The organism is Nonomuraea sp. bgisy101, from assembly GCF_057708945.1.
On sequence record NZ_JBYITD010000011.1, the window covers coordinates 228444 to 284619 of the forward strand.

Sequence of the window (56176 nt, forward strand, 5' to 3'; positions counted from 1 at the left end):
GCTGGTGGTCGGTGTCGGTCGTGACGAAGAAGAACTCGCCTGTGCTCCGAGTCAGCCTCAGGCCGTGGCCGGTGATGTAGAGGAGAGCGAGGTCGCCTGGGTCCGCCTGGCTGAAGAACTCTACGATCTCGTACCGCAGGTGGTCGGCGGGCGCATCCAGCGCCTGCCGCACCTCGTCGAAGCCGCCGATGGCGGGCTGTTCGAGAATCTGCTTGAGCTGCCACACATCGGCGACGCATGAAGGGAGTGCAGTGTAGGCGCCGTCTGAATAGACGGAGGTGCCGATGAGAAACGCCCGCCTGGCCACTACGAGTCGCCTTTTCCGAGAAAACGTTCTAATGCCTGTGCCGTAGTGGCATCCAGCTTGCCGTCGATTTCCAGCCTTTCGTCACCTCGGGTCGCTCGCACCTTCCTGCCGCGCTGAGCCGCAGCCCATTCCCGGATCGCGGTCGTCGCCAGCTTGGTGGCGCTTCCGGCCACAACGAGCCAGAACGCAGTGTCTGCCCATAGTGGATTGCTTTTAGTGCCATGTGTCGCATTTGTGGCGAGATCTATCGGACCGGTCTCGACCCCGTCGATTCCGTCCAGCGCTTTTCGGAGGGAACGAAGCTCGCTTTCCTGGCGGAGAATATCGCCGTCGTCCGGAATCTCCAGTCGCAACTGCCGGGTCATGGACTCCCTTTCATTGGAGGGGGAACCATGATTGTAAGATAAAGGACCACAAATACTTACGACTGCAGAAATGTCAGCGGTCACCTCGGTGGCGTCCTGAATTCGGACTCCGGGGCTCATGGGGGCTTGAATCACCTCCCTCGCAGCTCAGCTTCGCTGGAAGACTCTCGCCCGAATGCCATTCAAGGGCGACTCGATTGGGCCGATCCTGTAGCCGATGAGGGACGGCGATCTCGGTTCCGGCCTGGCGGTAGAACTCCTGCCGTTGCCGAACTCCTCGCGCAGTCGGGGGCGGACCAGCAGGTCGACAGCCAGGTAGCCGCGGTCAAACAGAGTGTGCACGTCCGAGCGCAGCAGACCGTTGTCCAGGCGGTGCTCGCCGCCGCGGGCGAGCCGACGGATGTGCGCAGCCTGCAGCACGGGTCAGATCTTGTCGCCGGTGATCGCGCAGCGCCGCTCATAGGCATGCAGCACCACGGCCCGGAAGGCCTGCTGCCCCAGGCGCCGCGGTGCCAGACGCGGGTCACCGAAGACCGGGCCGTCGCGGTGCCGGAGTTCGGACAGGTCGAGGTCAGCGCCGAGTCCCATTCGGTTCAGTAGGTCGTGGAAGTATGGCGCGGCGGCGTGGGTGGCCAGGTCGTAGCTTGTGCCTTGGACGATGTTGGAGGCGAAGTCCGGCGGGGCCGGGGCGAGGCAGTCGTCGGGGAAGAACCAGACGTCGCGGATGATGACGCAGCCGATGATCGGGTCTTCCACGGGCGCGATCGGCCGGGAGCGGTATTTGCTCAGTTGTTCGCGCATAATCGCCAGGCTCTCGGTGCCGTTGCCCTGGCCGAAGAACTCCCACGCCTCCGAGACCTGCAGCGGTGCGAACCCGCTGAAGAACCCGCCGCCGACCACCTGGTTGTGGGGGTGGTGGGTCTTGAAGAAGAACGGCTCGCCGTGGCTGAGCACGCGAGACTCCCGCACGCCGGAGGGGCGCCAGAAGTTGACCTCGTTCAGGGTAGGCCGGGCAGCCAGGAAGCGGTACCAGTAGTGATGCGCTACCCCAACATATGCCTTCACGTGGCTATTGTTCACGCCGATGATCACTGCGGCCAGAGGTCATGTGGACTTGCACGCCAGCACCGCGCCGCCGGGGAAGCGCCCGCCCGCCTCGGGCTGGCGGATCACCCGGGCCAGCTCGGTGAAGCCTGCCTGGCGGCTGAGTTCATGCTTTCCTGGCACGCACACCGGAACCGTGAGTTTGACGGCCATGGTGGCAGTCGGAACCTGTTGCACAGCTGGACGGGTACGAGGACATCGTGGAGGTCAGCTTCGAGTCCGAGGCAGGAAGCGTCTCGCTGCACGAATGGGGAGGCCAGAACGTCCATATGATTCCGGAGCTGCCTGCGGTCCGGGTTGGTACCGTCTGCACTGCCACGCTCACGGGATGGACCGCGGCCACGACGGCGGCGACGATGGCCAGCCCTTGGACCGATATCTGCTGCAGATTTGGCCGGCGGAGGAGGCCGATCCGGCCGTGGTCAAGAGCACGAGCAGCATGCACCGGAATTGGATGACCGCCGGATAACAGCCGGATGAAGGAGAGCGAGATGAACGCGGAGACAGCGGACTTGCTCTTCGACGTGGTCAGACGGCTGGAGAAGAACATCGTGGCGCGTGACTGCCCTACGATCGTCGCGGAGCGGGCGGGCGCACGTTGGTGCTCAGCTTGGTGCTCAGCGATTACGACTACCTGCGTGACCGGGATACGGCGATCGCGTTCGAGCACAGGGCGGCGGCGAAAGGCAAGGAGATCGGTGCTGTCCGGTGGGTGCTGGCCATACCGCAGGTGTGGTTCTTCGAGCCGCCCAGCACGGTCAGCATCCGGGCCGCCTCCAACCATCCGTTCCGCGGTGCCGCCGATCCGAACGCCGGCCTTGGCCCAGGCGTACTCGCGGAACGGGGCCCGGCTGCGGTCGGGGCCTTCGTCATTTCTGCCCGGCGACCTGCGGAAACCCGCTCAAAATCATTCCACGTATATTCCGCGAGCACTGGCACATGACTGCCTACAGCGGCACATCGCTGCCTACATCAACTCGGACGCGATCATAAAGAAACCCAGATCAGAGCCTGGGTTTCTGGTCAGAGAAGTGCCCCCGGCATGATTCGAACATGCGACACCCCGCTTTAGGAGAGTGGAGGCTACTCCGTCTCTCAAGGCGGCTTGAGCTGGGCTAATGGCTTCCACGATGCGTGGACATTTCAAGATCATCCCGCGTATATCCCTGCCGCGATCGCCAGCCCAACCATGTTGCTTGGCGTCCGTCTCGACACCCTCCGACACCTAGGGAAACCGAAGCAGTTCAAGCACTATTCGGCGCCCGCCGATGATTCCCAGCCCGCTTACGAGACATTTCGGCTGTCGTGCGCCTTCTTGCGGCTCTACCCACATAGACCTGGGTGTTCTCCGCCGTGCTCCTCGGCCACCCGGCTGGCTCTCCAGTCCGGCCGTTGACCTGGCCGTACGCCTCCGGCTTGTCATGGTTCCTCGCTGGATCACAGCCTCTCACGGAATACTCACGAAACAAGATCTCAATCTCCCCACGCCTGTCGATCTTGCAGCGAGGTCGCGTCTGGACACACTGGTCTACAGCAGCCCGTTCGGCGGCCCACCCTCGTCGTCCGGTGCCATGTGGACCTGGACCGCAGGGGCCCACCAGGCCCGAGGACTGGAAGCTTCGCGTAGCCTCCTGAGACCTCGCTTGGCGACGGCGACAGTAACGCATATTGCCCGACCCGAGAGCAACGGGAAACGACCTCACGGTTCTGTGGACACTGTGGTCGGTGGGCGAGGGATCCAAGGTCCAACAGGACCATCTCAGCCGGGGTTTTACTCGTTCGGCCGTTGCCGCTTCAAGTAGTCGCGGGCGTAGCCGATCCACAACTGCCCCGGCACTCGGCCACGGGCTCCCAGTGGTTGGCCGGTTTTCTGTGCCCATTCTCTGACGAGTTTCTCCTGTAGGAGGAGATCTGGCCCAAGCAGCTGCAGATAACCTGCCCGATGCAGCCAGTAGGAGGCGGTTATCTGATCGGGCACTCGCCCACTGCCACCGATTATGATTCTCAGGCTGCGAGCCCATTCCCGAGCGGCCGAGGTGTCGGCTCGAGAAATGATGGGGCGCGGTTTTCGCCTAACCTGGTCCTGCAGGCAACCACAACTGCGGGTGTTTCCTGACGTTACCTGGGATTGGACAGCAGCGGTTGTCGCGCCGCATCGGCAGCGGTAGTCACGAATAATCTGATCAGGTCGTGAAGGGTTACGATAGGGCTCGCTCATGGCGGCCAACAAACTGTCCGGATGTGGCTCAGTTGATTTAAGCTTACGGGGCTGGGGTGCGGCCCGCTCACGCTTAGGCCTTGGCGGATGGAGTTCTCCCCACGTCGCAATTATGTATTCATCCGCCTGGCCCTGTCGCTGCGGTCGTCCGCCGGCAAGGTAATCGCCGAGACCTGAGATAGCTCCAGGAAACCGGGCTTCGAGCGAGAAAGCTACAGCGCATGCCTGCTCGTAGGGAGTGGACTGCTCCCGTACCGAGACGCTCAAGGCGTGAGGTGCCACTAGCGGTTGCAGATCACCTACGCGGACATGGACAATCAGGTCCAAGAGTCCAGCCTGGACCAAGACTTGGCCCTTTTCATTCTCGCGCGCTTGGCGGTTGCGTAGTTTTGAGGAGTGATGGTAGGAGCCGTCATACTCAATCCCGATCCGCATGCCGCTGTGCTTGAGACGGAAAACGGCGTCGATCTCTACCGCCTTGTAGCGCCAGTGTGCCGGTTTAAACCGCCGGGGAATCTGGATCTGCTGGGAGGCGAAGTCAGGAACGCCCGCGAGCAGGCGCGGATCTGGCGGCACAGGCGGTACATAGTCCATGAGGCCCGAAAGTTCCGCGACTAGACGTACCTGCTCTTTGGATATCCCTGACCTTGAACATTTCGGGCAGTTTCCACCCTGAACCCGATTAAGGACGGTTGCCATCCATTGATGGCCATGCCGACACTGCCAAGGCAGAGTGGCATAAACGTCGCCACGCTCCCTCTCGGTCAGGTCGCTACGAGAGGCACTATGCTTGCTGGTCGGCAGCTTATGCGGATCCATGTTGGGATCGTCGAGTTGATCGGCAATCTCTTCGAACCATGTCGCGAGAGAGTTTGTGTCATCGATCACATATCCGGCACAAACTCGGCAACCATCTCCTTGTAGTGCTCGTTCTTTGATCACTGCTTTGTAATGGTGCTCGACCTTGTACCACCGTCCTGTCAGGGGTTCGACGGCCCAGGTCTGGCACACCCAGGGCACCCTGTCATGGGAGGCGTAAGTGATTTCTTTTACAGGAATCGGCCCGCGGTACTGCTCTGCAAGTGTTGGGATATCTGCGAGCTTGATTAACTGCTGGCAGGCCGGGCAGCGTGTGCCGGCTTGGATCCGGTCCTTGGGCCATGCAGGCCACGCTGGGTGTCCCTGCCCAAGTGGGCAGCGCCACAGATATGGGCTAGTCCCTCGTTTCTGGGTACTTGCCGAAACAGTGTCAGGACGGCCGGGGTTACCGGAGTGCCACTGCCCGGCAACCTCTGGGATGTCGGCCACAGTGGTCTCGCCGCGGCTCCCTGTTCTCTTGGCCCACCGTTCTTTGACCGTGGCTTTATGTCGGTCCCAGAAGGCATTCACTTCTGCCTGACAGGCACGTGCCACCTTCAGTTCCGCCATTACCTGGTTGCGCCGCCCACGACTGGTCTCATTCCAGAAGCTGCGCATTTGCTGGAGCACCCGCAGTCGATCTGCCTGCGTGCCGTGTCCGGGATCGAGCGGACTTGGCTCCCGAGGCCAGTCCGCTGATATGGCTGCACCGGCAGCGCTTTCCAATCGTGATGCCTGATCCGTCTCCAAGTGGCGATTGGCCACGTTGTACTTCTCGCCTGTCGCTTCCATTCGGTCGTGAATCGCCTTCTTGCGGGCACTATTCTCAGTCATGCGAGTGCTCTCTACGGCGAGCCCCACGCACTACGCCGACAACGGCACGACCGGATAGCGCGAATCGGAGATCCTTGTCTAACGCGCTGGGACGGCGTGGGCGTCGCTTTAGCTGGAGCGGGCAGGCGCTGGCTGCCTGCCCGAGGTGTTCTCCGCGGAGTCGTCATCTTCGACAGGTTCAACCTCGTCATCGACATGGCGGACCACTGGATCAGTCGTCGATTCCGACCACGCGATGCCGAGCCAGTCCTTCAGCCGTGCGTAGGCGAGTCGAAGGAGAACCTCAGCTCGCCGATCCATGAAATCCGGGTCCCACTCGTCATCACGCTGCCCGAGTGCGCGCAGGTGCGGCAGGTAACGAGACATCTGGGCCAGTTCCTCGGTCGACTGCGCGAACGCCAAGCCCGAATCGTTGAGAATGGTCTTGGCCTCCTCGGTGGTCGTAGCACCAAGTGCCGCGTACAGCACCTTCTTCTCGGTCCACGGTCGCGAACTCAGCGACGTGTTGGCAGCCCCTGGCGCAAGGACCAAGTTGCCGATCTTGTGAACGATCTTGTCGGCGATCCCCTTCTCATTGTAAAAGCCCTGATCCCATCCACCGGTTGCTTGCTGCGGAGCGATGTGCTCGATCGTGAAGTGTGTTTCATCGGACCAGCCATCTGATGTGAAGCACGGAGCCACGCCCGCCTTTCCCTGTTTTATAAGGCCAGGATTATCGGGGTCTTCAATGGTGTCGTGGTAGGCCGCCAGCAGAAGGAAGCGCGTCAGCGGTCGGCTGTTCTTGTAGAGAGGCAAAGATTTTGCCGCCGCCAGAAACGATGCAAGATTCGGGATACCGCCGTACTTCTTGTCCGTATCGGACAAGCGTGTCGCGAGCTCCTTCTTCAGGGCTTCGGCGTCTACCGTTGGCCTAGGCTGCTCTGAGTTCGGCACGGCCCGCGCAAGAGGTCCCATGCCAGTTAGCGAGTCACCTGCCATGACGGATCGATACTGGCTGTCGATGTTCCCGGTGCCACTTCGAGTCGCTCGCCAGAAAACCGTGAAGGCGGTGATCGCCTTGATAGCTTTTTCAAACTCCGCGATTCGTTTGTCCCGTTCCTCACCCTCTTCTGCATGGACGGCCTCGGAGTAGAACCGCAACAGGGGTGCAATGGCGATTGTGTGGTTGAGGTCGTTTAGGAACGCTAGACAGAGCTTGACCGTGTCCGTCATGGCGGAGGCGGGGAGTCCGACGAGCTGACGAGGAGTTTCCTTCGCCGGCTCCCACGTTGTACCAACGAAGGTCGCCGTGTCGCTCAGGTGACGTAAATACGCAGCGCGATCATCGCTGGAGTCCTTATGACTGTCGAAGGTGTCCTTCATGTAGACGCGTTGGTCGGAGAGCCGCTTCGACAGCTTCTTGGCCGTCTCTGCGAGGGCAAACGTCACCAGCAGCTCACGGGTTGCATTCTGCAGCTTCTCCCCAACGCCAAATCGGTCAAGGTAGCTCTGGACAGCCTTCATGCGCTCGTGCGCGTCAGAGCCTCGGTAGTCCTGAACTTTTTCCGCCATCACAACGCGCGGCAAGAACGTCTCGAAGGCAGTCAAGGGCTCACCGGTCGTGTTCAGCGACTCGAAGATGGTAAAAGCATAGTCCTCGTCCTTGCCCTGCACCACAGTTAGCGCAATGCGGTTCAGGACGTACGCGGCGAACATCACGAGCCGCATCAAGACAGCCTCGGGCTCATCCTCCAGCTCGCGAAGCCATCTGCACAGCTCGGGGTCGAGTTCATGGTTGAACAGCGCGCGCTGAAACTCGATCTGATTGGCCAAGGTCGAGAGCGGCGGCAAATCCTCAAGCTCCTCAATCGCTGTGCGCTGAGCGAGCTTGGTCAGTGCGGTACGGATCTCGCCGAACCGCCTAATTAGATCGCCCTCGCCTTCACCCGCACCGGGACGCGCCGGCGGCCTGAAGTCCGTCGGCTTCACGGTCGGGGGCTCTGCGTCTGCCTCGACTGAGTAGGTGTAGATCAGGTTCGCAATTGGAGACTCATACTGTTTGAGCTTTGCATCCTTAGACCACTGGTCGACGAAGGCACGGATCAGGCGAGGGTAGACTGGCGCGTCGCCGAAATTCTTTCGCTCATAGAAAGCAGTGCTGAGGGTCTGCAGGATGCCGACAGTTTCTGAGTAGAGCGATGCACGCGCAGTGTCCGTGGAATCAGGTGTCTTGCCCTTGAAGACCTTCCATGAGTGCTGGCGGGTCAGATTATGAAGGCTTACGAGTAGAAGAAGCAGGCTAGATAGACGTTGCTGCCCGTCGATCACGGTGAGCACCTTGGAGGGCACTTCCGGTTTTACAATCGGCTGCACCGTAACGTGATTGACGTCGTGGATGGTAATCACGGTGCCCAGGAAGGTGAAGCTGTCGGGAGCCTCACCGAGATTCTTCAAACCGTGAAGGGTGTCGTCGAGCAGCTTCTCGACCTTGTCCTTACCCCACCCGTACGGCCGCTGATACGGCGGCAGGTACAGGCCGAGGCCATTGTCCGACAGCAACTCACGGAGGCTCTTGCTCTGCGCCTCAAATATCTCTCTGGCCTGGGTGGGCATGGGGTCCGTCCTCCGAATCCAACAGGCTGGTCAGGTTAGATGCGACACACCATGCAGGCGTCATCGCCACCGTCCTCCAGGAGGACGCCATCGAGCACCGTCGATAATACTTGTCCACGGCTGGTTAGGGCGGACCAATCCACCCGGACCCTGTTCGGTTCTCTCATCTCCACTGTGTTCGGTCAACACAATGTGCGGATGAAAGAACAAAACCCCCCAAACCTCTCCTGCACACCCACTTTCCATGACCTCCGGCGCGTCTACACGGCGACGCTAATCCGGAGGTCATCCCTATCCACGTTGCGGTCGCCCGGCTCGGCCACGCCGATTCGTTACACCAACGTGCCCGCCAGCTCGGTCGGTGTTGTCAGTGGGGCATGAGACGCTCCCCCTATGACCACCACTCACACGGAGGGCGTCTGCCTGCCCTCATACCGCACGCTGGTAGCACTCGCGCTGGCTGCGCCCGAGGAACACGTCCGTGAGCTCGCCGATTGGGTGGAGCACGCCTCTGTCGTACGCGGTGGGGCTACCGAACAGGCCGGTTGGGAGAGCGCTTACAAGTGGCTCCGGCTTGCCCAGGGGCTGCGCACAGTGACCTTCGACATGTCGTACGACGACGGGGGCATGTGTGCCGTCGGCGGCGACTTCGACGCCGTTTGGTCGGAGATGATAGAAGAGTGGCAGTTGCACCTAGTGCGACTCGGCTATGTCCGGGCGGCGCTCGAAGGGCTCGTCAGGGTGCTGCACCCAGACGTCTCTCAGCCCGCTATCGCCATCGAATGGGCGGAGCACCAGCTATCACACCGCACCGACGTCTGGCCACTGCACGCATGCGAAGTCGCCGAGCACCTCACGGCTCACGCACGGGGTCGGGCTGACGATACCGCCGTGTCCGTCGCCTCCGGTGTCGCCCAGGCGATCGCCGTGCACCGTCAGGTGGTGCACGGTCTCGCGGGGGTCCCCGAGCCGACCGACGACGCGGACGCGAAGATCCACGCAACCGGCCACGAGGAAATTTGCGCCGCCAGGGAGGCGTCCACGGCTGTAATGCTAGGGATCCAGCTGCTGCTGGCGGCAGCGCTGGCCGAAGGGAGCATCGCGGTTCTCGACGAGGACAAGTATCTCTTCGATGGCAGGTGGGTTCCCGATGGCGCTGGCGGCAGTCGGTGGGTGGATGAAGAGATGCTCTATAGCGAGTACCTCGCGGTTCTCCACCTTGAGCCTGGCGAGCCGCCCGAGCTCTGACCGGGTGCTCCAATCTGGCGGTCGGCTCTGTTCCGCATCTGGCAGAAGCAAACAACAGGCACGGGGCGGAAGCTAGGCTTCCGCCCCGTCTGTCCCTGTCCGGTTTGATTCAGGTCATGCACCAGCCGGAGTCGCAGGAACCATCCCCCTCGTCGACGGTGCTGTCTGCCAAGCCGTCTTCAGGGATCGCCTGCGCGAGCGGGCGACCGTACCTCGTGAGATACACGGAATCCCGCCCGAGTGCAGCCCGGCGTTCGTTGATCGTCTCCTCAAGCTGCACCGACAGGGCGAACAGCTCGGGTTCGTGCCTGCGCTGGTGCCGCCACGCGTCGACGGTGCGAAAGGGGCAGAAGAAGCAAGAGCTTTTCGGCGGCACCGGCAGGCCGGCCTCCGTGATGATGTGCTCGCAGTCACTCCTGCGCAGCCCAAGATCGAGGAGAGGGTACTCGATGAGCTCGTGAGGCTCTCGTCGGCGCCGGTTGGCGCGGTGGATCTCGTCGAGCGATATACCGATTCCCACCGCACTCGGATGCTCTGCGGTGGCTCCATGCTCTCGGAGCCACCGCCCGATCACCTTGATTTTGAAGTCTGTTGTGCAGTTACGTCGGCCCGGAGCCCCGTTCGCCATGCGCACTGGGATGGGGATTGATCGCGTGGCCGGCCGGTTCATGCGCTGCATGAGCGTCTCGGTGGTTCCGTCACGTCGGCGCCGCCTAAGCTCCTGGACTTCGAGCCCCGCTCGGGCCGCGTACGGGATTGCGATCTCACGAACGTAGGCGAGCGTCGCCGGGTGCTCGCTGTCGTCACCCACGTTGGCGAAGAGGAAGGTCCGAAAGTCGATCTCTCTACGGGCCGCCAGCACGAGCAGTGCTGTTGATTGCACGCCACCTCCGAAGGAGACGACCTTCACGGCGGTGTGGCTCGGCTGGCCGGAAGCGGCCTGGGGGTCGGAGTCGGTTGAGCCGGCGCTATGGGCTCCGTGGGCGCGCTGCAGAATCGACATGTGAGAGAGATTATTGACTTCCAGTGAGGTTATCAAGTGTTTCTCTCATCGTCGTTGACAAACAGTGGAACCAGCCGCAGGCGGCGTTGGCGGCGTGGGTCGTAACCGTACAGTTGACTCAGGGCTGAGGCTTGATCACGACGGAGTAGCCCTGGGCCAGTACCGATGCGAGGAACTCCACGGCGGCGGCCTGGTCAGCGCTCGTGAACGTTCGTGCTGCGGGCAGCAGCTCTTGCGGCGGGCGTACCACGGGGGGATTGCTGGACCTGCGGCCGCGAGGCTTCTGTGGGGCGCGCTGTCCCGCACGCAGCATGGCGATCTCGGCGGTGACGACGGGTCGCTGCCGGCGTTGCGCGTCCGCAAGGATCGTTTCCAAGAGCCAGAGCGGAGAACCGGAGAGGACGAGGTCCGCCTCGGCGATACGTTGCCGGTTGCGCCACCGGGAAACCGCCTGGGCATCTCGACCGAGGACACGGCCTACCTCCTGAATGCCGAGGATGGCAGGCAGTTGTTCGTCATCCTGTAGGACATAGCCGTGAGGGCTGGCGGCCTTATAGGCTCCGAGCTGCCCCTCATCAACTCGACGGTCTCCGACGCCGCTGATGCGCAGCACCGTCGTTAGCAGCCAGTACGGGTTGCCGGAAGCGACTAGGTCGGGCTCGGGAAGTGTGCCTTCTGTGCGCCACTTCTGTGACGTTTGGCGCTCAACTCGGAAAAGGGAAGCGATCTCAGCATGCCCGAGCAGGTACGGGACCCGCACTTGAGCCATGAGGACCTTCCCAACATCTGCGCTCCTGTCCTAAGACCGCCAGGCGTGGCGCTGCCGCCACACCTGGTTGTCCGTACAGATCCTAGGCGCACCATCGGGTCAGGCCGGGTGGCCGACAGCGGCGCAACATCAATCAGGTTTCGGGTCGCGGTCGACCTCAGTACCGATGCCGGCGTCACTTCAGGGGGGCGGTTACGACAGCTCCCGCCCGTGCCTGAGCTCCCACGTTCCTACATCGGTGTAGAAGCGGCCGAAGTGCCGAAGCCACGCGGCAATGGTCTCGGTCGCTCTTTTGGCCTGCTCATCGGTCAAGCCTGCCTGGTCCTGCAGCGCATGCTGCAGGTCCACGTTGGTCAGGCGATCACCCTTTACCAGCGCCCGGAGGGCAGGAATCTCCCGCAGGCGGCTTTCCACCCAGTCTGAGAACTCCGCCTCGGTCAAGCCTGCCGGTACGCCCAGGAACGCGAGGTCCCGCAGGATGGCTGCTTCCATGGATCGCCCGAATTGAGCCCTTCCGCAGTAGTACGAGTAGACGGCCTCAGGGCGTCGTGTAACCGGGTACCAGCCCTGCTGCACCTCCTCTCGTAGCTGGCCGGAGGCAGTCGGGCGGTGTTCCTTCATTAGCTCCGCTTGTCTTCTCACCAGGGCGGCCATGTGGGGCGTCGCCTCGATCGCGTATGCCTCTATCTCGGCGAGTACCCGGCCGACTTCCGGATGTGTCGCGGACACCTCGACAAGGATCTCAATGTTCGGATTCGTGACCCGCCCGGTGGCCTTCCCTGTCAGGTTGGCCGACCCGATTAGACAGCGCTCGCCTGTGAGGTAGAGCTTGGCGTGCAAACTCGGACACAGGGCGATGCGCAGCCGCTTGTCGTCCTCTGCGAGCTCAATGATCTCCGGATCCGACACCCCTGCCGCCACCTCCTCGGGAACCCACCGCGTGATGCACTCGATGCTCTCGACAGAGGCGGGAACGGCGGAGAGTGCAGCTGCCAGAACTTCTCGCTTGATGAAGGGCGCCACAAGGGTTACGCGTCCATGGGCGCCCGTCATCAGTTCTTCGATCTGCCGCCAGATGTGGGCGGGCTCGGTCACGCGTCGCTGGCCTTCCCGTCCACAAAGTCGCGGGCGTACCGTCCCCACTCGCGGCGGGCGTCCGCGATGCGTTCGCGGTCGCGGTCGGGGTAGGTCTCGTCCTCCATACGCGCCCAGGAGAAGAGCAGCAGCTTGAAGGTCTCCGCGACACGGTTGAGCCGGTCGCGCAGGTCGTCCACGTCCGCGTCTTCCGGGACGTCTTCAAGGACGGCCAACAGCTGAGCGTGCAGGGGGTGCTTCTCGTTGAAGATCACCTGCAGCATGCCGGCCATAAGGTCGATACTGAAGAAGGCGGAGGTGTCCTGGAAGCTGGAGATCCACCGCGCGCGAAGATCCTTCTCCAGGGCCTCCTCGACCATGGACTGCGCAGTGTCCTCGTCAAGGTGGTGCCGCTGGGTGAGGGCCTCGACCTGTTCTTGCCGCTTGGTCTCGGTGGTCGCCCCTTCCTCCAGCTCGTCCGTCTTGCCGGTGTAGCCCTCCTCGCTTCGGCGCTTGACGGCGTCGGTGGCCCTGGAAGCGACGTCATCGTCGTGCCGCTTATTGCTCTTACGTGTACCGACCGTCTGCTGCTTCAGCTGCCGCCGGATGGCAGGCAGGAGCTTCTCCTCTAGGTAGAGCACGAGGTCGATGAGAGGAAGACCCGGATCGCTGAACTCGGCAAGGCGCTCCTTGAACCCCTTGAAAGACTCGCCGGCCTCGGCGTGGGCCTTCCAGTCGAAGTGAGCGAGGGAGGAGAAGACAGTGGCGCCCTGCTTGTTATTCGTTACGCCGAAGATGGTGTCGAGTTCCGGCGGGAACTCCACCTCGATGCCCCACCACCGTTCCGTCGGGTCGTACCCAATGGCCCAGGATGCGTCGAGGTCGAGTTCCCTGCCCTGGCGTACGAGCGAGATGCCGACGTTGCGCCTGGCGTGCTTGCCCCACGGAAGAGTTCCAGGGTCGGTCGTGCGGCTGATGCCGTCGGGCCACGGCTGGCCTTCGACATTGGCGCGCCGTGCCTCTGGGCAAGCGATGGAGGCCCGGACCGTGATGTTGTGCTTCTTGCCCTCATGGAACACAGGGAAGCGTGTCACACCGGGCTCGGACTCGCTGCCCATGGAGAAAGGCATGAACATCGGCCTGTCTGAGAACGGCGCCGGGGTGGAAGTGGGCGCCATCAAGTAGAGGGGGTCGTTGGGGACGGCGTGGTATTCGCCGTCGACGACCTTGCCCTCTCGGACGGGCGCCATTCGGATGTCGACGCGTCCGTCGTGGAGGTAGTGCCGGTAGACGCGGCCGATCAGCTCGGCGGTGTTCTTCAGGGTGGCGGCGGCTCCGTACCAGTTGACTTTGTCCAGCTTGGTCCAGACGACGAGCGTGCCGGTGTCACCGAGCCCCTCGCTCAGGTCCCGCCAGTAGTCGGGCAGCGGGTCGTATGTGGGTTCGGGGACATCGTCGATCAGCCCTGCCTCAATCTCTTTGAGATCGAGGTATGTGTGCATGGCGTTGCCCGCGCCGTTGGTCCAGGACCAGACGTCGAGCCGGGTGCACTGGGACATGCTGGAGTTGGGCAGGCCCATGCCGAAACGGCCGATGCGGGCGGGGTCGACGCCCTGCCCGTCACCATACTTCAGAGCGCGCCGCAGCTGCGGCGGCTCCATGCCGTGGCCGTTGTCGAGGACGGCGATGGTCTCCACGCGGTGGTTGGTCCGAGCGCCCACTTTCACGGGGTTCTCGCAGGCAAAGACCTCCACGAGGGTGGCCTTGGCGTCGATGCTGTTGTCGATCAGTTCGGCGAGGGCGTAGGCAGTGTTCTTGTAGCCGCTGTCCCGCATGGCCTTGACGGTCAGCGAGGGACTGACGATCCGGTAGTTGCTGCCGTCGCTGGTCACGATGTCTCCCATACGTCTTCCCAGTTGGTGAATGCCTCTGCTACGTCGCCGAACCCGGGAAGCTCCGGGTTCACGACGGTGATGATCTCGCAGGTGGCGGTGCCGCCAGCCTTTGGGCCGCGGATGACGCGGCCGACCATCTGGCTGTAGAGCACCAGGGACTTGGTCGGGCGGGCGATCACTGCAGCGCTAGCGGCCGGGGCGTCGAAGCCGGTCGTCAGGACCCCGAAGTTACACAGAACCATGGGGCGCCGACCGGCCCCCTTGAACCGAGAGATCACCTGGCTGCGGTGCCGAGGGGAGGACTCGCCGGTCACGAACGCAGCATCGATGCTGGCCGCGGACAGGACGGCCGCGATCAGCCGGCAGTGGTCGACAGAGGCGGCGAACACGAGAATCCGGCGGTGCTGCTGGAGCAGCTCCATGATTGTCTGGACAATCTTGAGGTTCCACTGCTCGTCCCGCGCGAGCTCGGCCATCATCACGGCCGGGATGTCGAACGACCGCGCGAGGAGCTGTTGATCCTGGGCCGACAGGTGCATACCCGGCTCAGAGGCCACTGTCCTCATCAGCGGCTTGGCCAGGTATCCCTGCTCAATCAGGGCTGTCACCGGATTGGTGTAGCCCTCGATCTCCAACATCACCTTTTGTCGGGAGAAGTAGTTGGAAAGCTCCTCGTCCTTGGAGATATCCGCCCACGTCCGTCCCGGCGTGGCCGTCAACCCCAGGAGGCTAGTGTCATGGCGGATCGTCAGTTCATCGACCACCCTCTGGAAAGTGGGAGCGATGATCTGATGAGCCTCGTCGAAGATGGTCAGGGTGCTGCGTGCCGCAAGGGTGGCCAGGAACTGTGAATCACACTTGACAGTCGAGACGGCCTTCTCCAGGCCGAGAACGACCAGCCCATCGGTCACCCCCGTGAGCTCTGCAGGGGCGTTGCCCCATACACGAAGAAGGGGGAGCGGACGGTCACCGACCTTGGCCCAGGCGCGTTCAAACTCTGAGGCGGCCTGCTCCAGCAGCTCCTGCCCGTGCGCCAGCCACACCACCACGGTCGGTTCGTGCTGCCGTAGATGATCGCAGATCAGGCTCATGCCTGTTCGGGTCTTACCAACGCCAGTGGGCAGATGGAGCACTGTCCGCCGCGAGCCGTCGTACAGCAGTTCCTTGACCCGGGCCGCCGCATGACGCTGATGCGGGAACAAGGCATACTCGGGCGCCGCCTCCTGCTTGAACGCCGGCGGGAGGGACGGCACCCGGTCGATCGTGAAGCCGAAGAACTCAAGCAGCTCGCGCCGCTCGTCCGCCGTCCACTTCAGGCTCCGCAGATAGCCCAGCGGTGCCAGCCCATCGCCTACCGAGCCAAGCCGCTGCGCCAGCTCGGCCTGCTTGGGGCTCGGAACCATCTCTATGAGAGTGGAGCGTTCGGCCTCGTCAGCGACCAGGCGCTCGGCGTCGATAGCGATCGGGGCAACGGCCCGCAGTCGGTCGTCTGGCGCTGTGCCCCCCTCGATCAGATCGAGCAGGGCACACAGCTGCTCGCCGAGATGTGCCCGGATGTATGACACCGGCGCACCAGCGAGGAGCGCCTTGAAGGACATCCCCGGTGACCAAGCCGTCACGGACTCACCTGCCCGATGCGTGGCGGACAACAGCCTGCACGCGCCTCGGTCGGCGCAGTCGTCATGAACTTCCACCCCCAGTTCGAGCACGCCAAGCACCGCCCCAAAGTGCAGGCACCGCAACGTCACAGCGTGCGAACCACCCTAATCAGGGGCACTGACAACAGGGGCGCCATTAGGCGAAAACCTCAGCCAGGGGCGGGATTTGTCGCTCTCTGACCAGAATCCCCGACCCCTTGGGCTGATCTTGCTGCAGGCGAGCTGCGCGCACCACACCCAGGTGTAGAACATTCGTTCAGTAAGCGACCTGTGATACCACGCGTCTGAGTGATTTCAAGCAGTAGATCTTGCCGCATGACTAAGATCGGCTTGCTCCTGGTGGAAACCCGGATGCGGGACGAGCTTTCCACCAGCAGTACATTGATGTGCGACACAAGTGACGGGTGGCAGATGATGAACAGGTCTCATGGGGCGGGTATGTCCTACCTTGACTACAATGCCACCGCACCGATCCGGCCCGAGGCTGCTGCAGCCGTCATTGAAGCCATGCAGTCGGTCGGAAACGCCTCAAGCATGCACCAACCGGGACGGCAGGCCGCGCATCGGGTCGACCTTGCTCGTCGACAGCTAGCCGATCTGCTTAACTGCTCACCGGGCGAGATCATCTTCACGTCCGGGGCTACCGAGGCGAACAACCTGGCCCTCCGCTCTGCCTACACACCTGGAAATTCGCTAGTGACGAGCCCGGCAGAGCATCCTGCTGTTCTGGAGACAGCCCGGATGGTGACCGCCGAGCGACCAGAGGATCTTGTGCTGCTACAGGTCGGCTCCGACGGCCTGGTGGATCTCAACGCCTTGGAGCAGGTCTTCGTGACACGAAGCGGGGGGGTCGTCTCCCTGATGGGAGCGAACAACGAGACCGGTGTCCTAACCGACCTTCGAGTCGTGGCCAAGGCGGCCCGTGAGGCCGGCGCCCTCATTCACACGGACGCCACCCAAATCGTCGGCCGCCTGCCTGTAGACGTTGCTGAACTCGATGTCGACCTGCTGTCGCTGTCGGCCCACAAGTTCGGTGGCCCGCAGGGTGTCGGCGCGCTGTATGTGCGGCGTGGGACGCCACTGCCGCACCGGCCGCTTCTGGCGGGTGGTGGGCAAGAGCGTGGCTGGCGCGCGGGCACTTTGAACGTGGCGGGGATTATTGGTCTGGGTGCTGCAGCCGATGCCGCCCGACGCAACCTTGGTGAGGAAGCCGAGCGTGTCGCTGCACTGCGCGACCGCCTCGAACGCCTGCTGGCTTGTTCTCTGCCTGACTGCCGTATCAATGGCCGACAGGATCAGCGACTCCCCGGTGTAACGAGTATGACCTTCCCGGGGGTGCCAGCGGATGCCGTGCTGGCGGCCATGCCCGACGTCGCTGCTTCGGAGGGCAGCGCGTGTGCATCCGGTGCCCCGACGCCGAGTCACGTGCTCCTGGCGATGGGACTGTCCCGGGAGGCTGCAGACAGCACGATCCGCTTCTCGCTGGGTTACGCCACCACGGACGCCGAGATTGAGCACGCGGCGCAAGCTGTCGTGCGGGCCGTGACTCAGGTTCGTTCCGCGCTGGCCGAAGCTGATGGCCCTCGCTGACTGTTACCCCGTTTAACACCTCGTTAGAGCAATCGCATCGAACACGGAGAGGTTCCGGATGTCAGACAGCCGGCTTGGGGAAGCCGCCCATTTTTCCTTCGCGCGACATGAGACCTTCGCGCCCCGCTTCGGCTGGCTGCACAAGGCGTATACGCAGGTCAAAGACGACCCGAGCGCGTTCCTCGCGGATGACGCCCCGGTGCTGTTCGGCGTGGGCAAGAACATGGTCAACGCCATGCGCTACTGGTCGCGGGCCTTCAAGCTGACCCGCGAGCACTACCCGACGAGCGGGGCGCGCTCCAAGTACTCCTTCCCCACGTGGGAGGCCCGTTGGCTGCTCGACGATGACGGCGCCGACCCCTATCTGGAAGAAAATGGCAGCCTGTGGTTGCTGCATTGGTGGCTGGTCTCTTCCCGTCCCGGGGCCAAATGCTGGGCGCCGACCTGGTACACGGCCTTCCACCTCGCGCCGTTCTCCCGGTTCACGGTGGCGGACATGACGCAGGTCGTCACCCGGCATGTGAACTTTTCCTACAAGGAGGGCCCGGTCGAAGCCTCGATCGTCCGTGATATCGACTGCTTGACCAAGATGTACGCGCGCAGCGCTCCGGAGAAGGCCGGCTCCCCCGGCAGCTATGAGGACCTGCTCGCTTGCCCCTTCCGCGACCTTGACCTCCTTACCTTTGTCGGCACGCGTGGCAAGCCGGAGTGGCAGTTCACTAGCGGGCACCGCACCACGCTACCCGCCCGGGTCCTGGCCTATGCCTGCCTCGACTACGCCGCCAAGTTTTCCCGTCAAGCCAACTCGATCTCCGTTGCCCGCCTGGCCAACGAGCCAGGTTCCCCTGGGCGAGCCTTCCGCGTCGGAGAAAACGAGATCGTCATGGCGCTGCAGAAGGTCGCCGCGGACCACCCGCAACTCAACCTGACCGAGGCCGTGGGACAGCGCAGCCTCGCGTTCGCGGCCGACCCCTTCGCACTGGCTTGGGAGGTGCTCGACGAGCAGTACGACTTCGTCACCCGCCGCCCCGGTTTCCCTACCCGCGAAGAATGGGCCGCCAAGTTCCCCAGGCTCGCCGAGGCCGAGCAGAAGGAACTCACCGCCAAGTCCGCCGACACCGCCGACACCGCCGAGCCACTCTTTGAGGAGACCGCGTGACCACCGCAACCCCCACGCGGACCCCCGGCAGCCCCGCGACCTCCGTCCCGCAGTTCCCCGCCGGCGTCGAACTCGTCGGCTCTCAGATGCGCTCGACGAACCTCGAGCGGGACGTCACGGACGCCCTGCACGACCCCTACGTCGGCGCCCGGGCGGTCGACGTTCTGGAACGCATCGCTAGCGCACTTGCCGACCAACGCCGGACCCGCGCCTGGTCGTTCACCGGGCCATACGGATCCGGTAAGTCCACTCTGTCCAACTTCATCGATGCCTTGCTCGGGCGGGACGCCCAGCGGCGCAGCGAGGCCGAGCGCATCCTCGACGAGGCCAGCCCCGCCCTCGCTCAGCGCCTGGCCGCAGCACGCGACGCCATCGCCCCTGACGGGTTCCTCGGTGGCGTAGCCACCGCACGCCGTGAACCCCTGGTCGCCACGCTCGCCCGGGCCCTCCACACCGCGGCGGAGCGACGCTGGGGCAAGCGCATCTCGAAGGCCATCGCCGCGGCCCTCGCGGCGTGCGCGGACCCAGACACTGCCAGTGCGAAGGACATCCTCGACGCGGTTGCCGCACTGACGGCGGACGGGCAGCAGCCCCTGCTCCTCGTCATCGACGAGTTCGGCAAGACGCTGGAACACCTCGCTGGCCACAACGAGTTCGCCGATGCCCAGCACGACCTGTTCTTGCTGCAGGAACTCGCGGAGAAGTCGGCCGGCCCCAATGGGCTGCCCGTCTACCTGATGACTCTGCAGCACCTGTCGTTCATGGACTACGCCTCACGGTCCAGCGAACTCAAAACCCGCGAATGGGCCAAGATCCAAGGGCGCTTCGAGGACATCACCTTCGTCCCTCACTACGGCGACTCCCTACACCTGCTGCGGCGCTACCTCGACCACTCGGCGGTCAGCCCAGCAGGACAGGCACTGATTACCGCGTCGGCCCAGGCGTCCGCGGAAATTTGGACGGACCATGGCCTAGGGGTCCTGGCTGAACTCGGACCCGAACACTTCGCGGACCTCTATCCGCTGCACCCCATCACGGCCCTCGCCGCACCGATCCTCGCTGCCCAAATTGGCCAGCACGACCGCAGCATCTCAGGCTTCCTCAACAGCGGGGAACCGAATACCGTCCGCCACTCGCTGGCCCGGCACAGCAGCGAGAAGGCCGACCGTGCCAGCACGGTGCGACTGCCGCAGCTGTACGACTACTTCCTCAACTCTGGGCGAACCACCCTGCTCGCTTCCGCCAACGCGAGCCGGTGGATCGAGGTCGACTCGCGCATCCGGGACGCCAACGGCCTCCCGGACCCCGATCAGGACGTTCTGAAGACCATCGGTGTCCTCAACCTGATCGACTCCGATGGGGTCCTCAGCGCCACCGCGCCGATGATCCACTTCGCTCTCCACGATCCCACTGAGATCGCTGACCCCGATGCCTTCACGGCGCTCGAAGAGCGACTCGCCGACCTCGTCCGCCGAGGTTTCGTGGTCCACCGTGAGTTCAGTGGCGAGTACCGGGTCTGGCAGGGCACGGACGTCGATATCGACGGCCGGCTCAAGGAAATCATTAGCCACTTCGATGACGCCTCGGTCATCGATCGTCTCGCCAGTCTCGTCCCGCAAGCATTCGTGGCTGGCCGCCATAGCCAGGTCACCGGCATGATGCGCGTGTTCTACACTGCGGTCAGCGGTCCGGAGACCAAGACAGTTGCCGCCCCGGACAAGTTGAAGGAGCCTGCCGACGGTCTCGTCGTCTTCCACCTCGGCACCGATGCCGACCGGCCGAACGTCGACTCGCCCCTGCCAGTGCTCGTCAGCACCACGCCACACCCTGACGTGGTGCTCACGACGGCGACCTACCTGGTCGCGCTGAAGGAACTCAGCAATGACCAGGGCCTCGACCACGTCGCCCGGCGGGAAGTCACCGAGCGAATTGTGCAGGCCGAAGCGGAACTGCGGGAGCTGATGCAGGATGCCTTCTACCCGCCATCCTCCGAGGCGTCGTGGAGCCTGTGGCATAGCGGCATCGCCCCCGGCGAAGAACCAGCCGCCTCCAACCTGACGGCCCGGAGCCTCAGCGGGCTGGTCTCCCTGGCCTGCGAATCGGTGTACCCGCACACGCCCCACATCCGCAACGAGATGCTCGGCCGCCACGTCCTGACCAGCCAGGCCGCCCAGGCTCGCGGCATACTGCTGACGGCCATGTTCTCTGCATCAGGGCAGAAGAACCTTGGCTTCACTGGCGGCTATAAACCCGAGCGCGCCATGTACAGCGGCGTGCTGGCCTACCTCGGCCTGCATCGCGAGAACGGCGTGGCCCAGGCCGAGAGCCATCAGGAAAGCCTGCTTCCCTACGGCTTCTCCTCGCCTGGGGAAGGCCACGAGCACGCCCAGCCCGCCTGGAACGCGTTGAACGAGATACTCACCGGTGCCACCGAGCGCCTGAGCATCGAGGAGGTCATCCGGACCCTGATGAGCCCGCCCTTCGGGCTCAAGGCCGGAGTCATTCCGGTGTTCCTCGTGCCAGCCCTCGTCATCCACCGGCACGATGTCGCCCTGTTCGAGGAAGGCACCTACCTGCCCCGGCTGACCATCGACGTGGTCGAACGCCTCGTTAAGGGCCCGGGACGCTTCTCGGTGAAGTACACGCCGGCCGGAGACGGCCAGCGCGGCAGCATTATTAAGAAGCTGATGATCTCCCTCGGCGTGGAAGCACCACGCTCCAAGGCTCTACGCAACCCCGACCTGCTCGCGGTCGCCAGTGCCCTGATCATTCGGGTGGCCGACCTCAACAAGTACGCCCGCACTACCAAGAACATCTCTGCCGACGCTCGCGCCGTGCGCGCGACCATCGCGAAGGCGGTGGACCCCGACGAACTGGTCTTCCACGCACTGCCGAAGGCTCTCGGTCTCCCCGAGATCCCGGCACGCACGCGCGCCCACACGGAGGCGGCGAACACTTACGTCGAACGCCTCACCGCGGCTGCGGACGAACTCGTCGCGATCGACGATCGGCTGCGCGCTGAGGTCGTCCGAGTACTGGCCAAGGAGTTCCGCCTGCCAGCCGAACTGCCCCAGCTGCGTACCCAGCTCGCGGCCCGTCTGCGAGGTTTCGCAGATGCCGTGCTGGCACCGGAACTGCGGGGCTTCGTCGATTTCGTCCTCAGTGACAGCCTCGAAGACGACGACTGGCTTGAGCCCATCGTTGTACGCCTGACCAACTCCGCCCTCGGAGACTGGGACGACCACGAAGCCAAGGTCTTCCCCCAGAAAGCCCGGGCGATGGCTGCAGCCCTCGACCGCGTCGGGCACCTGCACTATGCCGGGCGTGAGATCCGTGGCCGGGAAGAGAAGCTCGACGCGCAGCTGTTGACCTTGACCGACAGCGCCGGCGTAGAGCAGCGCACCCTGGTCTACGTGCCCGAGCAGGTCCGTGGCGAGGCCGACACCCTCGCCGTCGACGTTCTGAAGCAGGCCGAGAAGGCGCTCGGCCCGGATGGCGCACGCATTCTGCTCGCTGCCCTCGCTCAGCGCGTGACAGATGCCGCCACAGCGGCGAGTGAAAGGAAGGCAGAGGGATGACCGAAGAAGTCGACACCAAGAAGGTCCGGCACGTGCTCGGTATCTCGGGCGGCAAGGACTCCTCCGCGCTCGCTGTCTATATGCGCGACCGAGTCCCGGAGATGGAGTACTTCTTCTGCGACACCGGCGCTGAGCTGCCTGAGACCTACGAGTACCTCAATCGGCTTGAGGCCGCCTTGGGCAAGTCGATCGTGCGGCTGAACGCCGACCGCGACTTCGACCACTGGATGGAGGTCTACCAGGGCACTCTGCCCAGCCCCCAGATGCGCTGGTGCACCAAGAACCTAAAGATCAAGCCCCTGGAAGACTGGGTCGGTGATGACAAGGTCATCTCCTACGTCGCCATCCGCGCCGACGAGAACCGCCTCGGCTACGTCAGCACCAAGCCGAATATTGAAGCCGTCTTTCCCTTCCGCGAGGACGGCATCGACAAGGACGGAGTGATGCGGATCCTCGACGAGGCTGGCATCGGTCTTCCCGACTACTACGAGTGGCGCACTCGCTCAGGCTGCTACTTCTGCTTCTTCCAGCGCAAGCACGAGTGGGTCGGCCTCAAGGAACGGCACCCCGACCTGTACGAACGGGCCGTCGAGTACGAGGAGAAGGTCCGATACCGCCACACCGCCATGAAGGGCCGCAACTACACCTGGTCGCAGGGTGAGTCCCTTCCAGAGCTGATAGCGCGCAAAGACGAGATCGAGGCCAAGCACCAGGCAGCCTTGGAGCGAGCCGCCAAGCGCATCAAGCCCAACCGGCCCCTCCTGGAAGTGCTTAGTGACGCCCTCGACTCCGATGATGACGAGGCTGGCTGCTCCGTCTGCCACCTCTGATAAGGCTGGCGCCCGTACCCTATCGCTCAGGCCCGCCTCGCGGATGCTCTCCGCGAGGCGGCCCGTTGCTGCCAGCCGTTCGTGGACACCAGATATCGAACGACTGGCTGCTCTGGAAGGTGGCGTCCGACAACAGCAGACCCATCGCTCGCATGGCACGCTCGATGAGGTGTGAACGGCTCACGCGGTCATCGATCTCGGATCCCTGTCTCTATCCAAGATGTAGCAATCGATGACCGCGTAGCACCCGACCGCATCGATTTAGTGCCTCCCGCCAGCCATCTTCGGTGCCGATCAGGTGTGGTTGCTCGTAAAGGCCGGCTTTGATCTCGGCGTCAGTCAGCCGCCTGTATTTAGGCGCGTCGGGGTCGTCAGAGGCGAGGAACTCGTGCTTGCGGTGAAGCAGCGGCCGGTTGGTTGAACTGGCGTACGACAGAAATGAAGACTTCAGTGTTTTCAGGTCAACGGTGTAGGACGACAGCAAGCGAGGATGTGGATCGGTGTCGAAGTCGGGATAGTCCAGCCAGCTGACTCCCCGGCCTTGATGTCGGAGCTTGGCGATGGTCCAGTCGGCGGGGCGGCCGGCCGCGATGCTGGCGCAATGCTCGTAAAGGCGGAGTATGACAGGCATACGGTGGATCGCGCGTCGATGGACGTACAAGGCGGTCGGGGTGAATTTCCCGGCCACCGAGCCGGTCATAGCCCGCCGTACGTAGCCGTCGTCACGCAGCTTGAGCAACAGTCGGTCCGCGCGCTGACAGGCTTCGGCGTAGGAGGAGAAGAAAGCGCGTACATCGAGCTGGACTGTCAAGGGCAGGCTGCTAGAGGGGCCCCGACCGTGAAACAGCTCCACGGCCAGGAAGAGCAATGTATCTAGTGTGGTCCGCTTGGCTCCGGCCTCGACCTTTGTCGGATCTGCCGATTGATGAACAAGGCGGTGCAGCTCGCTTGGACGCAGGCTGCCAAGAAGCCCTGCCATCGCAAGGGGCATCTCTTCCAGGCGAGGAATACGCCCACGCCGCTCCAGATAGTCAACAACGGCGTCGATGGCTGAGGCCGCATCCTCAGAGGAAAGCCACTCCGAGCTAGGCGTCACCCGTCGGGCCATGTAGCGCAGGCGAGCATTGTCGCTTTTGAATGCGTACACGATGCCCGGTGCGGCCGACAGGCACCGTACGCTCGTCGTGTCCTGAACGTAGTCGCGGAGCTCGCCCGCCGCGAACAGATACTGAAAGGTGTTACGGCTGGTGAGGATCCCGTCGCCGTGCTCCTCACCCTTGATCTGATTGCGCTCCCAACGAAGGCGCGCAGATACCACTAGTGCCGTCTTAGCCAGCTCCCACGCGCGCTTCAGGGTACGTTGTCGCTCGGCGCGATCTTCGATCACGTTCAGGACGTAGGTGAGCAGCACGATGTCGGCCGGCTCCAATCGCCCGTCCGGGAAGTAGACCGGGTCCCAACCGGAGACATTGAGATCTAGACCTTGCAAAGCACGTATGTCTCCACCCCGGCCACAGCCGTAGTCGAGAACGGACGTTCCTGGCACCATCTGCAAATCGATCACGGCTTGTCGGGCCGGCGCGGACATGCCGGTGCGGCCGATCGCCGTCAACTGCCTATCGCTGCGCCACCCTTGTTGTGTCATCGATGCCTCTCACCTCATAAGACGCTTCGAAGGTTATTTGGTTGGAGCGTCTCGCCGCCTCATCAAGGGGTCGATCTTGCCTACATCGTCGAACCTTATGCGGTAGGTCCCTCGCAGGGGAGGAGGTGGTCCTGCCCCGGTTTGGTGGACACCTGATCTCTGAGGAACCCTGGTTCCCAGAAGAAGGAGTTCACCGTGCCGAACAACTATCCGCCGGAGTTTCGCCGGCAGATGGTGGAGCTGGTGCGCGCGGGACGGTCGCCGGAGGAGCCGGCCAAGGAGTTCCAGCCCACCACGCAGTCGATCCGTGTCTGGGTGCGCCAGGCCGATCTGGATGATGGTCGTCGTGCCGATGGCCTGACCAGCGCGGAGAAGGACGAGCTGGCCCCGGCTGCGTCGTGAGAACAAGATTTTCCGCGAGGAGAAGGAGATCTTGCGTAAGGCCGCGACCTTCTTCGCGCGGGAGACGGATCTGCCGAGATGAAGTTCGGGCTGATCGATGCGGAGAAGGACCACCACGGGGTTTCCCTGCTGGCCCGGGTGCTAGGTGTGTCGCGCCAGGGCTACTACGCCTGGGCGGCTCGCCAGGGGCGCGGCCCGTCTACTCGAGCGCGTCGCGACGCCGAGCTGACCGGCAAGATCCGCGAACATCATCAGGCTTTCGATGAGATCTACGGGGCGCCGGGCATCCACGCCGACCTGCGGGAGATCGGCGGCATTCGCGTCGGCCGCAAACGCGTGGCCCAGCTCATGCGCCGAGCTGGGCTGGCCAGGGTGAGTAGGCGTAAGGGCTGCCGGACGACGATCGTGGACCGGCAGGCCGTCGCCGCCTCCGACCTGGTTAAGCGGAAGTTCAGCGCAGGTCGAGCCGAACCGGTTCTGGACTGCCAGACATCACCTCATGGGAGAGCCGACCTGGCGACTATGCTGCCGCGTAGCCGCAAGCCCTGATGTGTCTATCAAGCCTGGGCAACTCCAGACGGCCGCCGCCGCTCTGGGTGAAAACGCTCAGTGCTGGATCAAACCGCCGACCGGGACGGGATTGACATGGCCAGTTGCCGGAAGGGTCTGTGCCAGAGCGAGGCCGACATCGACCAACGATGATCGGCGAAGGCATGGAACGTCGGGAATCGGGGTCCAGACGGACTCGGCGGTTTCGCCGTTCGGCTCAGACCGGAGTTGGCCACCCGGTGATACAAACTCGGTAGAAGATGCCGACATTCTGGTGCTCGGGCATCCAATTCAGAAGCCATAGAGGTAGCGGCGATTATCGAACGCCTCTCTACCTCCTTCAAGTAGCTCCTCTACTATTTCGCGAACCCCCTGGTCATCAATTGATCCACACCCTTCAGGATCTATGCTGCCGGTAATCCGTCCTCCAACGTCCCACGCCATGAGCGTGACAATCTGGTCGGCGTCACCCAGCACAGGAATGTTAGCGTTATGTGTAGCAAATATAAGTTGGCGCTTGATTTTGCAGGATCGTATCTTCGGAACGATCTCATCGTAGATAAATCTGTTGTCTAGGTCATCTTCTGGCTGGTCGATGATAAGGGGCGCACTGCCCTCTTGTAGGAGGATAAGCAAGAGAGCAGTTGCTTTCTGTCCGGTGGAAAGGCGATCGAGTGCGCGCCAATTTTCCGCCTGCTTTGTGCCTAGATTCAGCTCAAGTTCAGTAGTTACCGGAAGGTCTGTCTCCTCAATAAGCATAAAGAACTCTTCGCCGGCGTTAGCGAGTAGATCCGCCTGCATCGGAGTAACTGCGTATGCATTCATTACCTCCTCTACTCCCTGGCGACAAGTATCGGCAAGATCTCGGACCGACAAAATGGCAGCAGATTCGATAGCGGAGCGGATCTTTTCCTTTCTGCCACTCAGGCGAGTATCCACCAGATTTATTAGAGGGCTTCTATCTTTACCTTCGACAATCTCAACACGTACTGCGCCTACTAGTCTCCGACCGACTTTCTTTGCCGCCGACTTGAGGTCACGCAGGCGATCCTTGCGCAGCTCCTCGACCTGCACAAGCAGTTGCAGGCGCTCGCTTTTCAAACTCTCCAGGCATGTAATTAGTTCTTGGTGGTGTGGACGGAGAGCTTCGAGAGAGTTCACCTCATGGGTGAGCCGAAGATATTCATTTCCATCTATCCCATCAGGCTGAAGAGCGCGCAAAGCTTGATTGAGTGCTGACCGGATGCTAGAGCTAGCCTGACTCCACTCCTCCTTGACGCTTTCGAGCTCCTCTCTCGCCCTTCCCAGAGAGGAGAGAATGTCTGTGATTGAGCTACTCATCGAGGTATTAAGGTCGACGAGAATCGACTTAGCCTTCTCAAGGAGAGCCGCGTTTGGCAGCTCCACGTCTCCCTCGATCTCAAGATAGGCAGTGTCAACAGCCAGTGTTTCCGGCCAGTCCTTCGAGCTACGCGCGACGTTTTCTATTGAACTGAGAGCTCGGCCAAGAATTGCTTCTTCTTGCTGAATTTTTCTCTGGCTTGAGAGCCGCTCCGCGATTCCAGCTTTATCAAAGTTCTGAAGACGCTCTTGCAGTACGGGCAATCGCCCGAGCTTTTCCTCGATCGACTTGAGTTCACGCTGAAGGTCCAATATTTTGTTGCGCGATTTTTCAAGCCTGGATTTGAGCTCGTAGAGCCGCTCCGAATGTGCGCTGGCTTGAGGCATATATCGAGCTATCATGCTCGTTAGCTGCTTCTTGTCGCGCGCAAGATCCGCAAGTTCCCGCTGACCGTAAACTTCAATATTACCGACCAGATCGAAAGGTGTGGACTGCAGTTCCTTGCCATCGATAGTACGTACGATAGGACGCCCGGGAACACTCCGCTCCACGACATATTCCGATGACGCTGGCTTCGGGCATCTAATGAGAAGCTTAACTTGTGTGCCGCTTCCCAAGACGTTGACATCATTTACCATAGATCGATGCTCTTCTACGGCCTTAGCGGTAAGCGGCTCGACATCAAGAGCGTATCTAATACTTTCGATTACTGTGGATTTCCCGGAACCGCGTCCGCCGATCAGAGTATTTAGTGATTCATTGAGGCGAAGTCGCACTCCATCGAGGAAACCGCCGGCCCACTCAATTCCAATGATTACTGGGTGATCTGGAGCCGCAAGAGATCCTCGCTCGACACGAGTTGCGGGAGTTCGGAATGCTAGATCGAGCCCTCTCGCTGTTAGGCTTGACATTTTGATCCAGGTTGTTGAACCTGACTTTTCTACATCACTTGGCCCGTTGATATCCGCTGCGTTTATGAGAGCCATTGGAGTGGATCTCGCATACTCGGAGTTCTTCCCCTTGAGGATATCTGCGTGGGCCTGAGAGGGCGTTCCCCCTGAATGCCCCGCAGCACGGAGGCGAGGGTTGGTCCAAGCTACAATACGGGCTTGCCCTTTTAGCTGACCGAGCAGCCCCGCGTCTGTTGTAACATGAGGTGCAATGATTACAGCGTTCCAGCGCTCGGCGCGAATAAGGAGGTCATCGATATTGAGAAGGCCTGGCGCCGAGTCCTGACAATTTGCTCTGATGCCGCACTCGCCGATACATCTGTTGATTTGTTCTGCCGTCACGTCCGGGTTGAACAAGACGAGCAAGTGCACGCCTTCTTTGCTAGTGGCTTCAAACCCGGGGAAGACAACGATTCCCGCTGACGTTGCCTGCTGTCTAAGCTTCTCTCCACTATCAACGCGCCAGTGGTCAGTAATAGCTATTACGTCGACCTTGCTAGCCTTAAGTGCAGCAATCAGAGCAGCGTTGTAGCTTTCTTCATCTGGATACGCTGTATCAAGCTTCTTGTGAATAACAAGATAGGCGAAGGGGTTAACCTGCAAGGCGCATCGATACCAACGAGCCCCCTCGCGTAGAACGGTCCAAGTCTCGATCATGCAGCATCCTCCTGAGGGTTGTCCTATAGAACTTCTGCATCTTAGTTGAAAGCAGCACCGGCGGAAGCAAAACGCACAGGTTGCCCACATGTACCTCAAGGTGCATTTGCCCCTTCCGTCACAATATCTGGCTGGACGAACCAGTGCTTCAAGGCCATGGACGTAGCGAGCGATCTATCGTGCTACACGAGCAGCAACTCGCGCGGTCCTCTTGCGGTTGAGTGAGTCTCCGAGAGTCCGCGGCCGTCCGAGTTCGTACACGCCTTGTGTTTTATCTATGCCTTATCTACGAATAGGGGCGATCCAAAACCTGAGATTTTGCCTGACGACTTCGGACGCTCTGGGGTACCGGCCGCGGCAGTAGGCGAGAGACCGGAGTCTCGCCGGTACCTGGTGCACCTTCTGGCCCTCGATTGCCTTCGTTCGATAGTGAGGCGGGGCGGCCGGGCGGGACCGGCCCGGAGAGGCCGCACGCCCGCCCGGACCGCCCGGCCATCCGCCGCCCATCGGGCGGCGGCTTGATGACGTGTAGATAAGTTGCTTTCACTCAGGGGCGTTAACCGTGTCGATCTTGCTCGGATACGGCGCAGCGCTGTTCCAGACGCGCTCGAAGCTGGTCAGGTAGACGGCTGCTGTCCCGTTCTCCTCGCCGGTCTGGAGGTAGGTGACCGGGGCTTGGGCTGCTGGGATGCCGTAGGCGTGGGTGTTGACGAGGAGTTGGTCGTCGGCTCGGTAGATGGAGTTGTAGAGGACCGTGCTGTGGAGGCGGACCTCCACGCCAGGGACGTCGTGGAGAGACTGGTAGAGCACGAGGGCGTTTCTGATTCTGGCTGCCATGACGTCCGGGCCGATGTGTTCGTCCACCCCTCGGGCTGCCACCTCTGGGCTGTCGGGGTCGCCCAGGAGCACACGCACCTTCACTCCCACGCGAGCCCGCTCAGCCATTTTCAGCATGACGCTGGTGTCCTCGGCGAGAAACAACCCGCTGTAGGTCAGGATGTCGATCTCCCTGGCCGCATTGGCGAAGTGTTGCCGCCATACCGCCTGCGGTACGGCGTGACGGTGGGGATACACCGCTTGAATCTCGCCGAGGATCGTTCGGCGATACCCGGCCACCTCAGGCCAAAGGTCGGCCTCGTCGACCTGGAGAACGTCGGCCACGGCCCATCGATGTCGGGGGTAGGGAACGCGGCCTTGCAGCCACCGCTCCACCGTCTTGGGGTCCACAGCCAGGCGTGCCGCGAGATCGGTCGCGTGGAGCCTGGCGTTGGCGAGCGCGTAACGCAGGTGCTGGTTCATCCGGTCCGCCCCTCAAGCAAAACCGCCTGTTGCCAGGGACGCTAACACGAGACGTCCCTAGACGTCCCAGGGTTGCGGTGTAGAGATTCCTAACCTCTGGAGACCCTCGACGGACAAGCCCCACCACATCGAAGGGACAGTCCCGATGGTGAACACCCGCCCCGACCAGCTCGCTTACCAGGAGCGCCTGTTGACAGCCCTGCGCGACGAGTTGCGCGCCCGCACGATCCCGGCGGTCCTCGTCATCGCCGAAGACGGACGGCCTGGCCTGGACGTCGTCGACAGCCGCTTCCGGACCCGCCGCGTCTTCGTGCACCTGGCGTTCTGCTGGTTCTACTGGGGCGACCAGCAGGATGAGCGGGTGACCTGCCTGCGCCTGCTCGCCGCTGTCGAGCGCCTGGCCGAAGTCGCCGCGAACGGCTGGAACGAGGGCGAGCAGGGAGAGATCGGCGTCGAGCTCAGCAAGATCGTCAACGCTCATCGTTCCTGACGCCGTGACCATGCGCGAATCGCGGTGGTTGACCGGCTGGCGGGTCTACTGCCAGCTCGCCGATGTACTCCGGGAGCGCATCGCGGCAGGTGAGTATTCGGCGGGCACGCTGCCGTCTGAGGCGGAGTTGTGCACCGAGTTCGGCGTCGCCCGCAACACGGCTCGGCGTGGCCTGGCCGTCCTGGAGGGTGAGGGCCTGATCGTGACCATCCCGGCCAAGGGGCGTGTGGTGTCGGGCACGCAGGCTGTGCCGTACCGCTATCTAGTGATCGCCGCCGACCTGCGTGGCCAGATCGCCGCTGGAGGCCTCGCGCCCGGCTCCGCTGTACCGAGTGAGAGTGAGTTACGGCAGCGCTACGACGCTTCGCGTAACACCGTGCGGCAGGCGCTGGCAGTGCTGGAGCGCGAGGGCCTCGTCAGCACCCACCCGGGCAAGGGCCGGTTCGTCAGCGAAGGGTAAGTCTGGGACGTCCCGGGACGTCCCAACTCATCCTCTAGCTTCCCCTCCGGGCCTCCTGCCTATCGTGAACAGCATGAGACACGTTGCCTGGGCGCGAGGCCTGGCCAACCAACTGCTGGAGCAGCCGCTGCCCCGCCGCTGGGAGCACTCGCGCGGGGTCGGCACACGAGGCGAAGAGATCGCCCCCATCCTCGGCGAGGACGCCGAACTCCTGGCCATGTCCGCCTGGCTGCACGACATTGGCTATGCCCCCGACCTCGTCGACACCGGGTTCCACCCGATCGACGGTGCCCGCTACCTGCGCGACGTCCACGGCGCCGACGAGCTGCTGTGCAAGCTGGTCGCTCACCACACCTGCGCTGCCATCGAGGCCGAAGACCGCGGCCTGCTCGACATCCTGGAGCGCGAGTTCCCGATGGAGCGTCCCGACCTGGTCGAGGCCATCACCTTCTGCGACATGACCACCAGCCCCGACGGCCTCCCGGTCAAGGTGGAAGACCGTCTGGCCGAGATCAGCAGCCGCTACGGCCCCGAGCACCTAGTCACCGGCACCATCCAGAAGGCCACCCCGTGCATCCTGTCCGCCGTCCGTACCGTGCGGGAACGGCTTGATTCAGCCGATGTACGGCTCGCCTTCGCCGGTTAGGTAACGTTCGATCCTCATCCGCATCGACCGGTCCATCGTTAACGTAGCGACCTCCCGCGGAGGCGCCCCACCGACCTCACAGGACTCGTCCCTCGGCGTCGGCACCCCGCCGACCGCCCGCGCGGTAAGCACGACGGAGAACTCCTGTCGTGCCTCGCCTGTGGTGACGAGGAGCTGGTCGTTGGCGCGGTAGATCGAGTTGTGGAGCACTGAGCGATGGCGACGGCGCTCGCGGTGACCGCAGGGAATGGGCCGGACTGCACGATCCAGGCATGATGACCCCATGTGGTTACCGACCCTGTCCGAGCTCAAGCAGGTCGCCGTCGTCCGACGTTATGTCGGCACGAAGACAGGCGAGTACCCGCGGTACTGGCATCTCATGGGCTCCTTCATGGACCTGCCTGACCGGAAGCTGATCCGATTCGGGCGGTCCCTGGCCAGACATGCGCGACGGATCACCGATGATGACCTTGACCTGCTGCTGGCCTTCGAATGGCGCTCCCGTATGACCGCCGCCTGGCTGATCGGCCTCGACCGGCGGACGCGGTTCCGGGAACGGCTCGGAACGCTGCTGTTGGAAAGTGAGATGGTCTACGCGGGTGGAGCGTACTGCTTCGCGCTGGCCAGGTTCGCCGAAGAGCAGGACGCCGCCCTCCTGACTGCCTACCTGGATCGATACCTCCCTCAGCTGGACTGTCGCTACGACCAGAACGACGCGATGGGCGCTCTCCTCTGCCTTGATGAACTCCGTGGAACGGATCACGCCGCTCGCTTCCTCGCCCCAGGGGGCCTGTGGGAGGGCTCGGCGGTGCGAGAGGTGGATCCTGCTGAGGAGAAGGCCCTCATGGACGAGCTGTGCGCCTTCGCCGAGAGCTGCATGACTGGCACGGTGAAGGAGTGGTTGCCCCGGGGACGACGGTTCGTGGAAGAGCGCCGGGCTCAGCCGATGTACGGCGACGACGCCCCCGATAGATAACGTTCGATCCGCATCCGCATCGACCGATCCATCGGCAGCGCGGCGACCTCTCTGCGGGGGACCCACCGGACCTCACGGGACTCGTCACTCGGCGTCGCCTCGCCGCCGACCGCCCGCGCGGTGAGGACGAGCGAGAACTCCTGTCGGGCCTCGCCGTTGGAGGTGTAGAGGATCACGTGGCGGGGGTCGCTGTAGGTGCCGACAATCCCTGTGATCTCGCACGTGATGCCGGTCTCCTCGACGGTCTCCCGTACGGCTGCGGCGGGGATCGACTCGCCCAGGTCGATGGCGCCGCCTGGGACGGCCCAGTTGTCGTTGTCGGAGCGCCGGATCATCAGGACGTCCCCGGCCTCGTTGGTGACCACGACGTTCACCGATGGGACGAGGCTGTTCGGCTTGGGCGCGGCGGGATCGTCGTAGAAGTCGATGCGGCGGCCCATGTTCAGGAGCCTACCGGGATGGCCTCGGCCCATACCCGCTCGAAGCTGTCGAGGTAGGTGTTGACCATGTCGCCGCCTTGGACTCGGCGCAGATGGAAGACCGGCGCGTTGCCCGCTGGCGTGCCGTACACGTGGGTGTTGACGAGGAACTGGTCGTCAGCGCGGTAGATCGAGTTGTAGAGCACCGTCCGATGCAGCCGGATCTCCACGTTCTCCCGTCCGCGCAACGGCCGGTAGAGGACAAGGACGTTGCGGATCTTGGCTGCCATGCCACCGTCAATGCCCTCGTCCTCGCCACGCTGGGCGACCTCGGCGCAGTCAGGGTCGCCCAGCAGAATACGGACCCGCACGCCCGCGCCGGCCTTTTCGCCGAGCATCCGAACCATGCCCGCGTCGTCGGCGAGAAACAGGCCGCTGTAGACCAGGACTCCGATCTCCTCGGACGCCTCGGCGAACAGACGTCCCCACGCGTCCCGGGGTACGGCCCAGCGATGCGGGTAGACGCGGACGACCTCGCTTTCGGACGCCGACGCCACCTGTTCGCGTGTGAGCGCCTCCGGCCATAGGTAGGTCTCGTCCGTGCCCAGGTAGGAAGCCACCGCATATCGGTGTTTTCGGTACGGCTCGCGCCCCTTGGTGATCCACCGCTCGACCGTCTTGGGATCGACTCGGATCGCATCCGCCAGATCCGCGATGCTCACCCCGCGTTCCAGCAGTGCCGCGCGTAGCCGTTCGTTCGCCATCTCACCTGCTCCGGGAGGACGCCCAGGGACCTCGACATCGTAAGCCGGACGTCTTGAACATGTCCCGTCCTGTAGTGATCTCGTCCTCACACTCCGTCGCATTCTCAGTTCGCAAGCAAGAACGGCGACTGAAAGGAGTGGTGATCACATGACAAACGAGATCTACCCGACCCCCGCGTGCGAGTGCGGCGCGGTCCTGGACGAGGGACAGGCCCGCTGCCTCAAGTGCCTGGCGCGTGACCGCTGGGCCAGGAAGCAGGCGGGCAAGCGTTCGCGTCGCGGCCAGACCCGCCGTCCCCCGCGCGGCCCGCGCAAGAGCGTCCAGACTGGGGTGATCTGGTCATGATCGCGCTGGTCGTCGCTGCGGTTCTCGGCATCGCCGTCCTGGTCGGCTTCGTGATGATCGTGGTGAGCATTCACCGCGCCGACAGGGCCATGAGCGCGAGCCTTCGCGACCGGATGGCTACCGGTTACGTGGGGCGGGGCGTGTCGTGGACGTAGATAGCTGCTCCTCGACCTGCGCGAGCCGTACCGACAGCTCCTGTACGGCGGAGCGCAGGTCGGCGACCTCGCCCGCGAGATCCCCGGCCGGGGCTGCCGCGTCGACATCACGGACGAACACGCCCTTGCCCTGCTGGCCGATCACCAGGCCCTCGTTGCGCAGAATGCCGACCGCCATCTTCACCACTGACAGCGACGCGTCGTACCGCTCGGCGAGCTGGGCGGTGGAGGGCAACGGGCTGCCGGGCGCGAGGGAGCCGCCGCGGATCTGCGAGCGCAGATCGTCAGCGATCTGGAGGTAGCCGGGCCGCCCGGTGTGCTTGACCATCGCTCCAATCTCACCACACCAAGTCACCCACGCCAACATTGACAACTGAGCCAACTAGGTTAACTATGTTGGCTAGGACAAATAAGGAGGCCAGACCCTATGCGTACTGTCCCGATCCCGGTGGACACCACCAAGCTCGCCATCACCTGCGTCAAGGCCCCACAGCCGCGCGTTCTCAACCGCGACACCGGAGAGATCAAGACCGACAAGAACGGCAACACCGTCTTCGAGGTCACCGTCTCGGTTGAGGACGAGTTCGGCCGCATCGAACTCGTGAAGATCGGCACCACTGGCGAACCGCCCATCACGACCGGCGACCAGGTCACCGCCGTCGGCCTGCTCGGCTACGTCTGGGAGATCGCCGGCCGGTGGGGCATCGCCTACCGCGCCTCAGCCCTGCTCCCCGCGCGGGAGGCCGCCAATGCCTGACCCGCTGCTCCTGCTCACAGTCCTGGCCGCTGTGGCGGCCGGGCTGTGGGCCTGGCGCCGCTACCACTACCCGTCCTTCTGGCTCGCGGTCGGCTTCCCGCTCATGGCCCTGTCCGTCCGGGCATCCTGGCGTCGGGTGGCGCTGGGCTGCGGGCTGACCAAGAAGCGGCAACGCTGGTGGTTCACCCTCACCCCCGGCGCGGTCGCCTCCACCGGCCTGGTCAAGGTACGGCGACGCTTCCAGCGCGTCGCCGTCGACACCAAACCGTTCATGTGGCTGCCGCTGCCCACCCGGTACGGCTGGCGCGTCACGCTGTGGACGCTGGAGGGCCAGATTCCCGGCGACTACGCCGACGCCGCCGAGCGCCTCGCCCACTCATGGGGCGTGCACGCGGTCCGCGTCTCCTCACCCCGGCCCGGTCGCGTCGTCCTCATGGCCACCATGCGCGACCCGCTCGTCAAAGTTGACTACCTGCCGCCCTCGCCCGACCTGCTCAAGGTCACCGTGGGACGGCTGGAGACCGGCAAGCCATGGGTGGTCGACTTCCGGATCGTCCCGCACTGGGTCAACGCGGGAGCGACACAATCCGGCAAGTCCAACCTCGCCAACGCCCTGATCGTCGGCCTGTCTCCGCAACCTGTGGCGCTGGTCGGCTTCGACCTCAAGGGCGGCGTGGAATTCACTCCCTACGCGCCCCGGCTCTCGGCCCTGGCCACCTCCCGCGCAGAGTCCGTGACGCTGCTGGATGACCTCGTGGGCCTGATGGTCGATCGGATGGGATTGTGCCGTCAGGCACAGGCCCGCAACATCTGGCAACTCCCGCCTGCCCTCCGGCCCGTCCCCATCGTGGTCCTGGTGGACGAGCTCGCAGAGCTGTACCTGATGGCCGACAAAAGCGAGAAAGACGAGATCGCACGCGCGTCGACGGCCCTCCTGCGGGTCGCTCAGCTCGGGCGCGCCTTCGGGATTTACCTGTTCTGCTGCGGCCAACGGATCGGCTCCGACCTCGGCCCCGGCGTCACCGCCCTGCGCGCCCAATGCTCGGGCCGCATCTGCCACCGGGTCAACGACCCCGAAACCGCGAACATGACCCTCGGCGACCTCGACCCCGCCGCCCTCGTCTCCGCCCGCGCCATCGCCGCCGAGACACCCGGCGTCGCCATCGTCGCCTCTCAAGACGGCCAGTGGTACCGCGCCCGCTCCTTCCACGTCAGCGAGCAGACCGCCGAACACGCCGCCCGCACTCACGCCCACCTCGCCCCGCGCTGGGACGAGATCACCGCCCACCTTCCACAAGCCGTCAACGCCTGAACCCAGGAAAGGGGGTGTGACGATGCGACGCTTCGCCTGCCGGCTGCTCGACACCGGCCCGGTCGTCGTCCTGGCCATCATCGCGGGTGCCGGATCGTTCACCCACATCCGCGACACCGCCGCCGACCACGGCCAGACCGGCTGGATGTCCTGGGCGGTGGCCGTCTGCATCGACCTCACCTGCGTCATGGCCGCCCGCGAACGTCAGCGCGACAAGACGACCGGCAGGGTACGGCGGGGCCGGATCACCTGGCCCGTCCTCGTCCTGTCCGGCGGCATCGTCCTGTCCCTGGCCGCCAACCTGGCCCAGGCCGAGCCGACGGTGTGGGGCTGGATCACCGCTGCCACGCCCGCGGCTGCCTTCCTCATCGCCGTCTCCATGCTCGAACGCCGGATGATCGCCAGTCCTGAGCCGTCCCCGCTCGCCGTCCCAGAACTCGCGCCCGTCCTGGAGACCGAGGACGAACGGGAGGACGAGCCGGAGGCCGGCCCCGCGCCCGCCCTACTCGACTACGCCCGCCGCGTCGCCGACGAACACCACGCCCGGCACGGCAGACCCATTACCCGCGACGCCCTCCGCGCCCGCCTGGGCGTCTCCAACCAGCTCGCCTCCGACCTGCTCCACACCCTGCGAACCGCCTGACCGAAGGGAGAGCACCAATGACCGACCACCGAACCACTGTGATCACCGGACTGCGTGACCTTGCGGCCTACTTCGAGGCCAATCCGGACGTCCCGCTGCCCTGGCATGGCATCAGCGTGCAGTACTTCCCGGCCAGGGCCGACGACAAGGCGATGCGGGCCGACATCGACCACGTTGCCGCTCTCCTCGGTACCGAGATCGACCCCGAGGACTTGCCCTTCGGCCACTACAAGACGGCGCTCAGCTTCGGCCCCGTCCGCTACGAGGCGCTCGCCGTTCTCGCCAACGCCCGCGCCCGCCATGAGGCCAGCAACAGCTACCGCGACAACATCGCGATCACCTGACAGGCGAACGATCATGCGAATCCGCCTCGACGGCACCCGCACCGAGATCATCGACGCCCTGTTCCGGCTTCGCCTGAACTTCACCGTTTCCGGCGTCTCGCGCGCCTACCCCGACCGCGCCAAACCCCATCACTGGCGGGTCTACGTCAACACCACGCCCCGCGAAGGGAGGTGACCCATATGACGCGCTACCGCTGCTGCACCTGCAACGGGGCCGGCCTCGACAGCGAGGGCGAGGCCTGCGCCGACTGTCACGGCACCGGCATCGACAACCACGGCGCCTAACGCGCGGCGCCCCCGGCCTGGCCGTACATCCGCCAAGACGCCTGCCAGGTCGGGGGCCATCCCTCCACCCGAACGAGTGAAAGGAGGTCTCTATCTTGCCCACGAACCGCACCAACGCGCACCTACTCAACGGCTTGATCACCCGCCTCAACGCCCCCGACTACGACCGGTGGGCCGCCCAGATCCGCGCCACCGGCGGATGCCGCCAACCGATCCACCTGCGCGGCAAGGTCGAGCACTGGGACGCCGCCACCGGCCAACTCCTGCACCGCTACACCACCCGCCACGAACCTGACGGCGTCCTCCGCCTGCCCTGCAAGACCCGCCGCGCTTCCCGCTGCCCCACCTGCGCCGAGATCTACCGCGCCGACACCTACCACCTCATCCGCGCGGGCCTGATCGGCGGCAAGGGCGTCCCCGAGACCGTCACCGACCATCCCACGCTCTTCGTCACCCTTACCGCCCCGTCCTTCGGGGCGGTCCACACCCGCAGAGACACCGGACCGTGCCACGCCCGCCGTAACGCACCTACCTGCCCGCACGGCACGGTCATGTCCTGTACGGCCAAGCACGGCCCCGATGATCCCGGCCTCGGCGAACCGCTCTGCCCTGACTGTTACGACTACACCGGCTCGGTCCTGTTCAACGCCCTGGCCCCGCTGCTGTGGAAGCGCCTGGCCGACTCCCTCCGCCGGCACCTGGCCAAGCTCGGCGGCCTGGCTCTGCGCGAGCTGCGCGACCACCTCACCGTCTCCTTCGCCAAGGTCGCCGAATACCAGCGGCGCGGCGTCGTCCACTTCCACGCCGTCATCCGCCTCGACGGACCCGACGGCCCCACCACACCGCCCCCGGCCTGGGCCACCGCCGACACACTGGAGCAAGCCGTACGGCACGCCGCCCGGGTCGTCGGCGCCCTGGTCCCAGCCGTCGACGACCAACCGGCGCGCCTGTTCAAGTGGGGCGCCCAACTCGACATCCGCCCCATCACCCTGAGCGGCGACCTCACCGAACAGGCCGTGGCGGGCTACATCGCCAAGTACGCCACCAAGGCGGCTGAGTGCGTCGGCACCCTCGACCGTCGGATAAGTCCGCTCGACGACCTCGACGCCTTCAACCTCCGCGACCACGCCAAACGCCTGATCGCCGAATGCCTGCGCCTGGGCGCCATCGTGGACCTGGCCGACCTCCACCTCACCCGGTGGGCACACATGCTCGGCTTCAAGGGGCACTTCTCCACCCGATCCCGCCGCTACTCCACCACCCTCGGCGCACTCCGCGCCGCCCGCGAAGACCACGCCCGCGACCACGAGATCACCACCGGACGCCTCCCGCTCTTCGACGAAGACACCGTCCTCGTGATCAGCGAATGGGAGTACGCGGGCAAGGGCCACTCAGCCGGGGATCAACTCCTCGCCGCTGCGCTGACCGGTGCCCGCCTCCCGGATATGGGCGGTGCCTGATGAGTCGTCGTGACGAGCTGCTGACTGTCGCCCAAGTCCTCGACGAGTTGGGTGGGATCTCTCGCCGCACTTCTACCGCTGGCGCGAACTCGGGAACGCGCCCGTCTGCGTCCAGCTCCCGAACCACGAACTGCGCGTCTGGCGCAGCGACCTCGTGTCCTGGCTCGACTCTCGGCGGAGGACTGCATGAACACCACCTACGACGTGAAGGTTGGCGAGATTCAGCACCGTTCCGACCGTCCCACGGCGGCGTTCATCGTCCGCTGGACGGTGGCGCGCAAGCCCAAGAGCAAGAGCTTTCGCACGAAAGGCCTGGCCAATGCCTTCCTGACCGACCTTCGACAAGCGGCAAGGAACGGAGAAGCATTCGACCTGGCTACGGGCCTTCCCGTGTCGATGCTGGCACCTGAGCTGACCGGTCCTTCGTTCCTGGAGTTCGCGCAGGCTTATGTCCTGCGGCGCTGGCGCACGTCGGCTGCCCGGACTCGCGAGACAGACGCCTACGCAATGCTTACGCTCGTGCCCGCACTGGTGGCCGATGTTCCAGGGCGGCCCGATGCTGAAGAGCTGCGCGCGGCGCTCCGTACTCACGCGCTCATCCCCAAGGAACGGAGGGGGAAGCTCACCGACGAGCAGACCGCGGCCCTGCACTGGTTGGAGAAGGCGTCACTGCCGTTGACGGCGCTGGGGGAGCCGTCCACGCTGCGCCTGGCACTTCACGCCATCTCGGAGACCTTTGCAGGAAAGACCGCCGGGGCGAACACCGTGCGGCGCAAGCGGGCGATCCTTCATCACCTCCTGGAGCAGGCGGTGGAACAGAAGGTGTTCGAGAGTAATCCGCTCGATGGCATCAAGTGGACCCCGCCCAAGGCTGTCACCGTTGTCGATCCTCGAACCGTCGTCAACCCTGCCCAGGCTCGTCAGCTCCTCGACGCCGCGCCCAAGGTCGGTCGCAAGCGTGGCGCGCGCCTCAAGGCACTCTTCGCATGCTTGTACTACGCGGCGCTTCGCCCGGAAGAGGCGGCGGACCTCAGGGAGAGGAACTGCACCCTGCCAGAGTCGGGATGGGGCCTGATCGTCCTGGAGCGCGCCCGGCCGCAAAGTACTAAGCGCTGGACCGACAGCGGCCAGACCCACGAATCCCGCCGTCTCAAGCACCGGGCGGACAAGGAGACACGAGAGATCCCTATCCCGCCCGCCCTGGTCGCCATCCTTCGCGAGCACATCGAGGCGTATGGCCTCGCCAAAGATGGCAGGCTCTTCCACACCGAGACAGGCGGCTCCTACTCCAGTTCGGCCTACTCCTACGTCTGGCAGGGAGCTCGCAAGCTCGCCCTGACTCCGGCTCAGATCGCTTCATCTCTCGCTGCCCGCCCGTACGACCTTCGGCACGCTGCCGTCTCGCTCTGGCTGAACGCGGGAGTCCCCGCCCCCGAAGTAGCCAAGCGCGCTGGTCACAGCGTCGACGTCCTGCTCCGCGTCTACGCCAAGTGCATTGACGGCCAGCAAGACCACATCAACGGAAAGATCAATAACGCCCTCGGGTAGCGAAAGCTCGTCCATCTGGCCCCGGTCACGTACCGGGGCCTCTTGCTGTGCTGCGGGAGGGACGCGGCAACGTCAGCCACGGTCACCGATGCCGTGGGGCCGACGAAGGAGGTCCTGCGGCGGCGATCGCCCCGACCGGTTACGGACATCAGCCACCGTCAGCGATCGTCACGGCGGATGGTTCTACGGCCCTACCTGGCTTTGAACGAGTCTTCTGGCCCCGAAGAGTCAACGATTTTGAGGGCGCGCGGTGAACGAGTTGATCGGCCCAGCCGTCCGGGGCCTTCAGGGCCCATCGGTCCAGATGTACCAAGGGCCCTTGAAATGCTCGTACCAGACCTCGTCCGGGCCCGGTACCCGATCCGGGATGTAGGCGAAGCCGTAGCTCTTCCAATTCATCGTGAGCGAGGTGACCATGAACTGCGCTCCTCCCGGGATCTTCTCCGTGTAGCCCACCTGATACAGGCCCCGCCACCGATCACGGCCATCGTCGTCGTCGCGCACCGACCGGGCGTAGCGCTCCAGGCTCGATTCCGACAGTGCGAAGCGCGTGTGCAGGGGCGCGTCGACCGTGACCAGCAGTACGGTGCCCAGCACCAGTACGAGTGGGACGTACATCCAGGGCGGCCACGCCCGCCGGCCCGGGCGAAGAGCAACCAATACGGACCAGGTGATGGCGAGCGCCAGCCAGTACAGCACCAGCAGCAATGCCCAGTAGGACAGGCCGGGAGTGCTCACCTCAAAGAGCGTCAGGAGCGAGGCGAGTCCGATGGCCCCGGAGAAGAGCAGGGCGAGGGGGTTGCGAGCCAGGCGCATGGGGTGATCTTGCCCGATACCAGGCCCGAGCACATCGGCCCCACCGTCAATGCTGGTCTGTGGGTCAATTCTGACGAACATCCGCCTGGTTCATCAGGTAGGGCCAGAGGTCTCGTTCGACTGGGGCCAGAACTTCCGGTCACAGCCACCTACCTGCTCCCCAGCCGCATCAGCCGAATGGCCTCTTCAACGCCGTTCGCGATGTGGTCGGCCCGGTGCTCACGGCCGTGCCGTGGATCGCGATTGATCCAGATCGTGCCTAGCCCTGCCGCCCGGCCTCCATCGATATCGGCGACGAGGTTGTCGCCGACCATCCATCCGCCCTCGGCCAGCGTTGCACCGCATCGCCGCGCGGCGATCTCGAACAGGCCGGTCTCGGGCTTGCGGACACCTTCGGCGCCCGAGAGGGCGTAGCCGTCCACCACGTCGATGAGCCCGGTCTGCTGGATCTTGCCGATTTGGTTGTCCGCGGTGCCGTTGGTGACGATCCCGACTCGCCACCCGTCCGCGCGGAGCTGGCCTAGGTCGTCGACTACTCCGGGGAAACACTGCACGAGGTACGGTATGCGGCGCCGATAGGCGTTCCACATGGCAGCCGCTGGTGTCGACAGCTTGAAGTGCTCGCGCACCTTGGCGAAGAACAGCTCTCGGTGGGGGAGCCCGTTGCGGTCCAGGGTGACCAGCCACCGCACAGCTCTGCGGCCCAGCTTGTGTTCCTGGGCGAACTCCTCGGCCCACAGCAGGAACGCGGCGTCCAGGTCGATGAGTGTCCTGTCGAGGTCAAAGAGGGCGAGACGCTGCATGGCGCTTCAGCGTAGGGGTAACCCGTCTCGCTCAGCCTGCCCGGTCGAGCCGAACGAGGGGCGATCGCTTCCTGACGTCGGGAAACGCCTTCTTGATCGTCCCCAGCATGTCCCCAGGTCTCTGACCTACCGCTGCATATGGCTGCTCTCAATGGCCTAGCAAGCAAAAGACCTGCGACTGAGAAGCCGCAGGTCAGGTGCCGAAATGGCTGATCAACTGTGTGCCCCCGGCATGATTCGAACATGCGACACCCGCTTTAGGAGAGCGGTGCTCTATCCCCTGAGCTACGGAGGCGGACGCACCCAAGCCTAGCGAAAGACGAGCAGTGCGTGTGACATCAGGCCCAGGTAAGTTTCGACGGATCAGTCATGGGTGCTCTGATCTGCGGTAAAGGCATGACAAGCGGTCCCGTGATCAGACACGCCGCGTGGCTAACGTCGCGCTCGTGACCAGCAAGCGACGAAGTAGGCGGGGCGCGGGGCGGCCTGTGGCGCTGTTCGCGGCGTTGCTCGCGCCGGCGATTCTGGCCGGGGGGCTGCTGGCGGGGGAGCTCGTGGGGTACGACGCGGCCGTCGGTGCCGCCGGGATGAGTGAACGGCAGGCAGGTGGTCGGGCGGTGGCGGAGCGGCGTGGCGGGCGGGTGGCGTTCGCGCCGATGCTCGCGCCCGCGCCGCCGCACGCTGACCGGAGGTACCGCGAGTTGGTGCCGTTGCCGTTGAGGGTGGAACGGCGGGAGCGGGGGGCTGCTGCCGTACCCCGGCTTGAGGAGGCCGTTGGGAGGCCGGTGGAGGCGCGTCCGCGGCCGGAGCGGGAGCGGCGTGCGAGGCAGCAGCCGGTACGGCGGAGCGGCTGTCCTGACGAGTGGGCCGAGACCTGGTTGTGGGAGCTCTGTCAGGAGTATCAGCGGAGGCAGGCGTAGGAATCCGGGCTTGGAAGATACGTAAATGGCGCGTTCGGAGCATAACGGCTGTCGGGAGTTCGGTCCGGACACTGAGACGGCTGTAGTAACGTGCGTGCCTGACCCAGGTAACGAGTTCGCAAACGGAGGAATCGAACGTGTCAGCCCCTCGATCAGTGGGTCTGATCGCGGTCGTCACGGCGATCTCTTCGGTGCTTGTGGGGATTTCGGCTGGGCCTGCCCACGCCGGCGACCCCCTGCCCGACGCCGTTGTCGAGGCGGTGGTGGGGGGCGGCGTGGTGGAGGGTGCTGTCGGAGACGGCGCGGTGGCCGACTCCCTGTCGGCGGCTCCTGACCTGACGGCGCTGCGCAAGGAAGCCGAGAAGGCCGCCAACGAGCTGGCGGCCGCGCAGAAGGTGCTCGACAAGCGGACCAGTGATCTGAAGGCGGCCAACGACCAGCTCAACAAGAAGCTCAAGGACCTGTCGGCGGCCCAGGCGACGCTGACGCAGATGCGGCGGCCGATCGCGGACCTGGTGGAGCTGGTGTACCAGCAGCCTGTGGCGGACGGCATCGCGCCGTTCCTGTCCGGGGACGGGGACGCGAGTATGGCGTTGATGCGCTCGCAGAGCGACGCGAGCGTGCTCGCGCAGGCCAGGCAGCTGCAGGTGGACGAGATCTCGAAGGCCTACGCGGACAAGCAGCGGCTGGCCGCCGAGGCGCAGGAGATGCGGGCCACGAACCTGTTGGCCGCCGCTCAGGTGGAGGCGGAGGTCGCCACGCTGACGAAGCGGTCGGACAAGGTCGTGCAGTCGCTGACCAAGGCCCTGGTCAAGATGGGCATCAAGATCGACAAGGTGGGTCGTGCGGCGTTCGCGTGCAATCCGCTGCGCATCGACGCGACCACCGACTATCCCAACGGGCTCATCCCGAAGAGCATCCTGTGTCCGATCCAGCAGCGGGGGCACCTGTTGCGGGCGGACGCGGCCATCGCCTTCGTCTCGCTCAACGAGGCGTACAAGAGGCAGTTCGGGCAGCAGATGTGCGTCACCGACGCGTACCGGACGCTGGCCGAGCAGCAGTCGGTCTACTACCGCAGGCCTGGGTTCGCGGCGGTGCCGGGGCGGAGCAACCACGGGCTCGGTATGGCCGTGGACCTGTGTGGTGGGGTGCAGAGCGCGGGCACGGCGCAGTTCAGGTGGATGGAGGCCAACTCGAAGCGGTATGGCTGGTTCCATCCGGACTGGGCCTACAGCAACCCTTACGAGCCTTGGCACTGGGAGTACGACCCGAAGATCGACTCATTGCCCTGATGGGCGGACCTGGAGTCGGTGCTCTTGGCGATATGCAGGCCCAGCTCACGCGTGATGGCGGCGTTGGAGTTCTCTGCGGCGGCGGCCAGGGCGACCTTGGCCCGTTGAACGCGCCGCAGCGGCTCAGTCCGCGACCGGGCTATCTGGACCAGCGTCGTGTGCTCCGGCCAGGTCACGGTGAACGGACTGCGCGTCGGGGCGCGGCGGGCTTGGAATGTCTCGGTCAACCATTGTGATCATTTCGAGCCGTCCGGCATGTCCGTGACCGTGGTGCGGCAAGATGCCGTCCATGACCTCCCAGCGCAGCCCCGGCACCCCACGCACGCCAGCCGCTCATCGAATCAAGGTCACGCTGGCCGGATCCCGGCCGCCCATCTGGCGGCGGCTGGAAGTGCCTTCCGCTATCACGCTGGCGGGCCTGCACCGTGTCCTGCAGACCGCGTTCGGCTGGGAGGACTACCACATGTGGGTCTTCGAGAACGCCATGGGCCGTTATGGAGTCGCCGACCGCGAGTTGCGCATCGCCAACGCAGCCACCAAGCGCCTTGATCATGTCACCCCTGCACCTGGGGACCGCCTGGCCTATACCTACGATTTCGGCGACGACTGGGAGCACACCCTCCAGATCGAGGCTGTCATCCCCGCCGAGCCAGGCATCGCCTACCCTCGGTGTCTGGCGGGGCGACGCGCCTGCCCACCCGAAGACTGCGGCGGCATCTGGGGATACGGCGATCTGCTGGAAGTCCTTGCCGACCCCGCCCATGACGAACATGAAGAGCGGCTGGAATGGCTGGGCCTGGAGTCAGCCGACCAGTTCGACCCCGCGGCCTTCGACCTCATCGCCACCAACAACGCGCTGTCCCATCTCGCGACAGTCCTCACCAAGAACTGACCGGCCCTCCCGAGCCACGCAGGCCCCTCGCAGGATCAATGCGGCGTTGCACTAGACGGGGGCGACTTCGGCGCAGCACTGCGAGCAGCGGGAGGCGGCCCTGGGAATCTCGGACAGGCATTCGGGGCATTCGCGGTGTGCGACCTCTTCGCGTCCCGCGGCGCGCTCCTTGTGGCGGGAGTACGGCCTGACGACCAGGAAGTAGACGACCGCGGCGATGACGACGAAGGACACCAGCGTGTTCAGGAAGTTGCCGTACCTGAACTGAGCCTCGCCCACCTTGAGTGTCAGGGAGCTGAAGTCGGGTAGGCCGCCGAACGCCGAGATCAGGGGAGTCAGCAGGTCCGCGACGAAGGACGTGACGATGGCGCCGAACGCCGCGCCGATGACCACCGCGACGGCCAGATCGATGACGTTGCCCTGGACGAGGAACTTCTTGAATCCACTCATAGTCACAAATCGTATCGGCTTCATCACTGTAAGTGCGGATTGATCGTCACTGAGAGGCGTCCGCCGGCTTGGGCGGCGGCGAGCATTCTGGCCTGGTCGGGGCTGGCCGCGAGCACGATGAGCGCGCCGCCGTCGGTCTCTCCTGCGGGGATGGTGATGACCGGGACCCGCTCTGCCACGGTTTGGGCGGGCTGGCCGGTGTCCCATGCCGCGAGCACGCCGATGGCGTCGCCAGGGGAGAGCAGGCGTACGGCGTCGGCGTCGGCGATCCGGACCGGCATGGCGACCGTACCCGGCGGGAGGGTGGCCAGAAGGGCGGGGTTGAGCAGGCGTACGTCAGTGAGGGGCTCGCCGCGGCGCATGGGGGCGGCGAGGGTGCGACCGACGGCACCGGTGGTCAGGGCGCCGTCTGGTACGGCATCCGCGGGGAGCCGGGCCTTGTGGAGGTCGCCTTCGTGGAGGACGCCAGGTTTGAGGTCTTTGGCGGCGACGAGGACGGTGGTGGTCGGGCCTGGGCCTGGGCGGAGGACCGTGAGCGCGCATGCGAGAGAGAGGGCGGCGAGCGCGGCCGCGATCAGCCGGCGTCGCCGCCCGAAGGCGCGGATCCAGGCGCGCATGGGTGACTCCAGGGGATCGGTGGAGTGGGGATCTGATGACGGGGTGGGGCGGGTGGGGTCCAAGGCGCTGCACGGCGACCACAGGGCGCGAGGGAAGACGCTCGTGGCTGAGAGGCGGAGCGTGATGGCGGCCGTTGGCCGGGGGGTTGGTGATGGCAGGTGTGCTGGCCGGGGAGATGGCGGGCCCGCCGGCGAGATGGCGGTTTGTGGTGGCAGGCGGGCTTGCTCCGGAGGTGACGTGCGATGACGTGCGGGCTCGGTCAGAGGGCGATTCGCGATGACGTGCGGGCTCGGTCAGGAGGCGCTTTGTACGGGGCGGCCTGGCGGGTTCGCGGCTGAGGGTCCGCTGCCCTCCCGACGGACTACCACCCTGCAGCCGAGCGGGATGCCGCGCTCGGCCGTCTGCGCCGTGGGGAGGGCTCCGTGGGCACGGAGCGTGCGGAGGGATGGGCGGGAACTCTGGGCACCCCGGGATCTTGTGGGTTGCGGTCCCGGCGCAGGGTCAGGGCAGGTCGAAGGGGAGCTTGATGCCGTCCAGGGCGGAGCCGCAGGAGCAGGTGCGCTCCTCGGGGAGGGCCTGCACGGCGTCGGAGACGAGCGTGCGCATCTTGGTCACGTTCGTGGCGAAGAAGCGGAGCACCTCGTCGTGGGTGACTCCTTCGCCCGCCTCCACGCCCGCGTCATGGTCGGTGACGAGGGACAGCGAGGTGTAGCAGAGGGCGAGCTCCCTGGCCAGGATGGCTTCGGGGAAGCCGGTCATGCCGACGATCGTCCAGCCGTTGCGTGCGAACCACTGCGACTCGGCGCGGGTGGAGAAGCGGGGACCCTCGATGACGACGAGGGTGCCGCCGTCGACGGTGTTCCAGCCGCCGGAGCGGGCCGCGGAGACGGCGACCGCGCGGCCGTCGGGGCAGTAGGGGTCGGAGAAGGAGACGTGGACGGCGCCGCCGGCGTCGTAGTAGGTCTGAATGCGGCCGGAGGTCCGGTCGATGAGCTGGTCGGGGACCACGATGGCGCCGGGGCCGTGCTCGAGCTGGAGGGAGCCGACGGCGTTGGGGGCCAGGACCTGGCGGGCGCCGAGCGAGCGGAGCGCCCAGAGGTTGGCGCGGTAGGGGATGCGGTGCGGCGGGTAGCGGTGGTCGCGGCCGTGCCGCGGGATGAAGGCCACGGAGCGCGTGCCGATGCGCCCGACCGTTACCACGTCGCTCGGCGGACCGTAGGGCGTTGTGAGCTCGACTTCCTGGGCGTCGTCGAGCAGGGAGTAGAACCCCGATCCGCCGATGACGCCGATGTCTGCGCGAGTGACCATGGGCGAGAGATTAGCGGGAAGGGGTGGGTGGGAGGGCAAGTGGAGCCGGGTTCTGTGGATAACGGGTGGGGGTTGTGGATAACTCGGCGGGGTGGGTCTCTTCGATGGCTCGGGGCCTGGGGTGAGGCGACGGGTCCGAGGCGTGGTGACCGCGTCGGCGCCGTCCACTGGCGAGGCCGTCTCTCAAGGCGATGCCGCCAGATGTGCGGTCGGTCGGCCTCCCATGGCGGTGTCGCCAGACGTGCGTCGGCGTCGGCGGTGGCTAGGCAGCCGGTGGGGTTGGCGGCGGTGGGAGCGGGTCCGCTTGACGGTTGCTGGGCGTTCGGTCCGCCTTGCGAGGTGGGCGGGCGCGGACAAGGCAGTGGTGCGGTGGGGCAGACGGGGTGCTGGAGCGGGCTTCGTGGACGATGCCGTGGGGGACATGGTGCCGGATGGTGTAGCGCGGGTGACGGTGGTCTGCGTGCTGGCTGGGGTGATGGTGCTGTGCGCGCGTGGTGATGGCTGGGGTGATGGTTCTGTGCGGGTGTGGTGCTGGACGAGGGTCACGTCCAGCGGAGTGGTGTATGAGTTGATCTCCGCGTGATCCTGTTTCTGCAGGTTAAGCGGTAAGTGTCTGCGGAAGTAGATTGTGCTGCGGTGTGTCGCCAACGACGAGGCGCAGACGGCACTTGGCGAGGATGTCCAGGCCCATATAGCGGCGGGCTTCGGTCCACTCATCGGTCTGCTCGGCCAAGACCGCACCGACAAGCCGAATGATCGCGGCGCGGTCAGGAAAGATCCCGACCACGTCGGTGCGGCGGCGGATCTCCTTATTCAACCGCTCTTGCGGATTATTCGACCAGATCTGCTTCCAGACCTCGCGAGGGAAGACAGCGAAGGCCAGCAGGTCCTCGCGGGCGGCGTCCAGGTGCTCGCAGGCAGCCGGGTACTTGGCCTCCAAGGCGTCGATGACCCAGGTGTGCTGAGCGCCCACCGCCTCGGCGGTGGGCTGGTCGAAGATGGTGCGGACCAAGGTCGCTACCCACGGCTGCGCCGACTTCGGAACCGTCGTCAAAAGGTTGCGCAGGTAGTGGGTGCGGCAGCGCTGCCAGGACGCGCCCGGCAAGGTGGCGCCGATCGCCTCGACCAGCCCGGCGTGGGCGTCGGAGACGACCAGTTGAACCCCGCCCAATCCGCGGGCGACCAGGCCGCGCAGGAACGCCAGCCAGCCGGCGCCGTCCTCGGCCGAGGTGACCTCCACCCCCAGGACCTCACGGTTGCCGTTGGCGTTGACCGCGGTGGCCACCAGCACGTGCACGTTGATGGTCCGGCCGCCTTCGCGGACCTTTTGGGTGAGGGCGTCCAGCCAGACGAAAGCGTACGGCCCGGCATCCAGCGCCCGGGTGCGGAATGCCTCCACCTGTTCATCGAGCACCTTGGCCATCTGGCTGACCTGGCTCTTGGAGATGTTCTTGATGCCGAGCTGCTCGACCAGCTTGTCCACCCGCCTGGTGGAGACGCCCAGCAGGTAGCTGGTGGCCACCACGCTGATCAGGGCCTGCTCAGCCCGGCGACGCCGCTCCAGCAGCCAGTCGGGGAAGTAGGAGCCTGAGCGGAGCTTTGGGATGGCGAGCTCCACGGTGCCCGCGCGGGTGTCCCAGTCACGGGTGCGGTAGCCGTTGCGGCGGTTGGTGCGCTCGTCGCTGCGGGTGCCGTAGCCGGCGCCGCACAGGCCGTCGGCCTCGGCCGACATCAACGTCTCGGCCATGGTCTTCACCATGGATCGCAACAGATCTGGATCCTGCTGCTGAATCTGCTCCGCCAGCCAGGCGCTGGGGTCCACACTGTTGGGCACGGCCATCGCTTTCTCTCCTTCGATCTTGGTTTCGCAACCTGAAGGATCACGCGATGGCCGTCCTCATTTCACGACGCCACGCTTGTCACCAGCGAAAACTCGTACACCACGTCCGTGGACGCAACCTGGACGTGACCGTGATGGGTCTGCCGCGGTGTGGTGATGGCCGGCGGGGTGTGGTCGCAGGCTGGGGTGATGATGCCCGCGGGGTGTGTATCTGGGTGATGACGTCTGGTCGCGCGTGGTTTGGCTGGGCCGCTGGGCCTGCGGGGGTGTGGTCGAACGCTGGGGTGACGGTGCTCGCGGGATGTGGTGTCGGCTGGGTGATGATGTCTGCGCGCGTGTGGTGATAGGCCTGCGGGGGTGTGATCGCGGGCTGGGGTGGTGGTGCGCGCGGGGTGTGGTGCTGGCTGGATGATGACGCCTGGTTGCGTGTGGTGCCGGCTGGAGTGATGGTGGCTGCGGGTGTCATTGCGGGGCTGGGGTGGCGCCTACTGGGCGCCCTGCGCGTCGTGTCGAGCGATGGGCGGGCAGCCTGTGGGGGCGGGCAGTGGTTGGCCGGGGCTTCCCTCGTCGCGCGATACTTGCGCTGGTCACAAGGGGTGGAATCCCCGCGCCGACAACTTGTGGGCGATCGACGACGTCAAACCTCCAACGCATGAAACCCTCGGAGGTCGTGGGATGAACCTGGAGGCTCTTCTCCCCGGAGACCCTCAGCGGCTGGGCGGCTACTGGCTGGCCGGGCGGCTCGGCGCGGGCGGGCAGGGAGTGGTCTACCAGGCGTACGACGACTCCGGCGCCAGGGTCGCGATCAAGGTGCTTCACACCTCCGACAAGGTCCGTTTCGCGAAGGAGGTCACCGCGGCCCGCCGGGTGGCCTCCTTCTGCACGGCCAAGATCCTCGCCGTCGATCTGGACGCGGCGGAGCCGTACATCGTCAGTGAGTACGTGCCGGGGCCGAGCCTGCGGGAGGCCGTGGAGGGGGCGGGCCCGCTGGCGGGGGACCGGCTGTACCGGCTGGCGACGGCGGTCGCGACGGCGCTGGCCGCGATCCACGAGGCGGGGGTGATCCACCGGGATCTCAAGCCGGACAACGTGATGCTCGGCCCCGACGGGCCCAGGGTGATCGACTTCGGGGTGGCGCGCACTCCAGAGATGTCGCTGACCTCGACGGGATTCGTCGCGGGGACGCCGACGTACATGCCGCCCGAGGTGTTCACCGGGCAGCGGGCGGGGACGCCCGCGGACGTCTTCGCGTGGGGCGGGGTGATCCTCTACGCGGCCACCGGCTCCGACCCGTTCAAGGACGAGAGCCTGGGCGGGGTGATGCACCGCGTTCTCACGATGGATCCCGACGTGAGCGTGCTGGACGAGCCACTTCGCTCACTGGTGTCGGCGGCGCTGCGTAAACGGCCGGAGGACCGGCCTGGTGCCAGAGCGCTGCTGCTGGGGCTGCTCGGTAGCGGCCGCCCCGCGATCTCCCAGGCGACAGGTTCTCCGACGACGGGCTCCCAGGCGGCGATCTCCCCGTTGGACTCCCAGGCGGCGGGCGGCCATGCGGCGGGTTCTCAGGCGACAGGCTCCCCGGCCACGGGTTCCCACGCGGCGAGCTCCCCGAAGGACTTCCAGGCGGGCGTCCAAACAGCTGGCATCCCGGTGACAGGCTTCGATGCGATGGTCTCTCCGGCGGCGGTGGCGCTGGACACCCCGTACGAGGACCCGTCGCTGGGTGAGGTCGCCGAGGCGGTCTACGAGGGGCTCGGCCCATCAGACCAGGCCATGGCCCCTCAGGTGTTCCTGCGGCTGACCGACGACCAGATGACCCGCACCGTTCCGCCGGGAGAGCTGCCGGAGGAGGCGGCCGAGGTCCTGCGCGCCTACCGCTCCGCCGGGTTGCTCGACGACTCGGTCGCGATCGTCCATCCGGCGCTGCACCGGGCCTGGCCCAGGCTCAGGGGCTGGATCGACGAGGAGCGGGACGGCCTGCCCATCCATCGCGCGTTGAGCGACGCCGCCCGGCGCTGGGAGACCGGCGGCGACGTCTACCGCGGCGCGGCGCTGGAGGAGGCGCTCCGCTGGGCGGCGACCGGCAGGCGGCATCTGACGCTGACCCGGCGTGAGGCCGCGTTCCTCGAGGCGGGTACGGCCCTGGCGCGACGTGCCTCGAGACGGCGAGGGCTGGTGATCACCGCACTGTCTGTCCTGCTGGTGGTCGCGGTCGTGGCCACCGTCGTCGCCGACCGGCAGCGGCGGGTCATGGCAGAACAGCACCTGGAGTCCATGGCCAGGGTCGTCGCGGCACGGGCGGAGGAGTTGCGAGGGCCTGAGCCGGTGACCGCGATGCGGCTCAGCGTCGCGGCCGCCGACCTCGCCCCTGTGATGGAGGCCCGCGCCGCCCTGTACGGCTCGCTCGCCCAGCCGGAGGTGGCCACGTTCACCGATCCCGAGTCCCCGCCGGGCGCGGTGCGGACGTTGAGCGCGAACGGGGACACCCTCGTGTCGGTGGCCGGGGGGAGCGTGCGGCTCTACCGGCGGACCGGTGAGGTCACCTCGTTCGAGGGGGTGGGCGCGGGGGTCTCGGCCGTGGAGATCAGTCCCGATGGCCGCACGCTGGCGCTTGCCGCGGGCGAGAAGGTCAGGCTGTGGGACGTGGCCTCGGGCAGGCCGGTCGGGCCCGCGCTCCCCGCGGGCACGGCGACCTTCAGCCCGACGGGGCGGATGCTCGTGGCGAGCGACGCCGCGACCTCTCGGCCGTCGCTCTGGGACATCGCAGGGCGCCGGTGGATCACCGGGCTTCCGGCGGCGTCCGCCATGGTCGTCGGCCCGGGGGACAGGCTGGCCGCGTTCGGGCTGGACGACGGCACCTGGAAGGTGTGGGACCTCCAGCGGCGGCGCATCCTGGCGGGACTGCCCGCCGAGGCCATGGCCTGGAGCCCCGACGGCGGCGTCCTCGCTCTGCGGACGGGGGAGTCGTCGTTCCGGCTCTGGGACGTCGCCAAGGGCGCGTGGCGGAGCAACGACGACCTGGACCTGCCGTACAAGGGTCAGGTGGCCTTCACTCCCGACAGCGGGTTCGTGGCGGCGCTGGGCGACGAGGGGACGCTCAGGCTGTGGCGGATTGACGACCTCGAACCGGTGATGTCCCACGTCGTGCAGATCGGCGGGGGCGCCGGTGCGATCCGGACGGCTGGGCGGACCGTGCGCCTCCTGACGGAGGCCACCGTCGTCACGGTGGACATCTCGGCCTTCACCGCGCCGGCCGTGCTTCCAGGACTCCCCGGCCCGCGGTTCCGGCTGTTCTCCGCTCTCGCGGGCGCGGGCTTCAGCGCTGACGGGAAGCGGCTGGCCCTCGCCCACAAGGCGTGGGTCACCGTGTGGGAGACCGCGACGAGGCGGCGGATCGCCAAGGTCCCCGGCGTGGGCGACGACGTCGGGGCGCCCGCCCTCAGCCCGGACGGCCGGACTGTGGCCGTCCCCACCGCCTCGGCCGTGGTCCTGTGGGACGTCGACTCCGGCTCCAAGCTCGGCTCGTTCCCCGGATCGCACGCCGCGTTCAGCCCGGACGGCCGCGTCATGGCGGTGGTGGCCGGCTCCTCCGTCGACGTGTACGACGTGGCCGCCCGCAGGCGGACGGGCCGGCTGCCCGCGGGAACCGGCCCCGCCCTCAGCCGTGACGGCGGCATGCTCGCGTCCAAGGACCCCGAGGGGGGCGGGCTCCAGGTGTTCGACGTGAGGTCCGGCAGGAGGGTCGGGATCCAGGGGCACATGGTCGTGTCGGGCGCCGCCTTCAGCCCGGACGGGCGCACGCTGGCGGTGAGCGACGCGCTGGTCCGCGGCAGGCTCGTGCTGCTCGACACCCGGACGTGGCGGCGCGTCGGCTACGCCTTCGCCGGGCAGGAGCTCGCGGGCGAGCACGTGAGCATCTCGCCGGAGGGCGTTCTCGCCGTGAGCGACGGCTCCGTGGTGCGCCTGTGGGACCTGAACGGCCGCAGGGTCATGGGCCTTCCGATCACCGGCTACCCGGAGGGCGTAGCGGCGCTGGCCTTCGGCGACGGCGTCCTGTACATCACCGGTGGCGACGGCTCGCTCCGGGCGTTTCCGATCGAGCGGGGCAGGGCGGCCGGGGCCGTCCGCGCCCGCGCCGGTGGCCCGATCTCGGCGGACGAGTGGCGGCGCCACATCCCCGAGCTCCCCTACCCGGGCGACCCAGGCCGCTGACCGACGCCCAGCCGGCGGTCCACCGGCGGCGGCGGCGAAGCGACAGCGCGCGGATCGACCGGCGCCGGCGAGGCGACGCGTGCGGATCGACGGGCGGTGGCGAGGCTACGGCGTGCGAGTGATCCGGCGCCGGCGAGGCGACGCGTGCGGATTCACCGGCGGTGGCAAGGCTACGGCGTGCGGTTACTCCGGTGAGTGAACAAATGATCGCAAAGAGTATGCTCGGCCGTACGAGCGCCTCAAGGAGAAGAAACCATGCCAGAGCGTTGCAAAGGCCTAGGCCTGATCATCGTCGCGCTCATGCTCGGCATGCTTCTGGCCGCCCTCGACCAGACCATCGTCTCCACCGCCCTGCCCACCATCGTCAGCGACCTGGGCGGTCTCGAGCAGCTCTCCTGGGTCGTCACCGGCTACCTGCTCGCCTCCACCGTCTCCACCCCGCTCTGGGGCAAGCTGGGCGACCAGTACGGCCGCAAGGGCCTCTTCATCACCGCGATCGTCATCTTCCTCATCGGCTCCGCCCTCTGCGGTCTCAGCCAGTCCATGGGGCAGCTCATCGCCTTCCGCTCGCTGCAGGGCCTCGGCGGCGGTGGGCTGATGGTGCTCGCGCAGGCGATCGTCGGCGACGTCGTCCCGCCGCGTGAGCGTGGCAAGTACCAGGGCTTCTTCGGCGCCGTCTTCGCCGTGTCGAGCATCGTCGGCCCGCTGCTCGGCGGCTTCTTCGTCGACAACCTGTCCTGGCACTGGGTCTTCTACGTCAACCTGCCGGTGGCCGCCGTCGCCCTCGTGGTGATCGTCGCCGTCCTGCCCGGCGGTACCACGCGCACCCGCCACACGATCGACTACGCGGGCATCGTCCTGCTGGGCGGCGCGACGTCCTGCCTGGTCCTGCTGGCGACGTGGGGCGGCACGACCTTCCCGTGGTCCGACCCTGTCATCTGGGGTCTCGGGCTGGCGGCGGTGGCGATGCTGGCTGGCTGGTGGTTCGTGGAGAGGCGGGCCGCCGAGCCGGTGATGCCGCCGCGCCTGTTCGCCTCGCGCACGTTCACGATGTCGTCCGTGGTCGGCTTCGTCGTCGGGTTCGGCATGTTCGGCGCGCTGACGTACCTGCCGCTGTTCATGCAGGTGGTGTACGGCGTGAGCGCCACCCTGTCGGGAATCCACCTGCTCCCGATGATGGCCGGCATGCTCACCATGTCGATCATCAGCGGCCAGGCCATCTCGCGTTACGGCCGCTACAGGTTCTTCCCGATCGTCGGCACGGCCGTGGCCACGATCGGGATGTTCCTGCTCTCGCGCCTGACCGAGAACAGCTCCACGCTCACCATGAGCGTCGACCTGCTCGTGCTCGGCGTGGGGCTCGGCATGACCATGCAGGTGCTCGTCATCGTCGTCCAGAACGCGGCCGGCTACGAGGACCTGGGCGTGGCCACCTCCGGCGCCACGTTCTTCCGCTCGATCGGCGGCTCGTTCGGCGTCGCCGTCCTCGGGTCGATCTTCACCGCGACGCTCGACGAGGACCTGCGGCAGCTCATCGCGGGTGTGCGGCTGCCCGCGGGGTTCGACCCCGCGCAGGTGCAGGCCGACCCGACGATCATCAAGCGGCTGCCGCCCGCGCTCGCGGCCGACTTCCTGCACGTCTACGCCGACGCCATCTCCACCGTGTTCACGGCGGCCACGCCGATCATGCTGGTGGCGTTCCTGCTGTCGTGGTTCATCCCGGAACAGCCGCTCAGGAAGACGGTGGGAGCCGTCGACATCGGCGAGGGCCTGGGCGCGACCTCGGCGGAGCGCTCCTCCCTGGCCGAGGTGGAGCGCGGTCTGGTACGGCTGGCGGACGCCGACCTGCGCAGGAACTACTACGCCAGGCTCGGCCTGCTGGCCGGGCTCGACGGCATCCCTCCGGCAGGCGTCTGGATCATCACCAGGCTCGACGGTGAGGGATGGGTGCGCGGCCAGGACCTGGCCGACCGCGGGAAGGTCACGCGGGCGGAGGGCAAGCCGTACGCCGACCAGTTGGTGGCCGCCGGACTGGTCAGGCGTTCAGCGGACGGCGAGTCGCTGCGGCTCACGGCCGAGGGCGACAAGGTCGCGGCGGTCCTGCTCGCACGCGCCAGGGACGGGCTCAGGGAGTTGGTCGCCGACTGGGGCGCACATCCCGAGTTGTATCGGCTGCTGGACACGTTGTGCCCGCAACTGCTCGGCGCGGACGCCGACCGGCCTCGTTAGCTGGAGGCCGCGGGAGCCGGCGCGGGCGCGGGCGTCGAAGCGGGGGCGCTGGAGCTGGTGCTCGTGCTCTCCGTGGACTTCGCGGGGGTCGTCGTCGACGTGGTCGTCGAGGACGACGAGCGGTTGTCGGTGCGGTAGAAGCCGGAGCCCTTGAAGACGATGCCGACGGCCGAGAACACCTTGCGGAGCTGCCCCTCGCAGTTGGGGCACACGGTCAGGGCGTCGTCCGAGAACTTCTGGACGACCTCGAGTGGCTCGCCACAGT

The 56176-nt window shown here is 65.5% G+C and carries 51 protein-coding genes and 2 tRNA genes (2 of these 53 only partly in view); 26 read left to right on the plus strand and 27 right to left on the minus strand.

Annotated elements, in window-relative coordinates:
• The 5 genes from AC3EO4_RS22565 to AC3EO4_RS22585 form a co-directional block, all read right to left on the minus strand.
• Window positions 1-307: the beginning of a caspase, EACC1-associated type gene (locus tag AC3EO4_RS22565; RefSeq protein WP_431897556.1), read on the minus strand. Its footprint begins 3245 nt before the window's first position; only the first 307 of its 3552 coding nucleotides appear in the window; its start codon is at window positions 305-307; its stop codon lies off the left edge, out of view.
• Window positions 307-672 (minus strand): hypothetical protein, encoded by a 366-nt coding sequence (locus AC3EO4_RS22570; protein ID WP_431897558.1) that lies wholly within the window; start codon window positions 670-672, stop codon window positions 307-309. The genes AC3EO4_RS22565 and AC3EO4_RS22570 overlap by 1 nt, the downstream gene beginning before the upstream one ends.
• 147 nt (window positions 673-819) lie before the next feature.
• Window positions 820-1092, minus strand: coding sequence for an HNH endonuclease signature motif containing protein (locus tag AC3EO4_RS22575; RefSeq protein ID WP_431897560.1), 273 nt, complete (start codon window positions 1090-1092; stop codon window positions 820-822).
• 3 nt (window positions 1093-1095) lie between these two features.
• The gene (locus AC3EO4_RS22580; protein WP_431897562.1) at window positions 1096-1764 is read right to left on the minus strand and encodes a hypothetical protein; all 669 of its coding nucleotides are present in this window, start codon (window positions 1762-1764) and stop codon (window positions 1096-1098) included.
• A 12-nt stretch (window positions 1765-1776) separates the two neighbouring features.
• A complete protein-coding gene (locus AC3EO4_RS22585) occupies window positions 1777-1929 on the minus strand; it encodes a hypothetical protein (RefSeq protein WP_431897564.1) in 153 nt (50 codons plus the stop codon).
• Window positions 1930-2386: 457 nt separating this feature from the next.
• Between AC3EO4_RS22585 and AC3EO4_RS22590 the strand changes: the two genes are divergently transcribed.
• Window positions 2387-2719: a hypothetical protein gene (locus AC3EO4_RS22590; RefSeq protein ID WP_431897566.1), complete on the plus strand. Its 333-nt coding sequence runs from the start codon at window positions 2387-2389 to the stop codon at window positions 2717-2719.
• Between the two features lie 89 nt (window positions 2720-2808).
• Here AC3EO4_RS22590 and AC3EO4_RS22595 read toward each other — a convergent pair.
• From AC3EO4_RS22595 to AC3EO4_RS22605, 3 genes are all read right to left on the minus strand, one after another.
• Window positions 2809-2892 (minus strand) — tRNA-Arg (locus tag AC3EO4_RS22595).
• A gap of 655 nt (window positions 2893-3547) precedes the next feature.
• A complete protein-coding gene (locus tag AC3EO4_RS22600) occupies window positions 3548-5686 on the minus strand; it encodes a zinc-ribbon domain-containing protein (protein ID WP_431897568.1) in 2139 nt (712 codons plus the stop codon).
• A 108-nt stretch (window positions 5687-5794) separates the two neighbouring features.
• On the minus strand, window positions 5795-8278 hold the full coding sequence (locus AC3EO4_RS22605) for a DUF262 domain-containing protein (protein ID WP_431897570.1): 2484 nt from the start codon (window positions 8276-8278) through the stop codon (window positions 5795-5797).
• A 393-nt stretch (window positions 8279-8671) separates the two neighbouring features.
• Here AC3EO4_RS22605 and AC3EO4_RS22610 point away from each other — a divergent pair, with 393 nt between their 5' ends.
• Entirely contained in the window at window positions 8672-9526 is an 855-nt protein-coding gene (locus AC3EO4_RS22610; RefSeq protein WP_431897572.1) for a hypothetical protein, read from the plus strand.
• A 109-nt stretch (window positions 9527-9635) separates the two neighbouring features.
• Here the strand turns inward: AC3EO4_RS22610 and AC3EO4_RS22615 are convergent, their stop codons facing one another.
• From AC3EO4_RS22615 to AC3EO4_RS22635, 5 genes are all read right to left on the minus strand, one after another.
• Window positions 9636-10529: an adenine nucleotide alpha hydrolase family protein gene (locus tag AC3EO4_RS22615; RefSeq protein WP_431897574.1), complete on the minus strand. Its 894-nt coding sequence runs from the start codon at window positions 10527-10529 to the stop codon at window positions 9636-9638.
• Between the two features lie 118 nt (window positions 10530-10647).
• The gene (locus tag AC3EO4_RS22620) at window positions 10648-11298 is read right to left on the minus strand and encodes a hypothetical protein (RefSeq protein ID WP_431897576.1); all 651 of its coding nucleotides are present in this window, start codon (window positions 11296-11298) and stop codon (window positions 10648-10650) included.
• A gap of 192 nt (window positions 11299-11490) precedes the next feature.
• Window positions 11491-12393, minus strand: coding sequence for a phospholipase D family protein (locus AC3EO4_RS22625; RefSeq protein WP_431897578.1), 903 nt, complete (start codon window positions 12391-12393; stop codon window positions 11491-11493).
• Complete coding sequence (locus AC3EO4_RS22630; protein WP_431897580.1) at window positions 12390-14276, minus strand: ATP-binding protein; 1887 nt, start codon at window positions 14274-14276, stop codon at window positions 12390-12392. Before AC3EO4_RS22630 ends, AC3EO4_RS22625 begins: the two co-directional genes overlap by 4 nt.
• Window positions 14261-15985: a DEAD/DEAH box helicase gene (locus AC3EO4_RS22635; protein WP_431897582.1), complete on the minus strand. Its 1725-nt coding sequence runs from the start codon at window positions 15983-15985 to the stop codon at window positions 14261-14263. The genes AC3EO4_RS22630 and AC3EO4_RS22635 overlap by 16 nt, the downstream gene beginning before the upstream one ends.
• A gap of 255 nt (window positions 15986-16240) precedes the next feature.
• Between AC3EO4_RS22635 and AC3EO4_RS22640 the strand changes: the two genes are divergently transcribed.
• From AC3EO4_RS22640 to AC3EO4_RS22655, 4 genes are read left to right on the plus strand one after another with little or no spacing between them, the layout of a single operon-like run.
• Window positions 16241-17515, plus strand: coding sequence for a cysteine desulfurase family protein (locus tag AC3EO4_RS22640; protein WP_431897584.1), 1275 nt, complete (start codon window positions 16241-16243; stop codon window positions 17513-17515).
• Between the two features lie 58 nt (window positions 17516-17573).
• A complete protein-coding gene (locus tag AC3EO4_RS22645; protein WP_431897586.1) occupies window positions 17574-18674 on the plus strand; it encodes a DUF4007 family protein in 1101 nt (366 codons plus the stop codon).
• Window positions 18671-22252, plus strand: coding sequence for an ATP-binding protein (locus tag AC3EO4_RS22650; RefSeq protein ID WP_431897588.1), 3582 nt, complete (start codon window positions 18671-18673; stop codon window positions 22250-22252). The genes AC3EO4_RS22645 and AC3EO4_RS22650 overlap by 4 nt, the downstream gene beginning before the upstream one ends.
• Window positions 22249-23082, plus strand: a complete 834-nt coding sequence (locus tag AC3EO4_RS22655; RefSeq protein ID WP_431897590.1) for a phosphoadenosine phosphosulfate reductase domain-containing protein — start codon at window positions 22249-22251, stop codon at window positions 23080-23082. The genes AC3EO4_RS22650 and AC3EO4_RS22655 overlap by 4 nt, the downstream gene beginning before the upstream one ends.
• Window positions 23083-23293: 211 nt before the next feature.
• On the opposite strand, the gene AC3EO4_RS22660 is transcribed toward AC3EO4_RS22655, so the two are convergent.
• Complete coding sequence (locus tag AC3EO4_RS22660) at window positions 23294-24727, minus strand: DNA phosphorothioation-associated putative methyltransferase (RefSeq protein WP_431897592.1); 1434 nt, start codon at window positions 24725-24727, stop codon at window positions 23294-23296.
• A 195-nt stretch (window positions 24728-24922) separates the two neighbouring features.
• Here AC3EO4_RS22660 and AC3EO4_RS22665 point away from each other — a divergent pair, with 195 nt between their 5' ends.
• Together AC3EO4_RS22665 and AC3EO4_RS22670 are read left to right on the plus strand one after the other, a co-directional pair.
• Entirely contained in the window at window positions 24923-25129 is a 207-nt protein-coding gene (locus AC3EO4_RS22665) for a hypothetical protein (protein WP_431897594.1), read from the plus strand.
• A 78-nt stretch (window positions 25130-25207) separates the two neighbouring features.
• Window positions 25208-25678 (plus strand): IS3 family transposase, encoded by a 471-nt coding sequence (locus AC3EO4_RS22670; RefSeq protein WP_431897596.1) that lies wholly within the window; start codon window positions 25208-25210, stop codon window positions 25676-25678.
• 291 nt (window positions 25679-25969) lie between these two features.
• On the opposite strand, the gene AC3EO4_RS22675 is transcribed toward AC3EO4_RS22670, so the two are convergent.
• Window positions 25970-28627, minus strand: coding sequence for a TrlF family AAA-like ATPase (locus AC3EO4_RS22675; RefSeq protein ID WP_431897598.1), 2658 nt, complete (start codon window positions 28625-28627; stop codon window positions 25970-25972).
• Window positions 28628-29170: 543 nt separating this feature from the next.
• Complete coding sequence (locus tag AC3EO4_RS22680; RefSeq protein ID WP_431897600.1) at window positions 29171-29788, minus strand: phospholipase D-like domain-containing protein; 618 nt, start codon at window positions 29786-29788, stop codon at window positions 29171-29173.
• A gap of 283 nt (window positions 29789-30071) precedes the next feature.
• Between AC3EO4_RS22680 and AC3EO4_RS22685 the strand changes: the two genes are divergently transcribed.
• The 4 genes from AC3EO4_RS22685 (at window position 30072) to AC3EO4_RS22700 (ending at window position 32498) form a co-directional block, all read left to right on the plus strand.
• Window positions 30072-30416, plus strand: a complete 345-nt coding sequence (locus tag AC3EO4_RS22685; protein WP_431897602.1) for a hypothetical protein — start codon at window positions 30072-30074, stop codon at window positions 30414-30416.
• Window positions 30417-30426: 10 nt separating this feature from the next.
• The gene (locus AC3EO4_RS22690; protein WP_431897683.1) at window positions 30427-30876 is read left to right on the plus strand and encodes a GntR family transcriptional regulator; all 450 of its coding nucleotides are present in this window, start codon (window positions 30427-30429) and stop codon (window positions 30874-30876) included.
• 73 nt (window positions 30877-30949) lie between these two features.
• On the plus strand, window positions 30950-31522 hold the full coding sequence (locus AC3EO4_RS22695; protein ID WP_431897604.1) for an HD domain-containing protein: 573 nt from the start codon (window positions 30950-30952) through the stop codon (window positions 31520-31522).
• Window positions 31523-31805: 283 nt separating this feature from the next.
• Entirely contained in the window at window positions 31806-32498 is a 693-nt protein-coding gene (locus AC3EO4_RS22700; protein ID WP_431897606.1) for a DUF6000 family protein, read from the plus strand.
• Here AC3EO4_RS22700 and AC3EO4_RS22705 read toward each other — a convergent pair.
• Both AC3EO4_RS22705 and AC3EO4_RS22710 read right to left on the minus strand, forming a co-directional pair.
• Window positions 32462-32938, minus strand: coding sequence for an NUDIX hydrolase (locus tag AC3EO4_RS22705; RefSeq protein WP_431897608.1), 477 nt, complete (start codon window positions 32936-32938; stop codon window positions 32462-32464). The genes AC3EO4_RS22700 and AC3EO4_RS22705 overlap by 37 nt on opposite strands.
• Window positions 32939-32940: 2 nt before the next feature.
• Entirely contained in the window at window positions 32941-33681 is a 741-nt protein-coding gene (locus AC3EO4_RS22710) for an XRE family transcriptional regulator (protein WP_431897610.1), read from the minus strand.
• A gap of 148 nt (window positions 33682-33829) precedes the next feature.
• Between AC3EO4_RS22710 and AC3EO4_RS22715 the strand changes: the two genes are divergently transcribed.
• Window positions 33830-34027, plus strand: coding sequence for a hypothetical protein (locus tag AC3EO4_RS22715; RefSeq protein ID WP_431897612.1), 198 nt, complete (start codon window positions 33830-33832; stop codon window positions 34025-34027).
• Window positions 34024-34182, plus strand: coding sequence for a hypothetical protein (locus AC3EO4_RS22720; protein ID WP_431897614.1), 159 nt, complete (start codon window positions 34024-34026; stop codon window positions 34180-34182). The genes AC3EO4_RS22715 and AC3EO4_RS22720 overlap by 4 nt, the downstream gene beginning before the upstream one ends.
• Here AC3EO4_RS22720 and AC3EO4_RS22725 read toward each other — a convergent pair.
• Window positions 34145-34510, minus strand: coding sequence for a GntR family transcriptional regulator (locus AC3EO4_RS22725; protein WP_358144106.1), 366 nt, complete (start codon window positions 34508-34510; stop codon window positions 34145-34147). The two genes, AC3EO4_RS22720 and AC3EO4_RS22725, sit on opposite strands and share 38 nt — an antisense overlap.
• 99 nt (window positions 34511-34609) lie before the next feature.
• Here AC3EO4_RS22725 and AC3EO4_RS22730 point away from each other — a divergent pair, with 99 nt between their 5' ends.
• From AC3EO4_RS22730 to AC3EO4_RS22760, 7 genes are all read left to right on the plus strand, one after another.
• Window positions 34610-34939, plus strand: coding sequence for an SCO3933 family regulatory protein (locus tag AC3EO4_RS22730; protein ID WP_379650394.1), 330 nt, complete (start codon window positions 34610-34612; stop codon window positions 34937-34939).
• On the plus strand, window positions 34932-36251 hold the full coding sequence (locus tag AC3EO4_RS22735; RefSeq protein WP_431897616.1) for an FtsK/SpoIIIE domain-containing protein: 1320 nt from the start codon (window positions 34932-34934) through the stop codon (window positions 36249-36251). Before AC3EO4_RS22730 ends, AC3EO4_RS22735 begins: the two co-directional genes overlap by 8 nt.
• A gap of 22 nt (window positions 36252-36273) precedes the next feature.
• Window positions 36274-36894, plus strand: coding sequence for a DUF2637 domain-containing protein (locus AC3EO4_RS22740; RefSeq protein ID WP_431897618.1), 621 nt, complete (start codon window positions 36274-36276; stop codon window positions 36892-36894).
• 17 nt (window positions 36895-36911) lie between these two features.
• Entirely contained in the window at window positions 36912-37238 is a 327-nt protein-coding gene (locus AC3EO4_RS22745; protein ID WP_431897620.1) for a hypothetical protein, read from the plus strand.
• 13 nt (window positions 37239-37251) lie between these two features.
• Complete coding sequence (locus tag AC3EO4_RS22750) at window positions 37252-37413, plus strand: hypothetical protein (protein WP_431897622.1); 162 nt, start codon at window positions 37252-37254, stop codon at window positions 37411-37413.
• Window positions 37414-37618: 205 nt separating this feature from the next.
• Window positions 37619-38983, plus strand: a complete 1365-nt coding sequence (locus tag AC3EO4_RS22755) for a replication initiator (RefSeq protein WP_431897624.1) — start codon at window positions 37619-37621, stop codon at window positions 38981-38983.
• A gap of 186 nt (window positions 38984-39169) precedes the next feature.
• On the plus strand, window positions 39170-40531 hold the full coding sequence (locus AC3EO4_RS22760; protein ID WP_431897626.1) for a tyrosine-type recombinase/integrase: 1362 nt from the start codon (window positions 39170-39172) through the stop codon (window positions 40529-40531).
• Between the two features lie 285 nt (window positions 40532-40816).
• Here the strand turns inward: AC3EO4_RS22760 and AC3EO4_RS22765 are convergent, their stop codons facing one another.
• The 3 genes from AC3EO4_RS22765 to AC3EO4_RS22775 all read right to left on the minus strand — a co-directional run bounded on the left by AC3EO4_RS22765 (window position 40817) and on the right by AC3EO4_RS22775 (window position 42445).
• Complete coding sequence (locus AC3EO4_RS22765; RefSeq protein ID WP_431897628.1) at window positions 40817-41347, minus strand: hypothetical protein; 531 nt, start codon at window positions 41345-41347, stop codon at window positions 40817-40819.
• Between the two features lie 149 nt (window positions 41348-41496).
• The gene (locus AC3EO4_RS22770) at window positions 41497-42150 is read right to left on the minus strand and encodes an HAD family hydrolase (protein ID WP_431897630.1); all 654 of its coding nucleotides are present in this window, start codon (window positions 42148-42150) and stop codon (window positions 41497-41499) included.
• A 222-nt stretch (window positions 42151-42372) separates the two neighbouring features.
• A tRNA-Arg gene (locus tag AC3EO4_RS22775) sits at window positions 42373-42445 on the minus strand.
• A gap of 193 nt (window positions 42446-42638) precedes the next feature.
• On the opposite strand from AC3EO4_RS22775, the gene AC3EO4_RS22780 reads away from it, so the two are divergent.
• From AC3EO4_RS22780 to AC3EO4_RS22790, 3 genes are all read left to right on the plus strand, one after another.
• Window positions 42639-43070 carry a hypothetical protein gene (locus tag AC3EO4_RS22780; protein WP_431897632.1) on the plus strand — a complete coding sequence of 144 codons (432 nt, stop codon included), beginning with the start codon at window positions 42639-42641 and terminating at the stop codon, window positions 43068-43070.
• 197 nt (window positions 43071-43267) lie between these two features.
• Complete coding sequence (locus tag AC3EO4_RS22785) at window positions 43268-44362, plus strand: M15 family metallopeptidase (protein WP_431897634.1); 1095 nt, start codon at window positions 43268-43270, stop codon at window positions 44360-44362.
• A gap of 289 nt (window positions 44363-44651) precedes the next feature.
• A complete protein-coding gene (locus AC3EO4_RS22790) occupies window positions 44652-45254 on the plus strand; it encodes a plasmid pRiA4b ORF-3 family protein (RefSeq protein ID WP_431897636.1) in 603 nt (200 codons plus the stop codon).
• Window positions 45255-45305: 51 nt separating this feature from the next.
• Here the strand turns inward: AC3EO4_RS22790 and mscL are convergent, their stop codons facing one another.
• The 4 genes from mscL to AC3EO4_RS22810 form a co-directional block, all read right to left on the minus strand.
• On the minus strand, window positions 45306-45704 hold the full coding sequence (gene mscL, locus AC3EO4_RS22795; RefSeq protein WP_431897638.1) for a large conductance mechanosensitive channel protein MscL: 399 nt from the start codon (window positions 45702-45704) through the stop codon (window positions 45306-45308).
• A 23-nt stretch (window positions 45705-45727) separates the two neighbouring features.
• The gene (gene cpaB / locus AC3EO4_RS22800; protein WP_431897640.1) at window positions 45728-46321 is read right to left on the minus strand and encodes a Flp pilus assembly protein CpaB; all 594 of its coding nucleotides are present in this window, start codon (window positions 46319-46321) and stop codon (window positions 45728-45730) included.
• A 502-nt stretch (window positions 46322-46823) separates the two neighbouring features.
• Window positions 46824-47630 carry an S-methyl-5'-thioadenosine phosphorylase gene (locus AC3EO4_RS22805; RefSeq protein WP_431897642.1) on the minus strand — a complete coding sequence of 269 codons (807 nt, stop codon included), beginning with the start codon at window positions 47628-47630 and terminating at the stop codon, window positions 46824-46826.
• Window positions 47631-48228: 598 nt separating this feature from the next.
• Window positions 48229-49470 (minus strand): IS256 family transposase, encoded by a 1242-nt coding sequence (locus AC3EO4_RS22810; RefSeq protein WP_431897644.1) that lies wholly within the window; start codon window positions 49468-49470, stop codon window positions 48229-48231.
• Window positions 49471-50145: 675 nt separating this feature from the next.
• Here AC3EO4_RS22810 and AC3EO4_RS22815 point away from each other — a divergent pair.
• The gene (locus AC3EO4_RS22815) at window positions 50146-53682 is read left to right on the plus strand and encodes a WD40 repeat domain-containing serine/threonine protein kinase (RefSeq protein WP_431897645.1); all 3537 of its coding nucleotides are present in this window, start codon (window positions 50146-50148) and stop codon (window positions 53680-53682) included.
• A gap of 255 nt (window positions 53683-53937) precedes the next feature.
• Window positions 53938-55911, plus strand: a complete 1974-nt coding sequence (locus AC3EO4_RS22820) for an MFS transporter (RefSeq protein WP_431897647.1) — start codon at window positions 53938-53940, stop codon at window positions 55909-55911.
• Here the strand turns inward: AC3EO4_RS22820 and AC3EO4_RS22825 are convergent.
• A protein-coding gene (locus AC3EO4_RS22825) for an FmdB family zinc ribbon protein (RefSeq protein ID WP_379583490.1) crosses the window boundary here: on the minus strand, window positions 55908-56176 show its 3' portion. The gene runs 28 nt beyond the window's last position; 269 of the gene's 297 nt are visible here — the last part of the coding sequence; its start codon lies beyond the right edge, outside the window — the gene reads right to left on this strand; the stop codon is at window positions 55908-55910. The two genes, AC3EO4_RS22820 and AC3EO4_RS22825, sit on opposite strands and share 4 nt — an antisense overlap.

What these genes read in the sequence shown, in the direction of transcription:
- AC3EO4_RS22600 (WP_431897568.1), bottom strand. Translation starts at nt 5,686, where the DNA reads ATGACTGAGAATAGTGCCCGCAAGAAGGCGATTCACGACCGAATGGAA.
- AC3EO4_RS22740 (WP_431897618.1), top strand. Translation starts at nt 36,274, where the DNA reads ATGCGACGCTTCGCCTGCCGGCTGCTCGACACCGGCCCGGTCGTCGTC.
- AC3EO4_RS22655 (WP_431897590.1), top strand. Translation starts at nt 22,249, where the DNA reads ATGACCGAAGAAGTCGACACCAAGAAGGTCCGGCACGTGCTCGGTATC.
- AC3EO4_RS22750 (WP_431897622.1), top strand. Translation starts at nt 37,252, where the DNA reads ATGCGAATCCGCCTCGACGGCACCCGCACCGAGATCATCGACGCCCTG.
- AC3EO4_RS22585 (WP_431897564.1), bottom strand. Translation starts at nt 1,929, where the DNA reads ATGGCCGTCAAACTCACGGTTCCGGTGTGCGTGCCAGGAAAGCATGAA.
- AC3EO4_RS22610 (WP_431897572.1), top strand. Translation starts at nt 8,672, where the DNA reads ATGACCACCACTCACACGGAGGGCGTCTGCCTGCCCTCATACCGCACG.
- AC3EO4_RS22645 (WP_431897586.1), top strand. Translation starts at nt 17,574, where the DNA reads ATGTCAGACAGCCGGCTTGGGGAAGCCGCCCATTTTTCCTTCGCGCGA.
- AC3EO4_RS22675 (WP_431897598.1), bottom strand. Translation starts at nt 28,627, where the DNA reads ATGATCGAGACTTGGACCGTTCTACGCGAGGGGGCTCGTTGGTATCGA.
- AC3EO4_RS22670 (WP_431897596.1), top strand. Translation starts at nt 25,208, where the DNA reads ATGAAGTTCGGGCTGATCGATGCGGAGAAGGACCACCACGGGGTTTCC.
- AC3EO4_RS22615 (WP_431897574.1), bottom strand. Translation starts at nt 10,529, where the DNA reads ATGTCGATTCTGCAGCGCGCCCACGGAGCCCATAGCGCCGGCTCAACC.
- AC3EO4_RS22745 (WP_431897620.1), top strand. Translation starts at nt 36,912, where the DNA reads ATGACCGACCACCGAACCACTGTGATCACCGGACTGCGTGACCTTGCG.
- AC3EO4_RS22710 (WP_431897610.1), bottom strand. Translation starts at nt 33,681, where the DNA reads ATGGCGAACGAACGGCTACGCGCGGCACTGCTGGAACGCGGGGTGAGC.
- AC3EO4_RS22770 (WP_431897630.1), bottom strand. Translation starts at nt 42,150, where the DNA reads ATGCAGCGTCTCGCCCTCTTTGACCTCGACAGGACACTCATCGACCTG.
- AC3EO4_RS22765 (WP_431897628.1), bottom strand. Translation starts at nt 41,347, where the DNA reads ATGCGCCTGGCTCGCAACCCCCTCGCCCTGCTCTTCTCCGGGGCCATC.
- mscL (WP_431897638.1), bottom strand. Translation starts at nt 45,704, where the DNA reads ATGAGTGGATTCAAGAAGTTCCTCGTCCAGGGCAACGTCATCGATCTG.
- cpaB (WP_431897640.1), bottom strand. Translation starts at nt 46,321, where the DNA reads ATGCGCGCCTGGATCCGCGCCTTCGGGCGGCGACGCCGGCTGATCGCG.
- AC3EO4_RS22735 (WP_431897616.1), top strand. Translation starts at nt 34,932, where the DNA reads ATGCCTGACCCGCTGCTCCTGCTCACAGTCCTGGCCGCTGTGGCGGCC.
- AC3EO4_RS22660 (WP_431897592.1), bottom strand. Translation starts at nt 24,727, where the DNA reads ATGACACAACAAGGGTGGCGCAGCGATAGGCAGTTGACGGCGATCGGC.
- AC3EO4_RS22760 (WP_431897626.1), top strand. Translation starts at nt 39,170, where the DNA reads ATGAACACCACCTACGACGTGAAGGTTGGCGAGATTCAGCACCGTTCC.
- AC3EO4_RS22630 (WP_431897580.1), bottom strand. Translation starts at nt 14,276, where the DNA reads ATGGGAGACATCGTGACCAGCGACGGCAGCAACTACCGGATCGTCAGT.
- AC3EO4_RS22685 (WP_431897602.1), top strand. Translation starts at nt 30,072, where the DNA reads ATGGTGAACACCCGCCCCGACCAGCTCGCTTACCAGGAGCGCCTGTTG.
- AC3EO4_RS22720 (WP_431897614.1), top strand. Translation starts at nt 34,024, where the DNA reads ATGATCGCGCTGGTCGTCGCTGCGGTTCTCGGCATCGCCGTCCTGGTC.
- AC3EO4_RS22695 (WP_431897604.1), top strand. Translation starts at nt 30,950, where the DNA reads ATGAGACACGTTGCCTGGGCGCGAGGCCTGGCCAACCAACTGCTGGAG.
- AC3EO4_RS22700 (WP_431897606.1), top strand. Translation starts at nt 31,806, where the DNA reads ATGTGGTTACCGACCCTGTCCGAGCTCAAGCAGGTCGCCGTCGTCCGA.
- AC3EO4_RS22715 (WP_431897612.1), top strand. Translation starts at nt 33,830, where the DNA reads ATGACAAACGAGATCTACCCGACCCCCGCGTGCGAGTGCGGCGCGGTC.
- AC3EO4_RS22815 (WP_431897645.1), top strand. Translation starts at nt 50,146, where the DNA reads ATGAACCTGGAGGCTCTTCTCCCCGGAGACCCTCAGCGGCTGGGCGGC.
- AC3EO4_RS22730 (WP_379650394.1), top strand. Translation starts at nt 34,610, where the DNA reads ATGCGTACTGTCCCGATCCCGGTGGACACCACCAAGCTCGCCATCACC.
- AC3EO4_RS22790 (WP_431897636.1), top strand. Translation starts at nt 44,652, where the DNA reads ATGACCTCCCAGCGCAGCCCCGGCACCCCACGCACGCCAGCCGCTCAT.
- AC3EO4_RS22810 (WP_431897644.1), bottom strand. Translation starts at nt 49,470, where the DNA reads ATGGCCGTGCCCAACAGTGTGGACCCCAGCGCCTGGCTGGCGGAGCAG.
- AC3EO4_RS22725 (WP_358144106.1), bottom strand. Translation starts at nt 34,510, where the DNA reads ATGGTCAAGCACACCGGGCGGCCCGGCTACCTCCAGATCGCTGACGAT.
- AC3EO4_RS22640 (WP_431897584.1), top strand. Translation starts at nt 16,241, where the DNA reads ATGACTAAGATCGGCTTGCTCCTGGTGGAAACCCGGATGCGGGACGAG.
- AC3EO4_RS22805 (WP_431897642.1), bottom strand. Translation starts at nt 47,630, where the DNA reads ATGGTCACTCGCGCAGACATCGGCGTCATCGGCGGATCGGGGTTCTAC.
- AC3EO4_RS22570 (WP_431897558.1), bottom strand. Translation starts at nt 672, where the DNA reads ATGACCCGGCAGTTGCGACTGGAGATTCCGGACGACGGCGATATTCTC.
- AC3EO4_RS22605 (WP_431897570.1), bottom strand. Translation starts at nt 8,278, where the DNA reads ATGCCCACCCAGGCCAGAGAGATATTTGAGGCGCAGAGCAAGAGCCTC.
- AC3EO4_RS22620 (WP_431897576.1), bottom strand. Translation starts at nt 11,298, where the DNA reads ATGGCTCAAGTGCGGGTCCCGTACCTGCTCGGGCATGCTGAGATCGCT.
- AC3EO4_RS22705 (WP_431897608.1), bottom strand. Translation starts at nt 32,938, where the DNA reads ATGGGCCGCCGCATCGACTTCTACGACGATCCCGCCGCGCCCAAGCCG.
- AC3EO4_RS22690 (WP_431897683.1), top strand. Translation starts at nt 30,427, where the DNA reads ATGCGCGAATCGCGGTGGTTGACCGGCTGGCGGGTCTACTGCCAGCTC.
- AC3EO4_RS22820 (WP_431897647.1), top strand. Translation starts at nt 53,938, where the DNA reads ATGCCAGAGCGTTGCAAAGGCCTAGGCCTGATCATCGTCGCGCTCATG.